The following is a 57,671-nucleotide window of genomic DNA, read 5'->3' as shown; positions in this document are numbered from 1 at the left end:
CGCCGGATTACTTGAAAAGACGGAGGCATATACCAATAAAGTCGGCTATTCTGAACGTACCAATGTAGTGATAGAGCCTAAACTCTCTATGCAGTGGTTCCTTAAGATGGAGCATTTGGCTCAGATTGCCCTTGAGCCGGTGATGAAGGATGAGATTAAGTTTTATCCTGCCAAATATAAAAATACTTATCGTCATTGGATGGAGAACATCAAAGACTGGTGTATCAGCCGTCAGTTGTGGTGGGGACACCGCATCCCGGCTTACTTCCTTCCGGAAGGCGGATATGTAGTAGCCGTTACTGACGAAGAAGCATTGAAATTGGCTAAAGAAAAAACAGGAAACGATCATCTGACAATGGCTGACCTTCGTCAGGATGAAGATTGTCTGGATACTTGGTTCTCTTCCTGGCTGTGGCCTATTTCTTTGTTCGATGGCATCAATAATCCGGGTAACGAAGAAATTAACTATTACTATCCTACCAGTGACCTGGTGACCGGTCCGGATATTATCTTCTTTTGGGTGGCCCGCATGATTATGGCAGGCTATGAGTATGAAGGTAAAATGCCGTTTAAAAATGTATATTTTACGGGTATTGTCCGCGACAAATTGGGACGTAAAATGTCCAAGTCGCTCGGCAACTCACCGGATCCGTTGGAGTTGATAGAGAAATACGGAGCAGATGGTGTACGTATGGGGATGATGCTTTCGGCTCCTGCCGGAAACGACATTCTTTTTGATGATGCACTTTGCGAACAGGGACGTAATTTCTGCAATAAAATATGGAATGCTTTCCGACTGGTGAAAGGTTGGGAGAATGGAATGGGAACAATCGATATTCCGGCGGATGCACACCTGGCTGTACAATGGTTTGACCAAAGACTGGATGCTGCCGCAGTTGAGGTAGCCGATTTATTCAGCAAGTACCGTTTGAGCGAAGCGTTGATGCTGATTTATAAACTGTTCTGGGATGAATTTTCTTCATGGTTGCTTGAAATCGTGAAACCGGCTTATGGACAGCCTGTAAACGGATTTATCTATTCAATGACTTTGAGTGCTTTCGAACGTCTGTTGGCTATGCTCCATCCCTTCATGCCATTTATCACGGAAGAATTGTGGCAGCAGTTGCGTGAGCGTGAGCCGGGGGCAAGCCTGATGGTAGAACCGTTGGCAGAAGTCGGGGAAGTGAACGAGGAGTTCTTGAAACAATTCGAAACGGCTAAAGAGATAATCAGTAGTGTGCGTGCCATCCGTTTGCAAAAGAATATTGCAATGAAAGAACCGCTTGAGTTACAAGTGGTAGGAGTAAACCCGGTAGAGAAAATGAACCCTGTTATCTTTAAAATGTGTAACTTGTCTGCTATTCAGGTAGTGGATGTAAAAGCTGACGGAGCTTCTTCATTCATGATCGGAACGACTGAGTTTGCAGTACCCTTGGGCAATATGATCGATGTGGAAGCTGAGATAGCACGTATGGAAGCCGAACTGAAACATAAACAGGGCTTCTTGCAGGGTGTTTTGAAGAAACTCAGCAATGAGAAATTCGTGAGTAATGCACCGGCTGCCGTTATTGAAATGGAACGCAAGAAACAGGCTGATGCCGAAAGTATCATTAAATCGCTCAAAGAGAGTATTGCATCTCTGAAAAACGCGTAAGAAAGTCTTTTTAGAAGATAAATATAAAAGGGCACTCTAAAATAATAGGGTGCCTTTTTCTGTATACGAATAATAATGATACCTTTGTTACCGATTTTAGCAATCGACCGTTACAAATGAAACAAATACAATTCAGATACTTCTGTTTCCTTCTGATTCTGTTGGGAGGAATGAACTGTCGGCTATCGGCTCACAAGGACAGGTCCGGTGAAGATGTGTTGTTTCTGAATTCTATTAACTTTAATCTTCCCTGGGCAAAAAGTATATATTGGTATGTACATCAGGAATTGCAGAAGGAAGATATTTCCGTAACGGCCGAATCTCTGTCTGTACCGGCCCTTTGTAGCCGTAAAGAGGCAACTGCAATTGTAGAACAGTTACGTCGAAAGCATGATATACCTCCTCGATTGGTTGTTTTTATAGGTGACCCGGGATGGATTGTCTGTCGGGAGCTTTTTGATGATGAATGGAGAGATGTGCCAGTCATCATTACTAATGCCCGGGACCGCTTGCCGGCAACACTTGATGTTTTGCTGTCTCACGAACCGTTGACTGAAACCAATACCGTTCCGGCTAAAGAATGGCGCAAAGGATATAATGTGACTACATTGGGGCAAACGTATTATGTAAAAGAGACTATCGAACTGATGCGGCAAGTGATGCCCGGGATGAAACGAGTTGCTTTTATATCCGATGACCGATATATCAGTGAGGCAGTTCGTGGCGATGTCAGTCAGGCTGTGGGCAGATACTTCCCGGAGCTAAGTCTGGAGCAGTTGTCAACCAAAAATATTTCTACTGAAATGCTGCTCGATACTTTGAGCGGATATGATAAAAACACCGGATTGATTTATTATTCGTGGTTTGAATCGCATAACCAAGACGACAATAACTATTTGTTTGATCATATTCAGGAGATTATTACCCGATTTGTGCACTCTCCCCTGTTTTTGCTGGCTGCTGAGGATTTATCCAATAACACATTTGCGGGAGGGTATTATGTATCGGTGGAGTCATTCGGAGATTCATTATTGCAACTGATTGAACGTGTGTTGAAAGGAGAGCAACCCCGCGAAATTCCGTCTGCATTAGGGGGTGAGCCGGCCGCTTATCTTTGTTATCCGGCTTTGCAGTCCTACCAAATCCCTGTTTCGCTTTATCCGGAAGGGGCTGTATATGTAAATCTTCCTATGAGTTTCTTTGAGCAGTATAAAAAGGAGATTTTACTAACGGTATTTGTTGTGCTTCTGGTAGCAGGTGCCATTGGCTTTTATATTCATATTCTTAAGAAAACTCATCAACGCCTGGAAGAGGCGCGTCTGAAAGCGGAGGAGGCTAATCAATTAAAATCAGCTTTTCTTGCGAATATGAGTCATGAAATACGTACCCCTCTGAATGCTATTGTCGGTTTTTCAAACCTGCTTTCGCAGGTAGAAGATAAAGAAGAGATGAAAGAATATGCCGATATCATTGAAACCAATACAGATCTTCTGCTTCAACTGATCAGCGATATTCTGGACATGTCGAAGATCGAGTCCGGAATGTATGATTTTCATATAACCCGTGCGGATGTCAATCAAATGATGTCGGAGATAGAACAAGTGGGTAAACTGCGTATCAAATCGGAAGAACTCGTTCTAACTTTTGACGAACAATTGCCCCAATGTATTTTATATACTGATAAGAATCGGCTGACACAAGTCATTATTAATTTGTTGACCAATGCGATTAAGTTCACTTCCGGAGGGGAGATACGGATGGGATATCGGTTGAAAGATGCCGCAACATTATATTTTTATGTGTCTGATACAGGCTGTGGCATGTCTACCGAACAGTGTGAGCATGTGTTTGAACGTTTTGTCAAATATAATCCTTTTATACAAGGTACCGGGCTGGGACTATCTATCAGCCGGATGATTATTGAAAAACTGGGAGGTGAGATCGGGGTTACTTCTGAGGTTGGTAAAGGCTCTCTTTTTTGGTTTACTTTACCCTACCGGACTTCTGTATAGTATTTGCTGAATGCTCCGCTGTTTTAACGCAGCAGGAAGGATAGCAGGACGGGCAGATAATCTTTCAGATCGATGCGCAGTTGTTTCAGTGCCTGCTGAATCCGGTAATCTATCGTTTTGGGAGATACTCCTAAGCGTTCGGCTATTTCGTTGTAGGTCAGATTCTGGAAACGATTGAGCTCGAATGCTTCGCGGATATTTTCCGGGAGTCGTGCCAAAGCTTCTTCTATTTTCTCGGTTAATTCTTGCATGACGTAGAAATCGGGATCATCATACTGTGATTGGAGATTGTCGAAAATCATCTTTTCGATTCTTTGTTTGACTTCGTTCCGATTGATAAGAGTCAGGCAACGATTTTTAACAGCTTTGAACAAGTAACTTTTCAAAGAAGTTTCAAATGCCTGCATCTCTTTATTTTCCCAAAGCCAGACCATTACATCCGATACAATCTCCTGTCCGTCGTCCGGTTCCACAAACAGCCTGGCGTAAGCGCACAAGGCGGGATAGTGCCGGAGAAACAGCGCTTCAAATGCGTCTTCATTTCCCTGTTGTATCTGATAAAAAAGAATTTCGTCGCTTGTTGTATGCGATGTATTGTTGTGCATGTAAACCCTCGTTTTGGGCAAAAATAATATTTTTTTCAAAAAAAATACGTTTTTAGGTTAGGAGATTTCTGATTTCATTCGTCTTATCTATAAAAGCACGAATTATGGATGAATCCTATTACATAAATGAGTCAATTCTTTTAAGCTATTTTGCCGGGGAGCTTCCTGCTGACAGACAAAAGGAGGTAGAAGAGTGGATCGCTACTTCGGAGGAGAATACGAAGACAGCACGGGATATTTTTCAGCTTTACCGGGCAGCCGATGCATTGAACTACATGAAGCATGTAGATTCTGTTGGGGTTTTCCATCAGGTAAAGGACCGAATACACAAACATCAACATAGAATTTCATGGATGGTGTGGGGGCAGCGTATTGCTGCTTGTTTGGCTTTGCCGCTGCTTGCCACCACCCTTTATCTGATTTTGAAAAACTCCCCCGTGGAGTATGTGGAGATACGGACAAATCCCGGTATGGTTGCTGAAGCGAATCTGCCGGATGGAACTAAAGTTTGGCTGAACTCGGGATCTTCACTTAAACATCCTACCAGGTTTACAGGAGATATACGTAACGTAGAACTTGATGGAGAGGCTTACTTTGAGGTGCATAGAGATAAGAGTAAGCGATTTATTGTTAATACGCCTTTCCGTATTCAGACTGAGGTTTTGGGTACGGAGTTCAATATAGAGGCTTATCGGACGGACAGTGTGGTAAGAACTACCTTAGTATCGGGCTCTGTGAAATTGTCATTTCTGGGTGAGGGTGACAAGCAACGGACCTTTGTGATGAAGCCTGATGAGGAGTTTATCTATAATCCGGAAACACGTGCAGTGAGGACCGACAAACCTTATGTGAAAACTTATACGGCCTGGAAAGACGGTCAGGTGGTATTTAGGAATACCCCGCTGTCTGAGGCTTTGAAAATACTTACCAAGCGGTTTCATGTGGAGTTTATCGTAAAAGATTCTACTCTTTATGGAAATTCATTTACCGGAGTATTCAGCGAACAGCACTTACCTCTGATTCTTGAACACTTCAGGCTTGCTTCGGGCATACAGTATAGATTTATAGAACTGGAACATAACACACAGCAGACAATACAGCAGAAAATGAAAATAGAGCTATATTGACCATTTGAATATTAAACTTTTAAAATCTGATACCTATGACAACACGTCCACCTTAAAACAAAAAAACATACAGGAAAATATTGGCGTATTTTCCTGTATGAAAGTCCACCGTCCGCTTGTTTGGCGACAAGTTGTGCGGTTAATAGAATTTTTTAAATCAAAATCACTACAAATCTATGACAATTTACTTAAACTTCCAATTTTTCGGGAGGCAGAATATCTTTTCGCTTCTGAAAAAAATACCTTTGTGTATGAAACTATCAGCGATCATGTTGTTTGTCTTTGCCAGTATGGCATTTGCGGCTAAGGGTTATAGCCAGTCAGTACGTGTGACATTGAATGTCAGCAACAGCAGTCTTCAGAAAGTGCTGGATGAAATAGAGAAGCAGTCGGAATACCACTTTTTCTATAATAATAAGCAGGTGGATATCTCTCGGAGTGTGACTATTAAAAGTACTCAAAAAGAGATCAGCCAAGTTTTGAATCAGCTGTTTGCTGGTACGGATATCGGTTATAAAATATTGGAGAATAGTATTATCCTGTCTCCTAAACAGATTTTGGAAACGACTGCTGCACAACAGCAGACCACTAAAAAGATAAAGGGACTGGTTACTGATGAGGCCGGTTTACCCATTATCGGAGCTAATATTAAAGAAAAGGATTCCGGAAACGGGACGATTACAGATGTCAACGGTAACTTTAGTCTTTCTGTAGGAACTAAAAGCTCAATTATCATTTCGTATATCGGGTACATCACCAAAGAAGTTCCTGTGGGTAATAATACTTCACTTACTGTTCGGTTGGCCGAGAACACGAAACTGCTCGATGAGGTTGTTGTAACGGCATTAGGTATCAAGCGCGAAGAGAAGGCTCTGGGGTATGCCGTGCAAAAAGTGGACGGAGATCGGCTGGCTGCTGTAAAAACAGTGAATGTTGCTACTTCGTTAACGGGCAAGATTGCCGGATTGAATGTAAAAAACAGTACAGAGTTCAATACAGCTCCTTCACTCTCGTTGCGTGCATCTGCCCCCCTGTTAGTTATCGACGGTGTACCTTATGGTAATGTGGGATTGAATGATATAGCAGCTGATGACATCGAATCGGTTGATGTCCTGAAAGGAGCTACGGCTTCGGCACTCTATGGTGCCCGTGGAGGTGCCGGTGCAGTGATGATTACCACTAAAAAAGGTAAGGAAGAAGGATTGAATGTGACTGTAAACAGCAGTACCATGTTTGCAGCCGGATATCTGAGAAAGCCGGAGGTACAAACTTCATATAGTTCCGGGTCACAGGGGACTTATTCCACCGGAGGATATGTATGGGGAGACAAACTGGACATCGGACGTACAGCATTGCAATATGATCCGTATACTCACGAATGGGTGGATATGCCTTTGGTTTCGAAAGGTAGAAATAACTTAAAGAACTTTCAAGAATTGAGTTTGGTGACAAACAACAATGTAAGTGTATCCCAGAAAGGTAAATATGGTAGCGTACGTACTTCATTGACCCATGTATATAACAAAGGGCAGTATCCGAATCAAAAATTGAATAAGATTACTTACTCAGTATCGGGCGATATGAAATGGAAGAAATTTTCTTTTGACGGAGGTCTGACTTATAACAAACGTTTCTACCCCAACGATATGGGAGCCGGATATGGTGGAAGTGGTTTCCTTTATAATTTGTTGGTATGGTCAGGGGCTGAGTATGATATACGGGACTATAAAAATTACTGGATTAAACAGGATGAACAGCAGAACTGGATGGATACCAAATGGTATGATAATCCATATTTCATTGCGAACGAAATTACGCGTTCAAGCGATTATGATTTGATTAACGGATATCTTTCTGCCAATTATGATTTTACTCCTTGGTTGAACTTATCACTGCGTTCGGGGCTGGACTCGTATTCACAGAAAAAAGAGTGGCGGAATGCTGTAAGTGCTGTGGGTGGTTGGCATAAACAGGGTTATTATGGTCTGCAACGCTTAGGCGGATATAGTTTAAACAATGACTTGATACTGTCTGCCGATCATAAATTCGGTAGTTTCAATGTCGATGGTTTCGTGGGTGGAAACGTTTATTACTGGAAGAGTGATAATATTTTGGCTGAAACACAAAATGGTCTGAAAATTCCGGGATATTACTCATTGAAATCATCTGTAGACCCGTTGAAAACAACCAGTGGTATTACTAAAAAACTGGTGACCAGTGTATATGCAAAAGCTTCTGTTTCGTGGAAGAGTACTTTATTTCTGGATGTAACGGGACGTAATGACTGGTCATCTTCCTTGCCGTCGGAGACACGATCTTATTTCTATCCGTCTGTGGCCAGCAGTGTTGTGCTTTCGCAGTTTATCCCAATGCCTAAATTTATTGATTTCTGGAAAGTGAGAGGTGCATGGACACAAACTAAGAGTGACCTGGGAGTATATGATACTAACAATACTTATAGTGTGTCTACCGATTTGTGGAATGGTGAGAGTGCTGCATATTATCCCACATCTATCCGTGGTGTTGCGGTGAAACCTTCGGCTACACGTTCTTATGAAATCGGTACGGCAGTCCATATGTTTAAAAATCGTCTGAAAGTAGACTTTACTTATTATAATAAGCTCTATTACAATCTGACTCGTAGTGCCGGCATCAGCAACTCTTCTGGATTTACGTCTACATTGATCAACATTGATGAAGAATATGTGGGTCGTGGGGTAGAATTGACCCTGTCAGGCGATATTATCAGAACAAGAGACTGGAACTGGGAATCGGCTTTCAACTGGTCACGTGACCGTTGGTATTATACCAAAATAGACCCGGTATATTCTACACAGAAGCCTTGGGTAGCTGCCGGTAAACGTTGGGATTGGTACGGAATTTACGATTGGGAACGCGATCCTCAAGGAAATATTATCAATTACAATGGTTATCCTAAACAGAGCGATTACCAGTCGGTTATCGGTTATGAATATCCTGATTGGATATGGGGCTGGACGAATACGATAACTTACAAGAATTTCACTCTCTCCTTTACACTTGACGGACGGGTAGGAGGTATGGCACACTCGAAAACCAATCAGGCGATGTGGAACTCGGGAGCACATATTGATTCGGACAATCAGTGGCGATATGATGAAGTGGTGAATAAGAAGACCAATTTTGTAGGTACCGGGGTGAAAGTCGTTTCCGGGAGTGTAGATTACGATTCGAACGGAAAAATTATCCATGACGATCGAGTATTTGCTCCGAACGACGTACAAGTATCTTACGAGTCGTATATGAAAAGTACTAACCCGTATATAGGTACCGTGACACGTCAGAATGTATTTGACGAGACGTTCTTCAAACTGCGTGACCTCTCGCTGAGCTATCAGATGCCTAAGTCTGTTTGCAACAAACTGCATATGAAAGGTTTGACACTGGCTTTTGTCGGACAAAATCTGTTTGTATGGACTAAAGAGTTCCGCTTTACCGATCCCGACAGTGACTCAGATAACCTAAGTTCTCCGTCCACTCGTTATTTAGGCTTTAATGTAAAATTGGATTTTTAAAAGATAGAATAATATGAAACGAATTAATAAATACATATCGTTGTTATTGGTAACTACCTTGCTGGCTTCTTGCGATAAGTTCGATGAAATCAACACAAATCCCGATGCAACCACTAAGGTTACCTCTTCACTGCTGGCGACCGGATTACTTTTGGATATTACATCGTCCAGTGCCAGTAAATCATTTATATATGACGATCTGCTTGCCAAACAGATGGCATGGGGCGAAAGTATGGAAGATTACCAGTATAATGTGTTCGGACGTTCCGGTTTCGGAGGATACACGACACTGATTAATGCACAGAAGATGGTCGAATCTGTTACGGATGATAATGTGAATGCATACGATGGTCTGGCGCATTTTATAAAGGCCTACAAAATATTCTATATGTCGATGGAAATGGGGGACCTTCCTTACGAGGAGGCTTTGCAAGGTGAATTAGGGTTGGTGCGCCCTAAATACAATACCCAAAAGGAAGTGATGAGGTTTGTTTTGAGTGATCTGGAAAGAGCATACGAATTATTTTCCTCAGCTAAAGATTTTGATGGTGATCCGATTCTGGGAGGTAGTATCAGCAAATGGAAGAAAGCGACTACAGCATTTCAGTTGAAAGTTCTGATGCATCTTTCGAAGAAAGAGAGTGATGTAGATTTGAATGTGAAAGAACGTTTTGCCCGGATCGTGGCATCGGGTAGCTTAATGGAATCAAACGATGATAATCTTCAGATGAAATATGCGGATAAAGCGAATACTGTATATCCTTTCCATAACACAAATACTAAACACGCCGGTTATGCCATGCTTTCTACTATGCTGATTGATAAGTTTAAGGCAACCGGAGATATCCGTATGTTCTATTATGCCAAACCGGCAAAGGCTAAACTTGATGCAGGAGTGACCGCTGACAGTTGGGATGCTTATATCGGGACTGATCCGTCATTGCCTTTTGAGCAGATAGAGAAGGCTTATGCCACAGAACAATATTCTGGATTCAATGCGCGGTATACTGATTATCCTTCTGGAGAACCGGTTGTCCGATTGGGATATGCCGAACAGAATTTCATTCTGGCAGAAGCTGCCGTGAGAGGATGGATTTCGGGTGATGCAACTACTTATTACAAGAAGGCAATCAGAGCTCACATGGAGTTTATAGCTGCTAATACTCCGGATGAAGAGATCTATCATCATGGACATCCGTTGACGCAGGAAGCGATTGCGGCTTTTCTTGAAACACCGGCTATACAGTTAAGTGGTGAGAGAGAGGGAGACCTTGAGAAGATATTGACACAACGTTATCTGGCATCGTTCATGCAACATCCGTATGATGTTTATTATGACTACCGTCGTACAGGGTATCCGATATTACCGATTAATCCTGCAACCAACCGGAATACGATGAATGACAGACTGCCTATGCGCTGGATGTATCCGAAATCAGAGTCTGATTATAATCTGGAGCATCAGAACGAGGCTTTGCAACGTCAATTCGGGGGAGTAGATGACGTTAATAAACTGATGTGGATTTTGCAATAAAATAGAGTTTTAGAAGAGGTGTGTGCAGAATGGAGAGAAATGCTTTCTGTTCGCACCTCCTCTGGTTTTTAATACATTTATTAATATGATGTTGAGATATAGTTTATTAAGTATAGTCTTATGGCTATCTACTGTAATGGCTTATGGCAAGGGAAACGAAGTTAAAGTCCTCCAAATGAATATCTGGCAGGAAGGTACCATGGTGAAAGGGGGCTTTGAGGCAATAGCTGACGAGGTGGCTCGTCTGGAGCCGGATATCGTGATGTTTAGTGAAGTGAGAAACTATCATGGAAAACAATTTATTTCGCGTATACTACAGGCTTTGGAAGAACGTGGAAAGAGATATTATGGTGAAAACAGCAAGTTGGATGTAGGTATTTTATCTAAATATAAAATTGAAGAACAGGCTCCTAATTGTCCCTTGGAAGATGATGCCGGTTCCGTACTGAAAGCCCGCATACGCATTAATGGAAGAGATGTTGTTGTATATTCCGCACATTTGGATTATACACATTATGCCTGTTATCTGCCAAGAGGATATAGTGGCGTTACATGGAAAAAGTTGGATGCACCGGTACTGGATGTAGCGGTGATTGAGAAAGCCAATAATGAATCTTTGCGTGATGAAGCGATTCGTCATGTGATAGAAGATGCCCGGAAAGAAAAGGGGAATATTGTTTTATTAGGCGGTGATTTCAATGAACCTTCACATTTGGACTGGAACGAAAATACGAAGAAATTGTGGGATCATAACGGGACGGTAGTTCGGTGGGATTGTTCCGTTCTCCTTGAAAATGCGGGATTTAAAGATGCCTACCGGACAAAATATCCTAATCCGATCACACATCCGGGATTTACTTTTCCGTCTGATAATGAAGGTATAGCTGTAGAAAAGCTGTCGTGGGCACCTGACGCTGATGAACGGGACCGTATTGATTTTATTTATTTCAGGCCTGACAAAAAATTGAAATTGAAGGATGTATCTGTGGTAGGACCTTCAAAATCGATTGTCCGCAGTAAACGTATAGAGGAGAGAAGCAAAGATTTATTTATAACCCCGTTAGGGGTGTGGCCGACGGATCATAAAGCTGTAATGGCCACTTTTCTTCTGAAATAATTAGGAGGATACAGGGGTTATTGCCAGTGAGTATTTATATCTTTGCTACTTAATTTTATTTGAAATATTTAAATGTAATACTTATGAACAGGAAAAACTACTTATTAGCTTTTATTCTTTGTATGCAGACTTTATTTGTTTCTGCGCAAGTTTATCCGGTACGTGCAAAACTTACCGATAAAAATTCTTTTTCAATGATTCTGTTGCCCGATCCACAGAGCTATACAAAGTTCGATGCCAACCAACCTCTTTTTGAGCTGCAGACAGCATGGGTGGCTAATAGCATTGAGTCTCTGAATATAAAAGGAGTGCTTTGTACCGGTGATTTGGTGGAGCAGAATGAAATACGTATTCCAGATGGAGTGAACGGGAATCAGACAAGTGAAGAACAATGGCGTGCCGCTTCGCGTGCATTTGAGCGCTTGGACGGAAAGCTGCCTTATGTGATTTGTACCGGCAATCATGATTATGGATATCAAAAAGCAGAAAATCGTTTGTGCCATTTTCCTGATTACTTTCCTTCAGAGAGAAATTCTTGCTGGAGAGAAAGTCTGGTTGCTGTAGGAAATAACTATCAGGGCATACCAACACTGGAAAATGCTGCTTATGAATTCGTGACTGATACCTGGGGTAAGATTTTAGTTGTTTCTCTGGAGTTTGCTCCTCGTGATGAAGCTTTGGAGTGGGCGAAGAAAGTGGTGGATTCACCTCGCTATAAGGATCATAAGGTGATATTGTTGACGCATTCATATCTGGCATGGACAGGAAAAATAATTGAAAAAGAGAATTATAAAATGACACCTGCCAATTATGGACAAGCTATTTGGGACAAGTTGGTCTATCCTTCAAAGAATATTTGTATGGTGATTTGTGGACACGAATGTGAGATAGCCGATTATAAGGATAATGTCAGTTTCCGGATTGATAAAAATGCATCCGGTAAAAATGTTCCTCAAATGATGTTCAATGCACAGACAGCAGATGGACAATGGTTTGGTAACGGTGGAGACGGGTGGCTGAGAATTATGGAATTTATGCCTGATGGAAAAACGATTAAAATCAAGACTTTCTCTCCTCTTTTTGCTCTCTCTCCTCTGACTTGCGATAAATCGTGGAGAACAGATTCTTATGATCAGTTTGATATTACGATAGAATAAACAGTGCATGTGTAAAGGAGGGGGTGTCGAAACTCACCATAGAGAACACAGAATAACACAGATGTGTCTTTAAGTTATTGATGATCAATGTGAATAATCTCTGCTACTCTGTGTCCTTTGTGGTGAAAAGACTTTTGACACAACTCCTTCTTTTTATTCGGTAACTCTGCCTCCTTTTATAATGTCTATCTTTCGTCTGTGCGAACTACGCTGCCAGAAAAATTAATGCCAATGATAAGAATTCCTTGAGTTCCTTGCGTAGTAATTTCAGTGCCTGTTGTATACGATAATCTACGGTCTTAGTAGATATATTAAGGAGCTCTGCAATTTCTTTGTAACTCATATCCTTGAAGCGGTGCATGATAAATGCTTCTCGATAAGATTCCGGTAACGCTGCTATGGCTGTGTGAATCCGTTTTGTTAATTCTTCTATCTGATAGAAGTCTACATCGTAAATCATTGCCTGATTTTTTTCATAAAATAGTGTATCTGCGCGATATTTTACCTCTTTCTGCGCGATGCGGTTTAATGCACGGTGATATATCATTTTTAGCAGATATTGGCTTAGTGATGATTCAATAAGTAATATCTCACGATTCTCCCATAGCCAAAGCATCACATCCTGTACAATTTCCTCCGCATCCTCCAAATCCACAAACCGGTGGGCGTATGCACATAACGTTGGATAGTATTTTCTGAACAAGGCGTTAAAAGCCTTTTTATCCCCTTGTTGAAGTTTGGAAAGCAATAAAATCTCTTCTCTTGTCCGGTTTGGCTTCATAGATCTAAGAATTTAATTTATATACAAAGATAGTCTTTTCTTATTAAAACAAAGATTTTCTAAAAAAAAATGGAATTAAGTTTAGGAATCCTATTTTCCCACCTGTCTTATTAATAAAAGAGTTGAGTTATAAATATGAATCAAGAAGATATAGACCATTTACTACCTCGCTATTGTGAAGGACTGGCTACGGAAGAAGAGTGCAGGCAGGTGGAAGCCTGGATAGGAGAATCGGAAGAGAACCGGAAGATGGTTGATCAGATGAATACTCTTTATCTGGCTGTAGATACAGTTAACGTAATGCGTAAGGTGGATACGGAGAAGGCCTTGGATAAGGTTAGGAGTAGAATGGTTGTAAAGAAAACAACTTGGTGGGAGTGGATACAACGTACCGCTGCTGTTTTATTCATTCCTTTGTTTATAGCTTTTGTGGTGCAATACATGAACAATAGTAAACCTGTCTTGAGTCAGATGCTTGAGATTAAGACGAATCCGGGAATGACAACTTCGGTGGTACTACCAGATAGTACGGTCGTTTATCTGAATTCGGAATCTTCTTTACGTTATCCAACTTTTTTTGAAGGTGATACACGAGATGTGGAGTTGCGGGGAGAGGCTTATTTTGCGGTAGCAAAAGATTTAAAAAAGAAGTTTTTCGTCTCTACTCCACATGCATCAAAGATAGAAGTATTGGGTACCCATTTTAATGTGGAGGCTTATGAAGATGAACCGGACGTCTCGACCACGTTGGTAGAAGGACATGTTTGTTTTCATTTTAATGATAGAGATTATCGGGTTAAGAAAGTTGTTATGAAACCCGGACAAAAGCTTGTTTATAGTTCGACAAGCGGTGATGTGCGGCTATATGCTACATCTGGCTTGTCGGAAACCGCCTGGAAAGATGGCAAGATCATATTCAGTAATACGCCGTTGGAAGTAGCGTTGAGAATGCTTGAAAAACGTTTTAATGTAACTTTCATTATAAAGAATACACGTTTAAAAACAAATGCGTTTACGGGTACATTCACCGAACAACGGCTTGAACGCATATTGGAATACTTTAAAATTTCGTCCAAGATACAATGGAGATACCTGGAGAGTCCTGATATTCAGGATGAACGGAGTAAAATTGAAATTTATTAATTAACCCTTAAAAGAAATGCTTATGAAAAACAAATCTCCCTGAACTACTAAAAACGTACGGAAAGATATTGGCGTATCCTTCCATACGTAAAAGAGTAAACCTTTTGAGCTTGTTTAGCGACAAGCTAAGATAAACTATTTTTTTAACTTTAAGTCAATACAAAATTATGCAAAATTATTTTAGCATCCAATTATTGCGGGTGGTAAAGTCTTCGCTTTGGCTGACCTCGAATAAAATACCAAGAACTATGCGACTATTTATTCTATTCCTAATTTGCTCTATGAGTTTTGTGCATGCCACAGATGTTTTTGCACAAAAGGTGGAGATCAGTATTGATATACATAATCAAACTGTAGAGAAAGTTCTGAAAGAAATAGAAAAGCAATCGGGCTTTGGCTTTTTCTTTAATAACAAACATGTTAACCTGAAAAGGATGGTTTCCGTTTCAGTTGACAAGAGTGATATATTTAAAGTGCTGGATGAAATCTTTGAAGGGACTAATGTGAAGTATTCCGTTTTGGATAAAAAGATTATTTTATCTACCGAAATGACATCGAAGCAACAACAAACGGTAAGAGTTTCGGGAAGAGTGACGGATGTGAACGGAGAACCGGTGATTGGTGCCAGTGTTGTTGAGAAAGGGACAACAAACGGTATCATAACTAATTTAGAGGGAGAGTTCTCCTTATCAGTGAGTTCGGAGAAAGCGGTGATTGAGATTTCTTATATCGGATATCAGACTCAGGAACTGAAAGTTGTTTCGGGAAAACCATTAAGTGTTACGATGAAAGAAGATACCCGGGCTTTGGAAGAGGTGGTCGTGGTTGGATATGGTTCACAGAAGAAAGTGAACGTGATTGGTTCGATTGCTGCGGTGGATAGTAAGAAACTTGAATCCAGAACCGCTCCCAGCGTTTCGAATATGCTGACCGGACAACTATCCGGAGTAACAATTACACAATCGAGCGGTAATCCCGGACAAGATCAAGGTACAATTCGTGTACGTGGTGTCGGTTCTTTTGGAGCAACCCCCGATCCTTTGGTGTTGGTTGACGGACTTCCCGGTAGCTTGAATGATTTGAATCCAGCTGATATTGAGAGTATTTCAATCTTGAAAGATGCTTCCTCTGCTGCTATTTACGGTTCGCGTGCTGCGAACGGCGTTGTACTTGTGAAAACCAAGGGTGGTCAAAAGGGTAAGGTTACTGTAAGTTATAACGGTTATGTCGGATTTAATCAGGCTACTGAATTACCTGAAATGTGTGATTCGTGGGAGTATGCCGAACTGTACAATAAAGCAATGGGCAAGGAGGTTTATACGGCAGAAGAGATTCAGAAATATAAAGATGGTTCCGATCCGTACAATTATCCTAATGAACACTATCTGGACAAATTATTGGGTAACAAAGGGCTGCAAACCGGACATGAACTGACTGTGAACGGAGGCAATGATAAAACACAATATATGGTTTCCTTTGGCTATGTAAAACAGAACGGATTGATGAAACACAATCACTATGATCGTTATAACGGCAGAGTGAATCTGACGACAGAATTGGCTAAAAACCTTACATTAACCACACGTTTAGGCGGTGTCGTTTCAAAAAGAAGCGAGCCTTCTACTCCGGGTGGAATGGATTCTGCAGGATTTAAAGCTTTTTCAAGCAATGCACTTCGTTTCCCAGGATTGTGGGCTACCAAATTGGAAGATGGTTCGTACGGTTTAGGACCCAAGGTGCTTGGTACACCGTTGGCATGGCTGGATAGTGGTTCTTTTTATGATGAAAACTTTGATAAATTCCGTTCTAATGTAGAGTTGGCGTTTACACCGGTGAAAGGTTTAACTTTGAAAGCTATCGGAGGATATAATTATACCGGTCAGCAGATTCGTCACTATCGTTCGGCTATGGAGATTACAGGCGGTAAAAAGTTGGGTCCTTCTTCTCTGTCGGATACCATGTATAAAACGGTCTATAAAACGTTTCAGGCATTGGCAGATTACAATGTGAAATTCAGCAAGAATGATTTGTCTGTATTAGTCGGTTATACTTGGGAAGATGAATCGCAGAGAACCGTAGGAGGAAGCCGCCTGAATTTCCCATCGGATGAAGTCCCCTACCTGAACGCCGGAGGAGCTGATGGGCAAACCAATTCCGGTGGAGGCTATGATTGGGCCATTATGTCTGTTTTCGGACGTTTGACTTATAATTATGACCAACGCTATTTGTTTGAAACCACGATGCGCTATGATGGTTCTTCCCGTTTCCCGACAGATAATAAATTTGGTTTCTTTCCATCTGTTGCCGCAGGATGGCGTTTATCGGAGGAGCAATTTTTCAAAGAAGCAGAGTCACTGAGCTTTATTGATAATCTGAAGCTGAAAGCATCATACGGTATTCTGGGTAATAACAATATTGGTAACTATCCTTATCAGTCTACTTATGCTCTTGGAAAAGCAATGAACTATGTATTCGGGGGTGTTTATACTCAGGGTGCCGCAGTGACTACCTATGTTGATCCGACTCTAAAATGGGAAAAGACCCGTACTACGGATGTCGGTATCGAGACTGCTTTCTGGAAGAACAAACTGACGTTTAATGCAGCTTATTTCTATCGTAAGACAACAGACATCCTGTATAAACCGAGCGCAAGTTATTCTTCTATTTTCGGTCTTGCACTTTCGCAAGTCAACACGGGAAGTCTTGAAAACAAGGGATGGGAGTTTGAAATAGGGCACCAGAATAAGGTTGGTGAATTTAGTTATCATGTTAACGGAAACTTTTCCATTATCAAGAATAAAGTGATCAGTCTGGGTGTAGGAGATGTGGAGCAAAAGAGTGGAATGATAGGTAATGGTAGCAATCTGTTCCTGGGTTATCCGATGAATATGTTTTACGGTTATAAGACGGATGGCGTATTCTTGACTGATGAAGAAGTAAAAGAATGGCATGATCAGAGTAAGATTGCTCCTAACTCCAAAGCGGGTGATTTGCGTTATGTGGATATTTCCGGTGACGGAAAGGTGGATGAAGCCGATAAAGCTTATTTGGGATCGAAGATACCTCAATATACATTTGGTTTAGGATTGGGTGCCGAATACAAAGGATTCGATTTTAATATATTGCTTCAAGGAGTGGCCAAAGTAAAAGGGCAGTTGACTAATTATGCCGGTTATGCTTTCTTCCAGGAAGGTAATATCCAGAAATGGCAGGCAGAAGAGACCTGGACGAATAATCAGTCGAACCGGTATCCTAAGTATCCCCGTCTCGAGGTGATGTCGAATGCGGGTAGCAACAATACGCTGGGTTCTGACTTCTGGATTCTGGATGCCTCTTATCTCAAAGTGAGAAATATCCAGTTAGGATATACATTGCCCAAACATATAACTCAGAAGTTCGGTTCCTCCAACCTTCGTTTTTATATATCACTTGATAATCCATTCTCCATCAGCGGATATCGTAAAGGCTGGGATCCGGAAATTAATACAGACGGTAGTTATTATCCTATTCTGTCAACTTATACATTTGGTTTAACCTTAAAATTTTGATGTAAGATGAAGAGTTTAAAATATATAGTAGCATTGGCATTGGCGGCAGGACTGTTTCAAGCTTGTGATTTAGAGCGCTATCCACTGACAGACTTGTCTGAAGAGACTTTTTGGAATAGCGAATCGAATGCGGAACTGGCATTGACTTCTCTTTATAGAGGAAGCCTGACAGACGGCGTAGAGTATAACCCTTCGGATTGGTGGTCCTATCACGGAATGATTATGATGGAGCATCTTTCGGATAATGCTTTTGACCGTCGGGGGGAGAATAATCCTTTCTTCAAGATTTCAAGTGGTAATTTGACGGCTGATAATGCATTTATTAAAAGATATTGGGAAACGTCTTATAAGAGAATAGGTTACTGCAATCGTTTTCTTGTTGGCATTCAGAATAGTTCCGAATCGGCAAAAAAGACACGGATGATTGCTGAGGCCCGCTTTTTACGTGCAACCCAGTATTTTTATCTTGCCAGCTACTTCAAGGATGTTCCTTTGGTAGAGAATGTGCTGACGGGTGAAGAAGCCAACAATGTGACAAAGACTTCACAAGCCGATATCCTGAAATGGTGTGTAACCGAATTTACTGCAGCTGCGGCCGATTTGCCCCGTTTCTCCGCCATTCCGGCGGGAGAAGCCGGACGTGCTTGTAAACAGGCGGCCCTTGCTTTTCTCGGACGTACCTGCATGTTGCAGAAAGATTGGAAAAGTGGAGCAAAGGCTTTCCACGATATTATGGAATTGGGAGATAATGCGATAAACGCCAACTATCAGGAGCTGTTTTATCCTTCTACCGGAACTTCGAACAAGGAGAATATTTTCTACATTCAGTATCTGGAAAACTATCTGGGTACCGGTCTGCCGCAGCATGCACTTTCTGCCAAAGACGGGGGCTGGAGCCTGGTCAATCCGGCTGCTGATTTATACGAATCGTATGAATTTAAGGATGGAACTCCTTTCAGCTATGATGATCCGAGATATGACCCGTCTAATTTAGGAAAGGATCGCGATCCGCGTCTGGATTATACAATTTACTATAATGGTGCCATCTTTATGGGTACAGAGTATAAGATGAGTCCTGACTATAGTGCAGCCAAGAAAGAGAAGCTCGATTATACGAGCGAGGCTTCCAGAACCGGCTTTATGATGAGGAAATATTTTGAAGAATCGACACCTATAAACGATGTACAGAGCGCAAACGGACTGACTCCGATTATTCGTTATGCCGAAGTGTTGTTGGGATATCTGGAATGTCTGGTTGAAGATAATCAAACGATCACTCAGGGAACATTGGACGAGACAATCAATGCAGTGAGAGGTCGGGCCAGTGTGAAGATGCCTGTTATTACCGAAGTGAATCCGGCTAAACTTCGTGAGATCGTGCGTCACGAACGTCGCATTGAGTTGGCTATGGAAGGTATTCGCTACTGGGATATCATGCGATGGGGGATTGCACATGAAGTGTTGTCCCAGAAAATATGGGGTGCTCCCTATCCAAATTCAACTCAGTATGCAACAACGACCAAGGAGGTTGATCCGACAGGGAAGTGCCGTTGGTATGTTGGAAAACGTGCTTTCCGCAATCCGACAGATTATACATGGCCGATTCCACAGTCTGAACAGAATATTAATCCTAATTTACGCGACTAATTTAATAGCTTAAGTAATGAGACAATATGTATTATTGGCTTGTCTCTCTCCGGTAGCATGCCTGATGGCTGCTACCGGTCAGAAGGGAGGGAAAGCCCAACAAAAAGTTAACGATCGGAAGCTCCCCAATGTTGTGTTTATCTATGCTGATGACCTCGGCTATGGTGATTTGGAATGTTACGGTGCAAAGAATGTGCAGACACCCCATGTAAATCGTTTGGCAGCTGAGGGGATCCGCTTTAATAATGCCCATGCTACAGCAGCTACAAGTACCCCATCCCGTTATTCCATGCTTACCGGAGAGTATGCCTGGCGTCGTCCGGGCACGGATATTGCGGCAGGCAATGCAGGGATGATTATCCGCCCCGAGCGTTATACGATGGCTGACATGTTTAAAAACGCCGGTTATGCTACTGCTGCTATCGGCAAATGGCATTTAGGATTGGGAGATAAGGATGGGGAACAAGATTGGAATGCTCCGTTGCCGACTGCTTTAGGAGATATCGGTTTTGATTATTCCTATATAATGGCTGCAACCGCTGATCGTGTTCCGTGTGTTTTTATAGAAAATGGTAAGGTGGCCAATTATGATCCCTCTGCTCCGATTGAGGTCAGTTATCGTAAACCGATTGAAGGAGAACCATTGGGAAAGGATCACCCGGAGTTGTTGTTCAATCTGAAGTCAAGCCATGGACATGATATGGCTATTGTCAATGGCATTGGTCGTATCGGATATATGAAAGGGGGAGGCAAGGCCTTGTGGAAAGACGAGAATATTGCTGATTCGATAACTTCACATGCCATAGGTTTCATTCGTGAGCATAAGGACGAGCCGTTCTTTATGTATTTTGCGACGAACGATGTTCATGTCCCTCGTTTTCCGCACGATCGCTTCCGTGGTAAAAATCCGATGGGATTGCGCGGAGATGCAATAGTCCAGTTTGACTGGAGTGTAGGTCAGATTATGGATACGCTTGATAAGCTGGGATTATCAGAAAATACCCTCATTATACTGTCCAGTGATAACGGGCCGGTTGTTGATGATGGCTATCAGGATCGGGCAGAGGAGTTGCTGAACGGGCATAGTCCCGCAGGACCGTTACGTGGTAATAAGTACAGTGCTTTTGAAGGTGGAACCCGTATTCCCGCTATTGTCCGGTGGCCGAAGGGAGCTGCTTCAGCCGAGGTTTCCAATGCTTTAGTTTCACAAATTGATTGGTTTGCTTCTTTGGCTTCATTGGTTGGAGCAGGGCTACCCAAAGGAGCGGCACCTGACAGTTTTAACTTTCTGGATACTTGGTTAGGCAAGAATCAGTCCGATCGTCCATGGGTGATAGAGCAGGCTTCAAATCACACTTTGTCGGTCCGTACCAAAGATTGGAAGTATATTGAGCCGAATGACGGACCTGCCATGATTACGTGGGGACCTAAAATAGAAACCGGTAATTTGAGTACCCCCCAATTATATCATGTAGCAGATGATGTGGCGGAACGGAAGAACGAAGCTTCTTTATATCCGGAGCGGGTTTTTGAATTACAGAATATATTAAGGCATGTCCGGATGAAAAATCTGAAACCTTAGAAAACTTCTTGGCAGAAACAGGATGCCGTCTTAATGATAATATCGTTGAGGCGGCATCTTTTTTAGATGTGCTTTATATTTAATTTCATTATTTTCATGACAGAACAAGATTCTTGCCTATCTTTGTACTCAGGCTCCATTGACCTCATCAGAAATTACTCTTGAACAAATTTAATATGACAAACGAAAAAATGAAATTGCTAAACTGTACCTTAGGGGTGGTAGCGGGGGTATCTTTGCCGGCTACTGCTTTGGCCGGAGCGCCGCAGTCTGCACAAGAACAAACAGAAAAACAGCCCAACATTATCCTGATTGTTGCCGATGACTTGGGATACGGAGACTTAAGTTGTTATGGTGCCCATCGAATACAGACTCCGGGCATGGACCGTATAGCCAATGAAGGTATTCGGTTTACACAGGGATTCTGTACCGCAGCTACGTCCACTCCGAGCCGTTATTCGGTCATGACCGGGAAGTATCCCTGGAGCAATGTCGAAGCTAAGATTTTGCCGGGTAATGCCGCGTTGATTATTGATCCACAGAAGATAACATTGCCAAAACTGATGAAGCAGGCAGGGTATACTACCGGTTCTGTCGGTAAATGGCATATCGGTCTGGGAGACGGGCATGTAGACTGGAATAAGGAAGTACATCCTGGTGCTGCCGAGATCGGTTACGATTATTCATTCATTCAGGCAGCGACGAATGATCGTGTTCCTTGTGTTTTTCTGGAAAATGGAAAAGTGGTCGGGCTGGATCCGAATGACCCTCTTTATGTGGATTATCGGAAAAATTTCCCTGGCGAACCCACCGGTAAAGACAATCCGGAGTTGTTGCGTATGCACCCCAGTGTGGGGCATGCAGGTTCCATCGTGAATGGGGTGCCTCGTATTGGTTTCCAGAAAGGCGGTAAGGCGGCACAGTGGAAAGATGAAGAAATGGCAGGATTATTTCTGGATAAAGCCAAACAATTTGTTGATGAAAACAAGGATAAACCTTTCTTTCTCTATTATGGACTTCATCAACCGCATGTACCTCGTGTGCCTAACGAACGTTTTGTCGGGAAGTCGGGTATGGGGCCTCGTGGCGACGTGATTCTGGAAGCTGATTGGTGTGTAGATCAATTTCTGAAAGAATTGGATAAACTGGGATTGGCAGAGAATACCATCGTGATTCTGACAAGTGACAACGGTCCGGTACTTGATGATGGCTACAAAGATGATGCTGTTGAATTGGTGGGTGATCACCAAATAGCCGGGCCCTTACGCGGGGGTAAAACAAGCATGTTTGATGGGGGAACCCGTATACCATTTATGCTTCGCTGGCCGGCCAGGGTGAAGCCTCAGGTATCAGATGTATTTGTTTGCCAGATGGATCTATTAGCTTCATTTGCTTCACTTCTGGGACAAAGTTATCCTGATGAAGTGGATAGTCAGAATACGATGGATGCTTTTTTAGGTAAGAGTAAAAAGGGTCGTAAAGAGTTAGTGATCGAAGGGATGTTCAATTATGCTTATCGTCAGGGTGACTGGGCACTGATTCCCCCTTATTATAATCCCTATAGTAAAGAAGACGGTGACTTTATCGGTTTAGGCTATGGCTATAAACTCTATAATCTGAAATCGGATATCGGTCAGCAGGAGAATCTGGCAGAGAAGTACCCTAAAAAGTTGGGTGAACTAATCAATCGTTTTGAATACCTGAAGGCGCATTCGGACAAGGTGACAAGGTATTGATTATCCATATGTCCGTCATGAACCCAATCCAAAAGAGGCTATTCGAATTATTCGGATAGCCTCTTTCAGTTATATCACAAGAAGGGGGCGGAACTATTTTTCCAATAAGTTTTTCAGAAAATCGTCCAGTTCTTTATCCAGTCCTTTCAGAAGTTCATCATTTACTAACAGTGTATCATCGTCTACAAGCAAAAGGTCGGAGATCGTCTCTTTATCTTCGTCTACCAATACGAAAGAATAAGGTTTAAGGATAGTCAACTTATCGAAACTTCCACCTTCTTTCATACGGCAGAGCATGGTGCGGAAGATTCTTTCAGCATCTTCGTAAAAGTCATCTCCCTCGTAGGCTGTCCATTCATCAATGGTTACACTGGATAATTCTTCATCTTCATCATCATAGATGAAGAGCTCACCGGAATTTTGGTTCGGTTGAATATGGATATCTGTGACGATGGTCTGTTCGCATCCACAGGTATATTTGTTAATTGCTTTTTGAATCGCAGATTCGATAATGGCTTGTGACTGCTGACTAAGTTTCATATCTTTTAGCTCTTTTTATTTAGCTCAAAGGTATAAAAAAAATAAGAACCCTTGCATGATTTCTTTAAAAATCATCATTAAATCTACTCATTTGGCCTTTAAGTTTGCCTAATCCCTCGGCCCTTTCCTTCAATTCGTTCACATAAAGGCTGGTCAGGTAGTAGTTGGGAATTCTGCTAAAGTCTATATCACTGCTCTTCAGTGAATCGATTTTATCTATTTTACGTGCAAATTCCTGTGCTTTGATAGCCCATTTCTCTGCTTCTTCCACACTATCTTTCATTTCGTGGTATAGGGCCAGATTGAAAGCTGCACGCATTTTCTTTTTGTCATTTTTAGTTGCTTCGAAAGCTTGTTCCCAAAGTTTTGATGCTTTGTCCCATTCATTTTCTTTCACATAGACGGCTGCGTCGCGCATTGCTACCGAGCCACTGATGAAGTAATAACGATAGGCTGTTTTCCAGTACGGCAGTATCTTGCTTACCGGAATGCTACCGGCAAACTCAGAGGATTCGCGAATCATTTGTTTGTCATCCGGGAGACGTGAGCGGACAAACGCTTCGGTATTTCCGTACTCTTCCCAAAAAATGCTGTCGTTGCTGTTGATCGTTACCATCGGGCTTTTCCGTCCCGGAAGATAAATCTTCACCGTAGGATAGATTTTAGTATCTAATGTACCATAATAAGTGTTCCATTCGGGAATATAACTGAAAACACGTGTTGATTTCATTTGCAAGTTTTCAAGTGAAATGATGAAATCAACACCTAAAGTCTGTGTCAAGGTCCGGACCTCTTCTTGGCTGAGGGTTGATTCACGAGGTCTGAAGTCCCGTGCGCGCAGAGCCGAATCACAAATAACGACTTCGTTAAAATAATTCTGCTCAGCTATGGCTTTGGCCAGTGCCTCGGTAGTGAGCACGGGCTGGCCGTCGTGATAGGATACTGCCCGGCTGAGTTCATTTTTATCTTTTATTTTATTTTCTTTGGGAGGTAAGGTATTATCAGGTGTGGCACTGACATTATTTACGATTGCCACCCGTTTCAACTCGTTAGGAAAACTGATTTCCGCAGGGAGCATATAATCAATGGAAAGTTGCTCAACAGTCTGGCAGGAACTGAAAGACACAAGGAGCAATACGAACAGAATATACGGATATTTTGTCATAGCCTGTTTTTTTACTTTTCTGAAAGAACAAAAATACGATTTTGATTGAATATAGAAAAGCCTCGAACAGTTTTTAACCGTTCAAGGCTTTTATTAAGGAGTTACGGGTTCTTTATATACTTAACTGTTCCGTCCGTGACAATTTTTATATTTTTTTCCGCTTCCACATGGGCAGGGATCATTGCGTCCTACTGTTTTTTCGGCACGGATGGGTTCACGTTTCACGGCTTCGCGCGTATCTTGCTGGGCAGCGGCCTGCTGATTCGGATCACTCAGATCTTGTTTTTGTTCCCGATATTTGCTCATGTCCTGACGTTGTTCCGGAGCTGCCTGGCGTACTTCTACGCGTCTGGCCGCTTCTTGCTGTTCTTCAGTTGGTTCGGCTACAGGAATCTGACCACGCATCAGGATGGATACAGTCTGATTATTGATCTTGTTTACCATATTATCAAACAAAGTCACCGATTCCAGTTTATAGATCAATAGCGGATCTTTCTGTTCGTAACTTGCGTTCTGTACCGAATGTTTCAGTTCGTCCAGTTCACGTAAGTTTTCTTTCCAAGACTCGTCGATGACATGGAGCAAGATCGATTTTTCGAATGATTTCACTACTTCTTTCGATTCGCTTTCGTAAGCAGCTTTCAGGTTGCAAGAGATATTGTACATACGTTTTCCGTCCGTGATCGGAATCAGGATGTTTTCGTACATATGTCCTTGGTTCTCGTACACTTGCTTGATCACCGGATTGGCTATCTGTGCCAGACGTTCTGTCTTGCGCTTGAAGTTAGCCATTGCCACATCGAATGTTTTATCTGCCAGTTTATCCTTTTTCTCGTTGCGGAACTCTTCTTCTGTGAAAGGAACCTCCATTGCGAGCGTTTGGAGCAAGTCCAGCTTACATTCTTCGTAGTCTGCATTGTTCTCGATAGCGGCGGCACAACGGTCCCAAATCATATTAACGATATCCATTCCGATACGTTCACCCATCAGCGCATGGCGGCGTTTGGTATAAACAACCGTACGTTGCTTATTCATTACATCGTCATACTCCAACAGACGTTTACGGATACCGAAGTTGTTTTCTTCTACCTTTTTCTGTGCACGCTCGATGGAGTTGGAGATCATCTTGTGCTCGATCATTTCACCTTCCTGGAATCCCAGTTTATCCATCACGCTGGCGATACGGTCGGAAGAGAAGAGGCGCATCAGGTCGTCCTCGAGTGAAACGAAGAAGACAGATGAACCCGGGTCACCCTGACGTCCTGCACGTCCGCGCAACTGACGGTCTACACGGCGTGACTCGTGACGTTCGGTACCGATGATTGCCAAACCGCCTGCTGCTTTTACTTCAGGACTCAGCTTGATGTCCGTACCACGACCGGCCATGTTTGTAGCAATGGTTACCGTACCGCTCAAACCTGCTTTAGCAACGATGTCTGCCTCCCTCTGGTGAAGTTTCGCATTCAATACGTTGTGTTCGATCTTGCGCATGGTCAGCATCTTGCTCAGCATCTCGGAGATTTCTACCGAAGTAGTACCCACCAATACCGGGCGTCCTGCCTGTACCAGTTGTTCTATTTCTTCGATTACGGCTTTATACTTTTCGCGTTTTGTTTTATAAACGCGGTCATTCATGTCTTTGCGGGCAATCGGTCGATTGGTCGGAATCACGACTACATCCAGTTTGTAAATGTCCCACAACTCACCGGCTTCTGTTTCGGCCGTACCAGTCATACCCGAGAGTTTATGATACATACGGAAGTAGTTCTGCAGAGTGATGGTGGCAAAAGTTTGTGTGGCAGCTTCTACTTTCACACCTTCCTTCGCTTCGATGGCCTGATGCAGTCCGTCTGAGTAACGGCGGCCTTCCATGATACGTCCTGTTTGTTCGTCAACGATCTTCACTTGTCCGTCGATTACCACATACTCATCATCCTTTTCGAACATGGTGTATGCCTTCAGCAACTGGTTGATGGTGTGTACACGTTCTGACTTGATGGCATAATTGGTCAGCAAGGCATCTTTCTTTTCAAGCTTTTGTTCGTCGCTCAATCCATGTTCGTTTTCCAATTCCGAAAGTTGGGCGGCTATGTCCGGCAATACGAATAAAGTCGGATCTTCCGAGTTACCGGTGATCAGGTCTACACCTTTATCTGTCAGATCTACGCTGTTCAACTTTTCGTCAATCACGAAGTACAATGGATCTGTTGCTTCATGCATGCGTTTGTTGTTTTGCTCCATGTAGATCTCTTCCGTTTTCAGCATACCGGCTTTGATTCCCTGTTCACTGAGGAATTTGATCAATGCCTTATTTTTAGGCAGTGCTTTGTGGCTGCGGAACAGAGCGAGAAATCCTTCTTCCACCTCTTTCTTATCATTCGAGTTGATAAGTCTCTTAGCCTCCGATAAGTATTTAGTTGCTAACTCTTTCTGTTTCTCCACAAGGCGTTCTACCAATGGGCGGAGTTGCTCAAAGAGTTGGTCTTCGCCTTTGGGCACGGGACCTGAAATAATCAACGGAGTACGGGCATCGTCAATCAATACCGAGTCCACCTCGTCGACGATGGCATAGTTGTGCTGGCGCTGTACAAGGTCTTTCGGGCTGATAGCCATATTATCACGCAGATAGTCGAAACCGAATTCATTGTTCGTTCCGAAAGTGATGTCTGCCAAATAAGCCTGACGGCGTGCGTCAGAGTTGGGTTGGTGACGGTCGATGCAGTCCACGCTGAGTCCGTGGAACATATAAAGCGGTCCCATCCATTCGGAGTCACGTTTAGCCAGATAGTCGTTCACGGTTACTACATGTACGCCGTTTCCGGTCAGGGCATTCAGGAATACGGGAAGCGTAGCTACAAGAGTCTTACCTTCACCGGTCGCCATTTCGGCAATTTTCCCTTTGTGCAGTACTACACCGCCAAACAACTGTACGTCGTAGTGAACCATGTTCCATACCGTGTCATTTCCACCGGCATTCCAATGATTCTGCCAGATGGCTTTGTCACCTTCGATGCGTACGAAGTCTTTGGTAGCCGCCAGGGTGCGGTCGAAATCTGTAGCTGTAACTACTATTTCTTCGTTTTCAGAGAAACGTTTGGCAGATTCTTTCACGATGGAGAAAGCTACCGGCAATACTTCGTCAAGTGCTTTTTCGTATATCTCTAATATTTCTTTTTCAATTTTGTCGATCTGAGCGAATACTTCTTCGCGGTCTTCCAGTTCCACGCTTTCGATGCCTGCTCTGAGTTCGTCAGCTTTAGCACGTTCTTTGCTTGCCGAGTTGCGGATGTATTCTTTAAGTTCCTCTGTTTTTGCACGGAGGCCGTCATTGTCAAGCTTAGCAACCTCTGGGTAAGCGGCTTTGATCTTGTCTACCCAGGGTTGAATTTCTTTCATGTCTCGTGTGGATTTGTTTCCGAAAATCGAGCTTAAAAATTCATTAAATCCCATTATCTATTATTTATGTTTATTATTTACTAAATTGATTCAACTGCGCAAAGTTACATTAAAATGCTGATTTATTTGCGCTTTGCACACTGTTTTTTGTGTGGAAAGTGTCACCGGATGTCGGTAATCGGAGTTGCAGTGCATGCGTTCGGGGCCCGTATTCTCAGGATGTGAGCTACGGTAGGAGCTATGTGGTCGACGGTTACGGGCGTGTTGATTACGGCCGGTTTTACGCCACTGCCCAGAAAAATAAGCGGAGACGGAATATGTGCTTTCCGGACCACTTTATGGTCGGATGTATTTTCATTGACGATGGTCCAGCCCGGCAATACGTCGATCAACAGATCGCCCGAGCGTTTACGGTGGAAGCCATTCCGTATCATTGAGATGTCCGGTGTCCAGGCCCCCAATAACAGGCGTTTACCCGAATAAACCTCGTTTACCCCACTAAACTGGATCAGGAATTCAGCGGCTTTTTCCTGAATATCTGCCAAATCCAGTTGTTTTTCTTCTATCAGTTTATGGTTGAGATAAATTTGCTGGTCGTAGTAGGCTTCCACGTATTGTCCCTGACCGTAAGTAGCCATCAGATACATGTTCAACAGGGCCGCACAACGGTTCAGGTGGAACTCTCCGGTCGGAACCCGGTAGAGTCCCCGGTCTGCCGATTCAGTATCGGTATATCCGGTGGAAGTGATAAAGAAGACAACGTTCTGTAAGCCTACTTTCTTGTCGATGATATCCAGCAAAGAAGCAATGCTGCGGTCGAGGCGAACGTAGGTATCCTGCATCTCCATAGCGCATTCCTGTACGCTTTTGTGAGCATAATTGCCGGCGTAATAGGTGAGTGAGAGCATGTCGGGAGTATTGTCTTTTCCCATTGTGCTCTTATCCAGAAGCTCCTCGGTCAGCAAGTTAACTTCATCGTTGATAAAAGGGCTTGTAATCAGCCGTTTGTATTTATTGATGCGGTCATCGTCAAATTTATATTTAAAGGCTGCGTCCCTCCATTCGGGTAGGAATGTGTAATTTTGCATGGGGTGGACAGGAGTCCACGTCATATCGGCAATGCGGAAGTCTACGGCATTCCGATCGTTATATTGGCTCACCCACCATGGAAATTCACTATAATAAGTTGTTCCGCACCATTTTCCGGTAGTATTGTTGAGCCAGAATGCGCCATTTCCGGCATGTCCGGCTGCAAGAATGGCAGCGTCACGGAAGGGGGCGATAGCATATACTAATCCTTCGTTGCGGGTAGCTATTTTGAGTTCGTCGGCAATTGTTGAGGTCAGGAGATGTGAAGGAGAAGAACTTTCATTCGTGTAATTACCCATAAATGAAGGATCGTCTACACAACTCACGGTGCGCAGGATCGACACATCCATCCAGCGTTTACCGATGATTCCGTTGACCGAAGGAGTGGTGCCTGTATAAATGGCTGCGATGGCCGATGCGCGGTCTGTGCCACAGAAAGTATATTCGGCATTCCGGAATACGCGTCCTTCTTTCCAAAGCCGCCTGAAGCCTTTGTCGCCATACAAAGTTGAAAAAGCTTCCAGATAGTCCGTACGTAACTGGTCGATTGTAAGTCCCACCACTAATTTCGGAGTAGTGGGAAGTGGCTGGGCTTGCAGCCCGGTAAAAGTAAGTACGGTCAGTATGGAGGTTAATAGTCCTTTCATTTAGCTTTTTTGTATGTCAGTATAAGGTTGCTTGCAGAACGTATCAGCAAACTGAGTGCCAAAGGTAATACTGCTAAGTCGAAATTTTGTGGTATTACAGGGAAAAACGCTATAAAAAGTGTTAAAACCATGCAATTCAGCAGATGATACCTACTTTTGCGCTGCTTCCGTTCATCGTTTATGAAGAAAGGGAGGCAGAGCAGATGTCCCGGGTGAAAGACAAATAACAAGTAATTCGCCCCCACCGTGGGATGCTCGGAGAAAAGAGCAAGGAAAGCAATAATGCATCCTGCGATACCTGCTGCGGCGAATACTGCTATATCCAGTCCCCAAAGACTTTTCTTTTTTCGCAGGCCATAGACCGTAGCTATGCCGATGCCGATAAAAAACAGAAGAGATAGGCGGATGGGGGTAAGTGTATCCCAGATGTCACTTTCTGCAGGTGCGGATACGTCCGGTTCGCAGTCGATAATTTTTTGAGTGGCGGTCACTAACGGTCTGTTTTCGGATGCGTTAACGATGCGCGCTTTGTCAAAAGCATCCATCAGATAGAATGGTGAGAACATCATTTGTCTTTCGCTGATGGGGCGGTCGGCCTGGCTGCCGATGCAGAAGTCGATTCCGAATTGTGCCCAGGGGTGTCCTTTCGTGTATTGGTGAACAATATCTCGATAAGATTTAGTCTCGTTATTTTCGGTATATGTATTGCTGAAGAGCAGTTGGCTGCCACTTTTTTGCAGGCTCTCTTCCACTTTGTCCCGTGGTCGGGTAGCACAATTATCGTAGAAAAAATTATAGCGGTATATCCGGTTTTCCGGGCGGTAATTTTCTTCCAGAAGGGTGATTAACTGTTGTTGTTCTTCGGCTGTCAGATTGAGCGTCTGCTGCCATACACTGCGTCCGAAGTATTCATATTCGACGGCAAAATGACGGTAATCTTCCACTCCCAACCGGTAGTCGGCATTGCCGAGTGCAAAACGTAGCGTAAAGTTAGGGGTGTTGAAACTGAACAGGCCGTAGTTGTACACCCTATCGATACCCCGTGCCGGTTCTTCATAGCGGATGGCAGTATGTCCGAATAACGAATAGATTTCTTCCCCCGGAGCGCACGTCAGCAGGCTGATTCGGACAGAATCAGGCGAGGATGGACTCTCTGTTCCCCATGTCAGGATGGTGAAGAAAGAAAAAAATATCAGGAGCAAATGTCGCAACTTTGAGTTCATGTGGCAAAGATACTGCTTTTGCGGGATAAAATACTCGATTAAGTGAATAAATCTGTCACTTTTTCCCGACCGCCGGGCTGTTTGTGTCGGAGCGCCGGGCTGCATACATCCGACCGCCGGGCTACGGGGACCGGAGTGCCGGGCTACAAATCTTTTTGTGATAAGTTTACCGGGGATGGCATCGGCAGCGGCGGTATCTTGTTTCTTCTGTTATTGTTATGTTCTGTATTGTATTGTTCTGTATTGTATTGTAGGTTTTTCTGGGTTTTTATACATACGTAAGGCGTTGCTAATCAATGGTGAAAACTGGATGTTTGGTTTTGGGTTTTCTGCCTTCCTTTTCGTGTGCTTTTCAGGCGGGTTTTCTGTTTTAAAACGTGTTTCTTCGATAGCTCGTCAAGTCGTCTTTTGGGGGCTTTTCTTTGCCTCCCAATGCTTTTTATTTCTTATTTCAGTATGCAAATAAATTTTATCCCTTATCTTTGCACCCTCAAACAGAGAGAAAGTGAACTTAATTATCGATATTGGAAATACAGTAGCCAAGGTAGCGCTTTTTGACCAAACTTCTATGGTAGAAGTTGTTTACGATTCTAATCAATCTCTGGATTGTTTAGAGGCAGTTTGCAGCAAATATAATGTTCGAAAAGCGATTGTTGCCACTGTTATAGACTTAAACGAATGTGTGTTGGCTCAGTTGGGTAAGCTCCCTGTACCCATTTTATGGTTGAATTGCAATACGCCGCTTCCGGTAACGAATCTGTATGAAACACCTGAAACTCTCGGCTATGACCGGATGGCTGCTGTTGTAGCGGCCAACGATCAGTTTCCCGGTAAAGACATTCTGGTGATTGATGCGGGTACATGTATCACTTATGAATTTATTGACTCTTTGGGGCAATATCATGGTGGAAATATTTCGCCCGGATTATGGATGCGTCTCAAAGCGCTTCATCAGTTCACCGGGCGTTTGCCTTTGATCAATGCGGAAGGACGCCTGCCGGATATGGGAAAAGATACTGAAACAGCCATTCGTTCCGGAGTGAAAAAAGGGATAGAATACGAAATTGCAGGGTATATTACGGCTATGAAGCATAAATATCCTGAACTTTTGGTTTTTTTAACGGGCGGAGATGATTTTTCTTTTGATACGAAATTAAAAAGTGTCATCTTTGCAGATAGATTTTTAGTGTTGAAAGGATTAAATAGAATATTAAACTATAATAATGGTAGGATATAAACAGACACTTTGTGCGCTTCTGCTCACGATATTATTACCCGGAGTGGCAATCGCTCAAAATAATACAAACTCTCCTTATACACGATATGGCTATGGTCAGTTGGCTGATCAGGCATTTGCAAATAGTAAAGCAATGGGAGGGATTGCTTATGGGTTGCGCAATGGATCACATATTAATCCGTTAAATCCTGCTTCTTACACAGCGATTGATTCGTTGACTTTTCTTTTCGACGGAGGGTTTTCGATGCAAAATACCAACTTCAGTAGTGAAGGAACAAAGCTGAATGCGAAAAATTCAAGTTTTGACTACATCGCCATGCAGTTCCGTTTGCAAAAATGGATAGCCATGAGTATTGGTTTGTTGCCTTATTCGAGTGTCGGCTATAGCATGGCAAAAGCAGATAAAGACGTTGCGTCGGAAGATGCGCAGAATGTGACTACATTTTCCGGAGACGGCGGGTTGCATCAGCTTTATGTAGGTTTTGGAGTGAAAGTGCTTAAAAATTTGTCTGTCGGTGCGAATGTGTCTTACTTTTGGGGTGAAATAACACGTACGGCACGCATTGCTTTCCCGAATAATGAAAATGCTTTTACTTTTCAAAATGTTGATTATTTGTCCGTTCGCGACTATAAATTGGATTTTGGGGCACAGTATACACAACAGTTTGGCAGAAAACATGCTGTTACTTTAGGAGTTGTGTTCTCACCTAAAAAAGATTTGCATAATGAAGCTTATGTGCAAAGGGCAACACTTACCAATTCCAATAGTAACCAGACAGTTGCGGTGAGCACTATCGATACGGTGGCCACCTATGGGACACCAAACAGTTTTGGAGTGGGACTCACCTACGAATATGACAAACGTCTGATCATTGGTGCAGATTTTAATTTGCAGAAATGGGGAGATGTAACCTATATGAATCAACCTAACGCCTTTTGCGATGCAATGAAAATTTCAGTAGGTGCCGAATATATGCCGAATCGTTTTTCACGCAGTTATCTGGCACATATTAAATATCGTGTTGGCGGATATTATTCGGAACCCTACTATAAGATAGGGGGGGAGAGAGCTTCTCGTGAGTATGGAGTGACAGCCGGTTTGGGGTTACCGCTTCCGGGGTCACGTTCGCTAATCAATGTTTCAGCCCAATACATTAAAGTACACGGACTGAGAGCTGGTATGGTAGATGAAAATACATTGCGGTTGAGTCTTGGAATTACCTTTAATGAAGGCTGGTTCTTCAAACGTAAAGTAAAATAACAGAAAGAATAGACGGTATTATATAACAACTAAAATTTAGATACAATGAAAATTAAAACGCTTGTGGCTGTGTTGTTTCTTTCGGCGGGAGCAACAACTGTGGTAGCACAGGACGACGCTAATTGTAATTCGAACAGTAGTATTTCTCACGAAGCGGTGAAAGCAGGCAACTTTAAAGATGCCTATACTCCGTGGAAAGCTGTTTTGGAGAACTGTCCGACTCTTCGTTTCTATACCTTCACAGACGGTTATAAAATTCTGAAAGGGTTGCTGGGACAGATCAAAGACAGAAATTCTGCTGAATACAAACAGTATTTTGACGAGTTGATGAATACCCATGATCTTCGTATGAAGTATACTCAGGAATTTTTGGGAAAAGGTGTGAAAGTATCATCAGAGGACGAAGCTTTGGGGATCAAGGCTGTTGATTATATTGCCTTTGCTCCTAAAATGGATGTAAACCAAGCTTATGAGTGGCTGAAAAAGTCGGTAGATGCTGTAAAAGGTGAATCTTCGGGAGCTACTATATTCTACTTCCTGCAGATGTCACATGATAAACTGAAAACAGATCCTGCCCACAAAGAACAGTTTATTCAGGATTACCTGAGTGCATCCGAATATGTGGACGCTGCCATAGCTGCTGCTGATAAAGAGAGTACAAAGAAAGCGCTTACTGGTATCAAAGACAATTTGGTAGCTCTGTTCATCAATAGCGGTACAGCCGATTGTGAATCACTGCAAGCAATCTATGCTCCCAAAGTAGAAGCTAATCAGACAGATCTGGCTTATTTAAAGAAAGTTATCGACATTATGAAGATGATGAAATGTACAGATAGTGAAGCCTATCAACAAGCTTCATTCTATGTGTATAAAATAGAGCCTTCAGCTGAAGCTGCTACAGGATGTGCCTACCAAGCTTATAAGAAGGGGGATATTGAAACTTCTGTGAAGTTCTTTGATGAAGCGATTAATCTGGAAACGGATAATGCGAAGAAAGCGGAAAAAGCTTATGCTGCTGCCAGTGTTTTAACTACTGCTAAGAAGTTATCTCAGGCAAGATCATATGCTCAGAAAGCAATCAGTTTCAATGAAAACTACGGTGCTCCTTATATCCTTATTGCTAACCTGTATGCAATGAGTCCGAACTGGAGTGATGAATCAGCATTGAATAAGTGTACTTATTTTGTGGTTATTGATAAGTTGCAGAAAGCTAAATCTGTAGATCCGAGTGTTGCAGAAGAGGCTAACAAAATGATCGGTAGATATTCCGCTTATACTCCGCAGGCTAAAGACTTGTTCATGTTGGGTTACAAAGCTGGTGACCGCATCACTATCGGTGGCTGGATTGGAGAGACTACAACGATCAGATAAATTTATGTTGCGACAACAAAGTAACAGTTTATTAAATAAAAGTTTGAGCATAACAATTGTCTTCGGGGCAATTGTTATGCTTCTTTTATTTTCTTCCTGTGGCGGAAGAAATAAGGCAATGGCCGATGCCATTACCGAACGGGATTCCCTGCCTGTCATGGACACGCGAGGGGTGACGACTCTTATATCCGATTCCGGAGTTACGCGTTATCGGGTCAATACTGAAGAGTGGCTGATTTTTGACAAGAAGAAACCCTCGTATTGGGCCTTTGAGAAGGGAATTTATTTGGAGCAGTTCGACTCCTTGTTTCATGTAGATGCAAGTATAAAGGCAGATACGGCTTATTATTACGACCGTGACCGGCTTTGGAAGCTTATTGGGAATGTAGACATTAAAAGTCTGAAAGGAGATCATGTCAGTACCGAATTATTATACTGGAATGAAGCCACCAAGAAAGTATATACCGATAAATTTGTCCAGATGGAGCAGCCCGATCAGGTGATAACCGGATATGGTTTTGAGTCGGATGACCGATTTCTGAAGCCAGTTGTTCACAATATTGCCGGTATATTTTATGTTGATCAAGATGCCGAAAAGGCAAAAACAGATTCTGTAAATTAGTTATGAGTATCATTATTTACCTGTTGATAACCATGGCATTCTCCGCCTTCTTTTCCGGTATGGAGATTGCTTTTGTTTCGGTAGACAAACTTCGTTTTGAAATGGATAGGAAAGGGGGAGTGTCGTCTCGTATTCTTTCGCTTTTCTTCCGGAACCCGAATGATTTTATTTCTACCATGTTGGTCGGGAATAACATTGCTTTGGTTATCTATGGTATATTGATGGCACAGATTATCGGTGATAATTTGCTGGCCGGGTGGATTACCAATCATTTTGTGATGGTATTGATACAGACCGTTATTTCTACATTGATTATCCTGGTAACAGGAGAGTTCTTGCCAAAAACACTTTTTAAGATCAATCCGAATCTGGTTCTGAATGTATGTGCGCTTCCTCTTTTTATCTGTTATATCATTCTTTATCCGATATCCAAATTCTCGTCGGGAGTTTCTTATCTTTTCCTTCGCCTGTTCGGGATGAAAGTGAATAAGGAGGCTTCGGCAAAAGCTTTTGGAAAAGTAGACCTCGATTATTTTGTCCAGTCGAGTATAGATAATGCCGAAAGCGAAGAGACCCTGGATACAGAAGTGAAAATCTTTCAGAATGCTCTCGATTTTTCGACGGTTAAAATACGAGATTGCATTGTTCCCCGTACGGAAGTAGTAGCCGTTGCATTGGATACCTCGCTTGAGGAACTTAAAAACCGGTTTGTGGAATCCGGAATATCAAAAATAATTGTTTATGACGGAAACATAGACAATGTCGTGGGGTACATTCATTCGTCGGAAATGTTCCGTAACCCGAAAGACTGGCGCGACCATGTGAAAGAGGTACCTATTGTGCCCGAAACAATGGCTGCCCATAAGCTGATGAAACTGTTTATGCAGCAAAAGAAGACTATTGCCGTAGTAGTGGATGAGTTCGGAGGAACTTCGGGCATTGTCAGTCTGGAAGATCTTGTTGAAGAAATTTTTGGTGACATAGAGGATGAACATGACAATACTTCCTATATCTGCAAGCAAATCGGAGAACATGAATATGTGCTTTCGGCCCGTCTTGAAATAGAGAAAGTAAATGAAACTTTCGATTTGGACCTCCCGGAGTCCGATGACTATCTGACAGTGGGAGGATTAATCTTGAATCAGTATCAGAGTTTCCCAAAATTGCACGAATTGGTATCCGTGGGTAAATATCAGTTTAAAATAATTAAGGTTACAGCAACGAAAATCGAACTTGTTCGGCTGAAAGTGATGGAATAATGATCGATAACTGTAATTTTTTAGCTAATAAATAGATGCATATTAGCATTTTTTGTATCTTCGTGCGCTAAAACCAAAGATGAAGAAAATAATAATAACAAATAAATCGTATTAATCAAAATGGCAACATTACAAAACATTAGATCCAAAGGACCCCTGTTGGTGATCGTTATTGGTTTGGCTTTGTTTGCTTTCATTGCGGGCGATGCCTGGAAAGTTCTCCAGCCACACCAGTCGCATGATGTAGGCGAAGTCAACGGAGAAACTCTTTCTGCTCAGGACTACCAGAATATGGTAGAAGAATATACTGAAGTCATCAAGTTCTCCAGCGGAATGAGTTCATTGAACGATGAACAAACCAATCAGGTGAAAGACGAAGTATGGCGTAGCTACGTGAACAATAAACTGATTGAAAAAGAAGCGAAGAAGCTGGGGATTACAGTTTCAAAGGCTGAAATTCAGTCTATCATCAACGAAGGTGTGAATCCGTTGCTGCAACAGACTCCGTTCCGCAATCCGCAAACGGGTGCTTTCGATAAAGATATGTTGAAGAAATTTTTGTCTGACTATTCTAAAATGGACAAAACTAAGATGCCGTCTCAATATGTAGAATACTATGAAGGCATGCATAAACTTTGGTCATTCGTTGAAAAAACTCTGATTCAGAGCCGTCTGGCTGAAAAATATCAGGCATTGGTGACAAAGGCTCTTTTCTCTAACCCGGTTGAAGCACAAGATGCTTTCGATGCAAGAGTGAACCAATCGGATGTACTGTTGGCTGCTGTGCCTTATTCTTCAATTGTTGATTCTACCATTACAGTGAAAGAGTCAGAGCTGAAAGATCTCTATAATAAGAAGAAAGAACAGTTCAAACAATATGTTGAAACACGCAATATCAAATATATCGACGTACAGGTGACTGCCAGTGCGGAAGATAAAGCGGCTATTCAGCAGGAAGTGACTGATTATACAAATCAGTTGGCTACTGCTAATGGTGATTATACTACTTTCATCCGTTCGACAGGATCTGAATATCCTTACGTTGATTTGTATTATACTAAAAGAGCTTTTCCGTCAGATGTAGTTGCACGGATGGATTCAGCCTCAGTGGGACAGGTATATGGTCCTTATTATAATGCCGGTGATAATACCATTAACTCTTTCAAGGTTTTGTCTAAAGTGGCTGCTGCCGATTCTGTACAGTTCCGTCAGATTCAGGTTTATGCTGAAGATGCTGCTAAAACAAAAGTTTTGGCTGATAGTATTTATACAGCAATTAAAGGTGGGGCCGACTTCACCGCTTTGGCTAAAAAGTATGGACAGACAGGTGAATCCAACTGGATTTCTTCTGCTAACTACGAAAATGCACAGATTGATGGTGACAACCTGAAGTTTATCACCACGATCAACAACTTGGGAGTGAACGAACTCTCTAATGTAGCATTGGGACAGGGTAACATCATTTTGCAGGTTACTGACAAGAAAGCTGTGAAAGATAAATATAAAGTTGCCGTAATCAAACGCGCAGTTGACTTCAGCAAAGAAACTTATAATAAGGCATATAATGACTTCAGTCAGTTTATCGCAGCCAATCCGACGGTAGAAAAGATGGCGGCTAATGCTGAAGAAGCAGGTTATAAATTGCTTGAAAGAAATGATTTGTATAGCTCGGAACACGGAATCGGTGGTATCAGAGGAACCAAAGAAGCTCTGAAATGGACATTTGCTGCAAAACCCGGTGAAGTTTCCGGTTTGTATGAATGTGGTGAGAGCGATCGTATGCTGGTTGTCGGCCTGGTTAACGTGATCGAAGAAGGTTATCGTCCTTTGGCTCAGGTTCAGGATCAGTTAAGAGCAGAAATCATTCGTGATAAGAAGGCTGAAAAAATTATGGCTGACATGAAGGCTGCCAATGCAACTTCTTTCGATCAGTATAAATCAATGGCCAATGCAGTGAGCGATTCAGTGAAACACGTAACATTTGCGGCTCCTGCCTATGTAGCTGCTTTGCGTAGTAGCGAACCGCTGGTAGGTGCTTATGCATCGGTAGCCGATATTAATAAACTGAGCGCTCCTATCAAAGGTAATGGCGGTGTATTTGTATTGCAGGTATATGCCAAAGATAAGTTGAATGAAACATTCGATGCCAAGGCAGAGGAGGTTACTCTGGAAAATATGCATGCCCGTCTGGCTGCCCGTTTCATGAACGATCTTTATCTGAAAGGTGATGTAAAAGACAAGCGTTACCTGTTCTTCTAAAAACAAGACTCGTTTTCTTCAGAAAATAGTTTTATAGATAAAAGGTCATTCCTTGTGGAATGGCCTTTTCTTTTTGTTCTCTCTTTCCTTCTTCTTATTAACTTTTGTCCTTTCTCTTTTCAAAAATCAACTTTTATTCCTTACATTTGCATGAATAAATAAATATTTGTAGTAAATATGCCCAAATATCCGCTTTTAGGAATGACTCTTACCGAATTGCAATCTGTTACCAAAGACTTGGGGATGCCGGCTTTTGCGGCCAAACAGATAGCTTCCTGGTTGTACGATAAAAAAGTGACTTCTATTGACGAAATGACTAATTTGTCGTTGAAGCATAGAGAATTGCTGAAAGGCGAGTACGATTTGGGAGTAGTCGCACCCGTGGATGCTATGCGTTCCATAGATGGTACGGTGAAGTATCTTTATCGCGTGGGAGAGAACCATTTTGTTGAAGCGGTATATATTCCTGATGAAGACCGGGCGACACTGTGTGTGTCTTCCCAGGTGGGGTGTAAAATGAACTGCAAATTTTGCATGACGGGCAAGCAAGGATTTACAGCAAGTCTGACTGCCAATCAGATTTTAAATCAGATCGCGGCATTGCCGGAGCGGGACAAGTTGACTAATGTCGTTATGATGGGGATGGGTGAACCGCTTGACAACTTGGATGAAGTTTTAAAAGCATTGCATATCCTGACAGCTTCGTATGGATACGGTTGGAGTCCAAAACGTATAACTTTGTCGTCGGTGGGGTTACGGAAGGGACTACAGCGTTTTATTGAAGAAAGCGAGTGCCATCTGGCCATCAGCCTGCATTCTCCCTTTCCTTCACAGCGTTCAGAGTTGATGCCTGCCGAAAGAGCCTTCTCGATAAAAGAGATGGTCGATCTGTTAAAAAACTATGATTTTAGTAAACAACGCAGACTTTCGTTTGAATACATTGTTTTTAAAGGCGTCAATGATTCGTTGATTTATGCCAAAGAGCTGGTAAAGTTACTTCGTGGGCTTGATTGCCGGATGAATCTGATTCGCTTTCATGCCATTCCCGGAGTGGATCTTGAAGGTGCCGATATGGAGACTATGACGGCATTTCGTGATTATCTGACGTCGCACGGATTGTTTACTACGATTCGCGCTTCAAGGGGAGAAGATATTTTTGCTGCCTGTGGTATGTTATCGACTGCCAAGCAGGAAGAGAGTGACAAGAATTAATATAAATTATCAGCTTCGTAGACTATATGTATACGGTGATTTCGTAGTTTTGTGAAAACATTAAAATTGATGCATATGAAAAAGTACCTGTTTTACCTCAGTATGGCTCTTGTAGCAGTAGTATTGTTTTCTTGTAAAGGCGGCAAGAAAAGTGTGTTTACTCCAACTTCCAGCGGACGTGCTTACGAAATCCTGGTGGTCGTTGATAATCCTGTGTGGGAGCGTCCTGCCGGTAGAGCTTTGTACAATGTGCTTGATACAGATGTACCTGGACTTCCGCAATCGGAACGTTCGTTCAGAATCATGTCTACTTCTGCGAACAATTTCGATGCTATCCTGAAGCTGGTACGTAATATTATTATCGTAGATATACAGGACATCTATAGTCAGCCTAAATTTAAGTATGCCAAGGATGTATATGCATCTCCCCAGATGATTCTGACTATTCAGGCTCCGGACGAAGCCACATTTGAAAAGTTTGTGAATGAAAACAAGCAAGCAATTATCGACTTCTTTACCCGTGCCGAGATGAATCGCCAGATTTCCTTGTTAGAGAAAAACCACAATGATTTCATTTCGAAGAAGGTTAACAGTATGTTCGATAGCGACATCTGGCTTCCGGCTGAGTTGGGCAGTTCAAAGACTGGAGAGGGTTTCTTCTGGGCAGGTACGAATACAGCTTCCGCTGATCAGAATTTTGTGATCTACTCTTATCCGTATGCCGATAAGGATACGTTTACGAAAGAGTTTTTCATCCATAAACGCGATTCTGTGATGAAAGCTAATATTCCGGGAGCTAAAGAAGGTATGTATATGTCGACAGACTCGACTACAGTCGAGGTTCGTCCAATCGATATTCATGGCGATTATACAATGGAAGCACGTGGGCTTTGGCGTATGAAGGGTGACTTCATGGGTGGTCCGTTTGTTTCGCACACTCGTCTGGACAAAGCTAACCATCGTATTGTCACTGTAGAGGTATTTATTTACTCACCAGATAAATTGAAACGTAACCTGATGCGCATGTTGGAAGCATCTCTGTATACTTTGCAACTTCCTACTGAGAAGAAGCAGGAGCAGATTCCGATGGGCATAGAGCAGGAGGAGAAAACTAACAAATAACAAAATGGAAGATAACAAAATAAAAATTGGTATCACTCAGGGAGACATAAACGGGGTAGGATACGAAGTAATCTTGAAGACTTTTGCCGACCCCGTCATGTTGGAACTTTGTACACCGGTCATTTACGGTTCGCCGAAGGTGGCTGCATATCACCGTAAATCACTCGATCTGCCTACTAACTTCAGTATTGTCAATACTGCTGCAGAAGCTGCACACAATCGGTTGAGTGTAGTCAATTGTACGGATGACGAAGTGAAAGTCGAGTTTTCAAAACCCGATCCGGAGGCCGGTAAAGCAGCTTTAGGGGCACTTGAAAAAGCGATAGAGGAGTTCAGGGAAGGGTTGATTGATGTCATTGTGACAGCTCCTATTAATAAGCATACAATTCAGTCCGAAGGATTCGCTTTCCCCGGACATACTGAATATATTGAAGAGCGTTTGGGAGACGGTTCGAAATCTCTGATGATCTTGATGAAGGAGGATTTCCGTGTGGCTTTGGTGACCGGTCATATTCCGGTTCGGGAGATAGCTTCTTCGATAACCAAAGAGCTGATTCAGGAGAAACTTGTCATTTTCAACCGTTCGTTGAAACAGGATTTTGGAATCGGCGCACCTCGCATTGCAGTGTTGGCACTGAATCCACATGCCGGAGATGACGGGTTGCTCGGTACGGAAGAACAGGAGATCATTTCTCCGGCTATCCAGGAGATGGCTGCTAAAGGAATCTTATGTTATGGTCCTTATCCGGCTGACGGCTTTATGGGATCGGGTAATTTTACCCATTTTGACGGAGTGCTCGCTATGTATCATGATCAGGGACTGGCACCTTTCAAGGCATTGGCCATGGATGAAGGTGTGAATTATACGGCAGGTCTGCCTGTGATACGCACTTCTCCGGCGCACGGTACAGCCTATGATATTGCAGGAAAAGGGGTTGCTTGTGAAGATTCATTCCGGCAAGCCATTTATGTAGCGATTGATGTATTCCGTAACCGCCAGCGTGAAAAGGCAGCACATGCTAATCCGTTGCGTAAACAATATTACGAAAAAAGAGACGACAGTGATAAACTGAAGCTCGATACAGTAGATGACGATATTTAATCAGGAAGGGAGTTTAGTGCGAATATGACAAAAGCGGAAATACAACAAGTAAAACTAAGGTTCGGTATTATTGGTAACACTGAAGCCTTGACGCGTGCGATAGATGTTGCCATACAGGTAGCGCCTACCGATTTGTCCGTGCTAATAACCGGAGAGAGTGGTGTCGGCAAGGAAAGCTTTCCTCAGATTATTCATCAGTATAGCCGTCGTAAACATGGCCAGTATATTGCCGTGAACTGTGGTGCTATTCCTGAGGGGACCATTGATTCGGAACTATTTGGGCATGAAAAAGGGGCTTTTACAGGTGCTATTGGTGAGCGGAAAGGATATTTTGGCGAGGCCGACGGAGGGACTATCTTTCTGGATGAAGTCGGGGAGTTGCCTTTGCCTACTCAGGCGCGTTTGCTTCGTGTGCTTGAAAGCGGAGAGTTTATAAAAGTAGGTTCTTCCAAAGTGCAGAAAACAGATGTCCGTATTGTGGCTGCTACCAATGTCAATCTGACACAAGCCATTGCTGAAGGGCGTTTTCGTGAGGATTTGTATTACCGTCTCAATACGGTACCCATCCAGATTCCTCCTTTGCGGGAACGTGGAGAAGACGTGCTGTTGCTGTTCCGCAAGTTTGCAAGTGATTTTGCGGAGAAATATCGTATGCCTGCGATACAACTGACCGAAGATGCCAAACAGGTTTTGTTGTCATATTCATGGCCGGGTAATGTGCGCCAATTGAAGAATATCACGGAACAGATCTCCATCATTGAGACAAATCGTGAAATCAATGCTTCTATTTTGCGGACCTATCTGCCTGCCCAGAATACACAACGACTGCCGGCTTTGTTCGGTGTAAAGCCCGGGAAGAGTTTTGAAAGTGAACGTGAAATTTTATATCAGGTTCTCTTTGATATGCGGCAGGATGTGACCGAACTGAAAAAGCTTGTGCACGAAATCATGTCCGAACGCGGAGCTGTAGCTTCCAATGTTGGTACGTTTTATGCCCCGGCTCCTGTTGTGACGCCTCCGCCTTCTGTACCTGCCCTGATCCATCCGGTCAAGCCTAATTGTCCCGATGACGATGACATACAGGATACCGAAGAGTATGTTGAAGAGTCTCTTTCGCTGGACGAGGTAGAGAAAGAAATGATACGTAAAGCCCTTGAGAAACATCATGGCAAACGAAAAAGTGCGGCAAAGGACCTCAATATCTCTGAGCGTACCCTTTACCGAAAAATAAAAGAATATGGATTGGAATAAAAAGATAATGCGAATCTCACTACTGGTTGTCACGCTGGTAGTGGGCATCTCGTGTACTGTTTCTTATAAATTTAATGGTGGTAATATCAATTACGATAAGGTAAAGACTATTTCTATAGCCGACTTTCCTATAAAGTCGGACTATGTTTATGCACCGTTAGGTACTAAATTCAATGAAGATCTGAAAGATATCTTCCTTCGCCAGACTCGCCTGAAGCTGGTGAATAATAATGCCGACCTTCAGATTGATGGAGAAATCACCGGATACAACCAGTATAACCAAGCTGTTTCGGCCGATGGATACTCTTCTGAAACGAAGCTGACGATTACGGTAAATGTTCGTTTTGTGAATAATACGAACCATGAGCAGGACTTCGAACAGCAATTCTCGGCTTTCCGTGTCTACGACTCAAGAGAGTTACTGACAGCTGTTCAGGACGGACTGATTGCGGAGATGACCAAAGAGATTACAGATCAAATATTTAATGCAACGGTAGCAAATTGGTAATTGGGATGATTTCTGCTAATTTACAACAATGGATTCAGCATCCTGAAACGCTGAATAAAGATACTTTGTACGAGTTGCGGACACTTGTCACACGCTATCCTTATTTCCAGTCGCTGCGTTTACTCTATCTTAAAAATCTTTATCTGTTACACGATATCTCTTTCGGTGCGGAGCTTCGTAAAGCCATATTATATGTGGCAGATCGCCGGAAGCTGTTTTATCTGATTGAAGGTGAGAGGTATATTTTGAAGCCCCGTAAAAAGAATATGGCTTCCGAAGCAGAAGTGTTGGAGGAAGAGCCCGGTCTGGATCGTACACTCTCCCTGATCGATGCTTTTTTGGCCACTGTGCCTGAAGAGGTTTCCGGGCAGACAAGTCTGGACTATTCAATGGATTATACTACTTATCTGTTACAGGAAGATGAAGAAGATTCCTCTCCGGAACAGTCGGAGATTCCGAAACTTCGTGGGCATGAATTGATTGATGGCTTTATCGAGAGAAGTGAGGGAGAAACATCCATTCGTCTGCAGCCCGCAGCTAACAATGAAACGCTTCCCGTGGAAGAAGAGGGGGAGGCGCATCATGAAGAAGATGAAGATGATAGCTGTTTTACCGAAACATTAGCCAAAATATATGTCAAACAGCACCGATATTCCAAGGCACTTGAAATTATTAAAAAATTAAGTTTGAAATATCCAAAAAAAAATGCTTACTTTGCAGACCAAATCAGATTTTTAGAGAAATTGATTATTAACGCTAAATCAAAATAACAAAATGTACTTATTATTAGTTATCTTAATGGTTATTGCAGCCATACTGATGTGCTTCATTGTGTTGATTCAGAACTCAAAAGGCGGTGGTCTTGCTTCTGGGTTCTCGTCATCTAACCAGATTATGGGTGTACGCAAAACTACAGACTTTCTGGAAAAGGCAACTTGGGGCTTAGCTGCATTTATGGTTGTGATGAGCATTGCTACTGCTTATGTTGTTCCGACTTCTTCTTCTAAAACGCAAGATGTCATCATGGAACAGGCTCAGCAGGAAGAACAGACCAACCCGTATAACCTGCCTGTAGGTACTACTGCACCGAAGACGGATGCTGCTGCTCCGGCTGAAGCACCTGCAACAGAAACTCCGGCAACCCCGGCAAACTAACAACAGATTCTTTTTAAGAAACGATAAGTGAAGCTGCAATTTCAAACCGAAACTTGCAGCTTCACTTGTTTTTAGCCGTAAAATGTATCTTTTTGTTAGGCATACAAGGCGGATTTAGTTACCTTTGTTCGCTATAACACTTTTACTAACTTCTGAGTTTAAATATTACAATGACAGAACAATTGAGAAACAAACTGAGTGACTCCAAAACACTTCGTTGGAGTGTGCTCGCTCTGGTCGCTTTTACTATGCTTTGCGGCTATTTCCTTACCGACGTAATGTCTCCTTTGAAACCCATGCTCGAAAAAGAGCTCCTTTGGGATAGTTTGGATTATGGATTCTTTACCAGCGCTTACGGGTGGTTTAATGTATTCCTGCTGATGTTGATTTTTGGTGGTATCATTCTCGATAAGATGGGAGTTCGTTTCACCGGAATGGGAGCCTGTATACTGATGGTGCTGGGTTGTGGACTGAAATATTATGCTATTTCTACAACTTTCCCCGAAGGCGCTTTGATTATGGGCTTCAAAACTCAGGTCTTTCTGGCTGCTTTAGGATATGCTATCTTTGGTGTAGGTGTAGAGATTGCAGGTATTACGGTTTCCAAGATTATTGTAAAATGGTTTAAGGGCAAAGAGATGGCTTTAGCCATGGGACTTGAGATGGCAACCGCGCGTATCGGTACTACTTTGGCAATGGTACTTACTGTTCCTATTGCCGATTATTTTGGCTATACGGATGAAAGTGGCAGTTTCCATACCAATATTCCGATGCCTATTTTGTTGTGTCTGATTATGCTGTGCATCGGTACTATCGCCTTCTTTATCTATACCTTTTATGATAAGAAACTTGATGCTTCTTTAGATGCTCAGGGAGAAGAACCGGAGGAACCGTTCCGTATGAAGGATGTTATGCTTATTGTTACTAATAAGGGATTCTGGTTGATTGCTTTATTGTGTGTATTGTTCTATTCCGCTGTCTTCCCCTTTATTAAATATGCAACTGACTTGATGGTGCAGAAGTATAACGTAGATCCTAAATTGGCCGGAAATATCCCGGGATTACTACCGATAGGTACCATCTTCCTGACTCCGTTGTTTGGTACTCTTTATGACCGTATCGGTAAGGGAGCGACGTTGATGATTATCGGTGCCGTCATGCTGATTGGTGTGCATACTTTGTTTGCGCTTCCTATTCTGAACGTATGGTGGTTTGCCACTGTGATTATGATTGTTCTGGGTATTGCCTTCTCACTGGTGCCTTCGGCCATGTGGCCTTCTGTTCCGAAAATTATTCCGGAGAAACAACTGGGTACAGCCTATGCCCTGATTTTCTGGGTACAGAACTGGGGATTGATGGGTGTTCCTTTGTTGATCGGATGGGTACTGAATACTTATTGCAAAGGTCCCGTTGTAGATGGTGCACAGACCTATGATTATACTTTGCCTATGTCTATCTTTGCTTGTTTTGGTGTTTTGGCACTGATTGTGGCTTTGATGCTGAAAGCTGAAGATAAGAAGAAGGGATACGGATTGCAGGAAGCGAATATTAAGAAATAACAGAATATGGCAGACGCGAAAGAGAAAATAAATCTTCTGGATGTAATTCCTTTCCGTAGTGAGAATATTACAGCCGAAAAGGGAAGCGATGGTACCGTTACCATTGCTTTCCCCCGGTTTAAATACGAGTGGATGCGGCGATTCTTGTTGCCTAAAGGAATGTCTGCGGATATTCATGTCCGGCTGGAAGATCATGGCACTGCCGTATGGGAGTTGATTGACGGAAAGAGAACCGTACGCCGGATTATTGAAGAGCTGGCAGAACACTTCAATTACGAAGAAAATTACGAATCACGTATTACGGCTTATATCACTCAGTTGCAGAAAGACGGATTTGTGAAATTAGTGATTGAGAACTGATTGCATTACGATATACTATCGGAATATAATAAAAAGACTCCGGTTGATTCAAAAATGAAGTGCACCCTAAAAGTTAAACATGAACTTTTGGGGTGCACTTCATTTAAGATCGGCCGGAGTTTTTGATTATGCTTTATTCTCCTTCTTCTCTATCTACCTTGATCAAGCCTCCTGTATCCGGGTTGAAAGTAACCTGAACAGTCGATTTCTTATTGAAAAGCGCCGGAGCCAGATATTCTATGGTACCGAATTGTGTGACAGGAAGTTCTCCGTTAAACCATTGCTTTTTCCCCTCCGTTAGTGTTACTTGTGCTTTGCCGGGCACATTATAGGCAATGCCGTCCACCTTCTTTTTGCCATCGTCTTCCGGTACGTTGACGGTTTTCAGATTCTTCAGCGTGATATAAACCGGCTCTCCTGCAAGATCGTTATTAGCAACTATGCCCAGCTTCTTCGAAAAGCGGAAGGCTACTTCGTTGTCCATTTCCTTATCCGGAGTGAGGCGGATGTTGAATATCTTTTCGTCTTTATTCAAGGTACCCGAGAACATTTCGGTCATGGCAGCCTCTTGCTCTTCCAGGTTGGCGAGCATAATCTTCAGTTGCTCCCCATCTTTGGGCATGTTGTCTGCCTGTCCGCGTACCAAGGCATTTTTACTTTCACGAATGTTATAAATCTCTTTGGCAACCAACTCCGCCATTTTAGCTGTAGAACCTGCCATCAGAATCTCTTCGGTCAGAAAATCACGTGGATTTATCTTCTTTTTCTGTGTCGTGGCGGGTTGCATCGGAGCCGACTTTTTAGGAGATAGCGGTACGTTGATTGATTTTACGATACCATCTTCAGTCAATTCTATTAGCGGAGCTACTGTTTTATCTTTCAGCTTGACAAAATAGGTATGTTCGCTATCGGGGATACCGACAGATTTTGCTTTGACGCTGACCAGTTCCCAATATTCCTGAGGCTCACCCGACACATCGGTCAACCGGAGATAACGGTCGGCATACTTGCTGAATTCTCCCGGAGTATATGTCACTTTATTGACTTTGACTTCAATATTGATTGCTGTTTTAGGAAGTGCATAGGTTACTCCGTAATCTTTTCCCCGGGTAACTCCCGCTGTAACTTCGGTCTGGGCATAAGCCGAGGTAGAGAGTAACAGCCCTGTCAGTATAATTAGCTTTTTCATTTCCGGTTTATTTTAACTGGTTTAAAAAACAAAGTTAATGAAGTTATTTGGAAAATCATAAGTTGTTAACCTTTATTCGCTTACCAGACGCCAGGCCATTGGCAAATAATTGACAATATCTCCGGCTGTCATACCGATAACGCCCTGCTTTTTGCGTGCGAAATCACCGGCCAGACCGTGTACGTAAGTACCTATTTTAGCTGCTTCTTCAGCCGGGTATCCCTGTGTCAGTAAAGCCAGTACGACACCCGTCAATACATCTCCACTTCCGGCTGTCGCCATGCCCGGATTACCTGTGGAGTTGAAATAACATTTGCCCGAAGGGGTGATAATTGCTGAATAAGCTCCTTTTAATATAATATGTACTTTAGCGGTACGAGCCAGTTCACAAGCTTTCATCAGTCGCTCGTACGAATTCTGGCATTTGCCCACCATACGTTCCAGCTCCTTGGGGTGAGGGGTCAGGATGGAGCCTTTGGGGAGCGTGGTCAGTGCATGTCGGTGGTTGGCTAATATATTCAGTGCATCGGCATCCAGCACCAAAGGAGTCTGGCATCCACTGAGTTGCTCGAGCAATGCGGCTTCTGTTTCTTCTGAGCGTCCGATTCCCGGACCGATACCTACCGCCTGATAGTCATCTGTATCTGTGGGAAAAGCAAAGCAGGAATCACTGGCATCGAGTTCGACAATTGCTTCCGGGACGGAAATCTGTAGGATGTCATTGTTACGCATGGGTGCGTGTACAGTCAGCAATCCTACCCCCGAACGCATACAGGCACGGGCCGCCAGCACCGAAGCCCCTGCCATACCATACGATCCGGCAATCAGCAAGGCGTGTCCGAAATTTCCTTTGTGTGAAAAGGGGCTGCGGGGTTTGATCAAAGCATGTATCTCTTCTGCTTCCAATAAGGCATAATTGCTTTCTGTTTCTTCGATGGCTTCATGGCTGAGGTTGATATCCAGCAATTTCCATTCACCAACGAATTCGGCATTCTCTGCGAAGAGAAAAGCCAGTTTGGGCAATTGCAGGCTCAGTGTCAGATGGGCATGGATGATATTGGCTTTTACGTTAAATGTGTTTTCTTCTCCCATCAATCCCGAAGGGATGTCGATAGCAACCACTGTAGCAGGCGATGCATTGATATATTTCACTACAGCCGCGAAACCGCCGCTTAACGGTTTATTGAGTCCCGAACCAAAAAGTCCGTCCACTACCAAATGATCCATTGTCAGGGTAGGAGGTACAAATTGTGTGCTTACTTCACTGAACTTCACATTATCCATCATTTCCACCAACTCTTTGTTGGTCTGACAGTCGGCTGACAGTTCTCCTTTCGGGTTGAATAGATAGGCTTCAACCTTATATTCCTTTTCCGCCAGCATGCGGGCCACGGCAAGGGCATCTCCGCCGTTATTACCCGGTCCCGCAAATACCGTGACAGGAGTTGTGATGTCCCAACGTTCAGTGATGGCTTTTGTCAGTGCCTGCGCTGCCCGTTCCATCAGGTCGATCGATGCAATCGGTTCATGTTCTATGGTGTAAGCATCCAGTTTTTTGATGCTGCTACTTGGAAAAATCTTCATGGTGAACTTTTATTTTAAGTTTTTTGACCCACAAAGATAGCAATTAATATACGAAATCAGGAACTTCTTTTTCTTCTTCTTTTTCTTCTTCTTTTTTTCTGAATACGCCTGTTTTTCCGTAGTTCTCTCTACGATAACGTTGGTGCAGATAGATAAATGAACATACGAAAGCGACAAAACAAATCACTCCTACATAGCCGGCCATCAGGTTGTAGAAAGCGGTCCAGTTAATGTCAGGTGAAAAGAATTCCTTGACAGCCAATACGATAACCGTACCCGTATAGCCGAGAAAATCATTCATGGCAATAAAGAAACCTACATTACCCCGGATTTTGAAGCAAGCGATAAAACGGTCGAAGAAAATGGTCTGAAAAGTGAGAAAAGCCAGATAAAGACAGAGGCTCTGAATGAATAACCAGACAATAGCGTTTAATTGCAATTGTTCGTAACCAAATGAAACCACTGCCATCACTACCATGCTGATGATGATCAATCCCAGTAATATCGATAATGCTTTCAAGTTGCTTCGTACAAAAACCATCAACCCGAAAATGACAAGGATAATGATAGTTACTACGCTGTCTACCTGAGCAAACATCCACGAAGAGTATTGGGATACATCGATAATCTTCACCAGGAAGTCTTCTTTGATATCCCTTAAGATTGTCAATACTACATTGGCAATGAAGAGCAGGGTGAGAAATGGCATAAAATTCTTGAAGATATCCCAACGCTGTTTGCCGTTCAGTGTCTCCCGTTTCGATTTCATGGCGATATCTTCGGTCGTGGGTTGTGGGAGCCGGTTCAGAGAATAACCCAATAGGGCGAGTATAGGTAAAGCAATACCTCCGATCAGAGCCGGCATCCAGAATTCACTTATGTTTAAAGTGTCCATAACAAACAAGCCGGCGGACTTAGCTGTTCCCGAGCTGATAACCATACTGACACCCAACAGGCTGGCGAGTATGTCCGTCATGCGGCGTCCTTCTATAAAACTAAAAATGATTCCCCACATACATCCCAATGAAAGACCGTTCAGAAACATAGCTCCTATATTATAAGGTGCAGGTAGTAGTCCGAACAGTATCAACGAAGCTTCTGCCAGTACAATGGAGATCAGGATGAATTTCATCCGGTTTTCCCGTTTCAACTCTGAAATAAGTTTGATCCCAATGAACTTGGAAAGTACGTATCCTAATATCTGTGCGATAGTGACCACTACTTTATAATCCATTCCAAATGCCTCAAGTCCATCGAATCCGGCAGCCGTATAAGGTTTTCTTAGTGCATAAACCAGTGAGTAGGAGAGCAATGCAGCACCACCTGCCCAAAGAATGAAAAGGAAATCGGAAAGTTTCTTTTGTGAATTAGTTTTTACTTGTTGTACATTGTCCATAACATCTGCTTGTTGTTTTCTGGCGCAAAAATAGGTCCCTCGTATTACAGACCTGTTACTGAATATATGAATATTTATTATTAATAGATATTGATAATGAAAGAGTTATGCTGTAATGTTTATGTAACATTTATGAAATAGAAACGAAATTCATGCTGTGCTTCTATCGAATAAATTCCCTACTTTTAGGTATTGCCTGTTTATGTGGAATCTGTAACTTTGTTTGCGAAACCAAAACAAATAATAAATGAAAAGAAAAAGCCTTATTAACAGAATCTTGCAGAATGTCCGTAAACCCGAAGGATTCTTTGGAAGAATGATACTCTGGGGAATGAATCAGGGACATGCTTCGTTGGCTCATTGGGGAATGTCTTGTATGGAGTGGCATCAGGGATGGAACGTGCTTGATATAGGTTGCGGTGGTGGTGCCAACCTGGCGCAAATCCTCAAATATTGCCCGCAAGGTAAGGCTTTTGGCATAGACATTTCACCGGAAAGTGTTGCTTTTGCACGAAAAAGAAACAGAAGGCAACTTGGTACACGTTGTTTTGTAGAGCAGGGGAGTGTCGATCAACTTCCATATTCCGATCACAGTTTTAATGTGGTCACCGCTTTTGAGACCATTTACTTCTGGAGTGACTTACAGCATACTTTTACTGAAGTGGCACGTGTCTTGAAGCCTGGCGGAGCATTTCTTATCTGTTGTGAAATGAGTGATCCGACGAATGAAGTATGGACCAGTCGTGTCGAAGGAATGGTGGTGTATTCCGATGATCAGCTGAAGACTATTCTTGTTAATGCCGGTTTTACCAATATAGCCATGTACCGCCGTAGAAAAGAGGAATTATGTATAATAGGGCATAAGAAAATGATGCAGTTGTAAAGGATACCGATGGTTAGCTTACTACTGAATGTATTAACAATGTTAATGGTAAGAAGAGAAGTTTAATTGCTTGCCGATAACTTATTAACTTCGTATTTTTATGAAGTTAATATCCTATGGTTACGAAGTTAACTTTAACACTGTGTTAAAGTTAACTTCCTATAATCATTTTATTAATACCCTGTTTGCAGGAAATCAGATGATTATATGTTTGTTGTTTAGTTCAGGTAGAATCATCCTTTTACATTTAAAATATGAAGTTGTCAATTTATCAAGTTAGCATTAATACTTCTTGTTACTTAATTAAATGCTTGTTTTTATATTTTTCTATAATACATATATTATAATACTTCCCTTCTTTATGAAGATTTGAATTATACTTTTGATTTACATGGGTATAGCCATGTTTTGTGAAAATAATCTGTGAAAAGTTTTGGAGACTCGAAAGAAGGTTTTACCTTTGCAACCGGAAATATATATGCGTGTGAATACTCCTTTTTGAATCGAATATATATTTCAAATAAAATAATTCAACGTATCAGATGGTTCTCAAATCTGATGCGAATACTTTTTCTATATCCAATCATTAAAAAACTTAATCTGTAAACTGCTGAAAATAAGGCGTATTTTTTGAATATTCCTGTTTTTAACAAATTTTCATCCTTAGTCATTACTGAAACTTTTTCTTACGAACGTAGTCTTGGAGACAACAGATAGCGATAAACATTGGTATGTCGTACTGACACGAACTAACTCAGAACGTAAAGTTCGGGATTATTTTCAATTGCAGGAGGTAGATACCTTTCTTCCTGTACAAAACCGTGTCATAGAGCGTGAAGGAAAACGCATTGAGCGTGAGCGCCTTTTGTTGCCCCGTATGGTTTTCGTTCATATCTCCCGTCAGGAAATGGCCGCCGTCCGAAGCACACTGAATGTATACGATTTCCTTCGTGATCGTTCCACCGGGGCTCCTACCTGTATCCCTGATGCGCAAATGGCTGATTTTCGCTATATGCTCGATTACTCCCAGGATCAGGTGATCCTGACAGGAGAGTCCATTCCCAAAGGTACTCGTGTAGTAGTTGCCAAGGGCGATTTACAAGGCTTGCGGGGAGAATTGGTCCGCTATAATAATAAATATCATATTTTAGTACGTATCGATATGTTCGGTAGCGCTATGGTTACAATTCCGGCTAGCTACATCCGGAAAGAGAAATAAAAAGTATATATGTAAAGAAAATACCATTATATGTAATGGCGATAACAATATATGTAACGGGTGATAACAATATATGTAATGCCTCGTTACGTCGTTAGATATAATTCTATTGGATATTATTACTCTTCTTCAGGTTTCGGAAGTGCAAGTGCTCGTTTATAGTTGACAAAAAAGTAAGTATCCCAGCTTTCGACCGAAAAGGCTATCGGTGGGAGGAAAAAGTGAATTTAACACTTAACTGTTTGAAAAGTAATGCTTTCAAAGTACAAGCCTTCTGTCTACAAAAGTTTCGTTTTAACACAGTGTTAAAGCTTGTTCTTTAGATGCAAATAACGAGTGTTTTAAATGCAAAAGGCCTGTTGTTTACGCACAAGAACCAAACAGTCTAAAAAAGACGTTAACAATGTTAATTGAAGAAAGGCATAAGTATATCGGTTCAGACGGTGTAAATCTACTTCTGAAACTGAAGTTACTTTTTCTATATAAATAAAAACCGAAAAAGAATCGACGAATCATAATTCATTCCTTTTTAAAATGAAAAATTCTCTGTGTAATTCTGTGTCCTCCGTAGTGAAGAAACTCTTGGAGTATGGCGGGGACGGTACTCCTGTCTATGTGAATGAACTTACTGCGTTAAATAAAGAACTCCGTAACTTGTGTGCCGATCTTCTTCTTCAGAAAGGAAAATCCCCCGAAGAAGAGGCGGAAATTCTTGTTACTTTGTTCAAAGGTTACGATACCATGCTGTTTAATTTCTCCTTAGAAAATGAACAGGTTGTTCAAGAATTATTGGATCGTTCAATGACTGTTTTAGAAAAACTACCAGCCTCTGTATTGAAATGTCAATTGCTGCTGGAGTGCTTTGAACAGATGGGAGATGAGGAGCTGATAAGAGAAGTGAAAAATATTGTAAATCGATTAGCTTAGTAGTTTTAAAATTTGAGTTATTTATGAATTCTTTTGTATTTCCTGGTAATATAGAGTCGGATATCCTTGGTATTTCTTCTCTTCCCATTCCCTACATGCGTACTTCCTCTTTTTCATCTTTGGTGCAAGATTGTGAGAGTATGTTGCTTCGTTTGATTGGTTGCCCTAATGGGCGGGTTATTTTTTATACAGCTTCCGGAACAGGTGCGATGGATGCAGTTGTAACCAATTATGTTTCTCTAAAGCATAAAGCTTTTGTTGTTGCTGGCGGTTCTTTTGGTTATCGTTGGAAAAGTTTATGCGACTATTATGATATTGATGTTGATTTGTATGAAGTGCCTTTCGCAAAAGATATAGATTACTCAGATCTTGAGGCCAAGATTGCATTATCGCATCCAGATGTGTTTCTTTGCCAGCAGCATGAAACCTCTACTGGACAAATGTTCAATTTAGATAAAATCTCCTATATTTGTAAGAAATATCATGTCTCTTTGGTCGTTGATGCAATCAGTTCTTTTTTGGCTGATCCTCTGCATATGTCTGATTTGGGAATAGATATCTGCATTACCAGTAGCCAAAAAGGCCTTAATATAGCTCCAGGGCTTTCTTTCGTCATTCTTTCTCAAAATATTTCGGATATGCACTTTGCCAGTTCCGGTTATTATTTTGATTTTAATGAAAATTTAAAAAATCTCCAACGCGGGCAGACCCCTTATAGTCCGGCTACTACGATTTTTTTACAATTGCATGAACGACTGAAACGTAATGTTCAGATAGGAGTAGACAGCATTATTTCCCGAGTTCGTGAACGTGCTTTGTTTTTTCGTACTTTATGTAATAAGTACAATTGGATTGTTCCTGCCGAAGTGCCGTCTAATTGCATCACCGGTTTTTTTATCAATCGTAATGGCGATATTCTTTTCAAAGAATTACTTGATAGGGAGATTTACATAATGCCGGGGGGAACACCTAATTATTTTCGGGTATCTCATCTTGGAGTACAGGATAAGCAGGATTTGCTTTGTTTGTCTGAGGAAATTTATCGTATCGAACAATTATAATTTATTCGATGAAACGGGTTATTACTTACGGTACATATGATTTGCTCCATCAAGGTCATTTGAATTTACTTCGTCGTGCCAAATCGTTAGGTGATTATTTGATTGTTGGTGTGACTACGGATAATTTTGATTTGGATCGGGGTAAGCTAAATGTCCGCAATAATGTAATGGAGCGTATCGAAAGTGTTCGTCGAACGGGGTTGGCTGACGAAATTATCATAGAAGAGTATGTCGGTCAAAAGATAGATGATATTCAGCGCTATAATATTGATGTATTTGCAATTGGTTCCGATTGGAGAGGCCATTTTGATTATCTGAAAGAGTATTGTGATGTTGTTTATCTAGATCGTACAGAGGGGATTTCCAGTACACAGTTGAGGAATGAGAGTTGTGTTCGTCTTGGTATCATCGGCACAGGGCGCATAGCCCATAAGTTTATTCCTGAGGTTGCTTTTGTCAATGGAGTTAACATAACTACAGTTTATAATCCTGATCAGGAGTCCGCATCTTCATTTTCAGAGCAATTTGGTATATCCCATGTGTCATGTTCTTTTTCCGAATTGTGTAAACATATAGATGCTGCTTATGTTGCATCTCCACATTTAACCCATTATGACTATGTTAAACAACTTTTGGATTGTGGGAAACACGTTTTATGCGAAACTCCTTTGACACTATCCTTTTCCGAGGCACAGCAACTTTGTGAACTTGCCAGATCCAAAGGATTGACTTTCATGGAAGCTAACAAAACAGCTCACTGCCCTGCTTTTAATCATCTGATTACATTGATAAAATCCGGTTTGATCGGTACCATCGTTGATATAGATGCTTCTTTATCCACTTTAAAGGTTCAGGGAGTGCGAGAACTTGACAGTTTTCAGGCCGGTGGTAGTGTGACTGAAAATCTCTCTTTTGCTTTACTTCCGGTATTTAAACTTTTGGGTACTAATTATAAAGAGGTAATGTTCTTTTCTTCTTTTAAGGATGGCGTTGATATTTTCACTAAAGGGATATTACGCTATGATTCGGCTATTGCTTCCTTTAAGTTGGGGCTTGGGGTCAAGACGGAAGGGAATCTGGTAATTTCAGGTACTAAAGGATATGCTTATGTTCCTGCACCTTGGTGGAAGACTGATTATTTTGAACTTCGTTATGAAGATACAAATCAAAATAAGAAATACTTTTATACTTATGCGGGCGAGGGTCTCCGTTATGAATTACAGGAATTTGTATCCTGCATAAACAATGGACTTTGTAATACGCATCGGCTAACCTATTCTGAAATGATTACTATGGCTGGGATTATAGAAAAATTCCGAAGGGGTGAACATGTTGAATTCCTATAGTGTAAATAGTTACAAAACTTATATGCTTTTTAATATAATGTTATTTTGCTGATATATGTCAGGTATTTAAAAATAATAATTTTTAAGCTATAGTCGTATAAAAATGTATTTAAGAATATAGGTGATTAAAAATATATATAAATGTAATATATGCTTAATAGTAAATCAGTCTTAATTACCGGTGGAACAGGTTCTTTCGGTAAGAAGTTTGTGGAAACAATCCTTCGGGATTATCCGAATGTTAAACGAATTGTTATCTATTCTCGTGATGAATTGAAGCAATTTGAACTTAAACAAAAATATCCGGAATCTAAATATCCCCAACTCCGCTTTTTTATAGGTGATGTTCGTGATGGTGAACGCTTGAAGCGTGCTTGTGAAGGTATTGACGTGATTATTCATGCGGCTGCGATCAAGCAAGTTGATACAGCGGAATATAATCCGGAAGAATGTATTAAAACGAATGTTCATGGCGCTCAGAATGTAATAAATGCAGCATTGCAAATAGGCGTTAAGCATGTTGTAGCTCTT

43 protein-coding genes (2 of these 43 running past the window's edge) are annotated in these 57,671 nt (G+C 42.3%); 33 read left to right on the top strand and 10 right to left on the bottom strand.

All coding sequences use genetic code 11. The features are described from left to right. Together KO473_RS13850 and KO473_RS13845 are read left to right on the top strand one after the other, a co-directional pair. Positions 1-1,654, top strand: the 3' portion of a protein-coding gene (locus KO473_RS13850; protein WP_005818663.1) for a valine--tRNA ligase. 977 nt of this gene lie to the left of the window's left edge; only the last 1,654 of its 2,631 coding nucleotides appear in the window; the start codon falls outside the window, past its left edge; it ends in the stop codon at positions 1,652-1,654. Positions 1,655-1,770: 116 nt separating this feature from the next. Further along, positions 1,771-3,666, top strand: coding sequence for an ATP-binding protein (locus tag KO473_RS13845; RefSeq protein ID WP_005818665.1), 1,896 nt, complete (start codon positions 1,771-1,773; stop codon positions 3,664-3,666). Between the two features lie 23 nt (positions 3,667-3,689). Here KO473_RS13845 and KO473_RS13840 read toward each other — a convergent pair whose 3' ends face one another. Then, on the bottom strand, positions 3,690-4,271 hold the full coding sequence (locus KO473_RS13840; RefSeq protein ID WP_005775793.1) for an RNA polymerase sigma-70 factor: 582 nt from the start codon (positions 4,269-4,271) through the stop codon (positions 3,690-3,692). Between the two features lie 104 nt (positions 4,272-4,375). Between KO473_RS13840 and KO473_RS13835 the strand changes: the two genes are divergently transcribed. From KO473_RS13835 to KO473_RS13815, 5 genes are all read left to right on the top strand, one after another. Continuing rightward, positions 4,376-5,398: a FecR family protein gene (locus KO473_RS13835; protein WP_005818669.1), complete on the top strand. Its 1,023-nt coding sequence runs from the start codon at positions 4,376-4,378 to the stop codon at positions 5,396-5,398. A 251-nt stretch (positions 5,399-5,649) separates the two neighbouring features. Beyond that, a complete protein-coding gene (locus KO473_RS13830; RefSeq protein ID WP_122130467.1) occupies positions 5,650-8,952 on the top strand; it encodes a SusC/RagA family TonB-linked outer membrane protein in 3,303 nt (1,100 codons plus the stop codon). A gap of 13 nt (positions 8,953-8,965) precedes the next feature. Continuing rightward, positions 8,966-10,486 carry a SusD/RagB family nutrient-binding outer membrane lipoprotein gene (locus tag KO473_RS13825; protein ID WP_005818673.1) on the top strand — a complete coding sequence of 507 codons (1,521 nt, stop codon included), beginning with the start codon at positions 8,966-8,968 and terminating at the stop codon, positions 10,484-10,486. A gap of 88 nt (positions 10,487-10,574) precedes the next feature. Then, complete coding sequence (locus KO473_RS13820) at positions 10,575-11,603, top strand: endonuclease/exonuclease/phosphatase family protein (RefSeq protein ID WP_032531830.1); 1,029 nt, start codon at positions 10,575-10,577, stop codon at positions 11,601-11,603. 83 nt (positions 11,604-11,686) lie between these two features. Further along, positions 11,687-12,760: a metallophosphoesterase gene (locus tag KO473_RS13815; protein ID WP_005775799.1), complete on the top strand. Its 1,074-nt coding sequence runs from the start codon at positions 11,687-11,689 to the stop codon at positions 12,758-12,760. 205 nt (positions 12,761-12,965) lie between these two features. Here the strand turns inward: KO473_RS13815 and KO473_RS13810 are convergent, their stop codons facing one another. Further along, positions 12,966-13,541 carry an RNA polymerase sigma-70 factor gene (locus tag KO473_RS13810; protein ID WP_005775800.1) on the bottom strand — a complete coding sequence of 192 codons (576 nt, stop codon included), beginning with the start codon at positions 13,539-13,541 and terminating at the stop codon, positions 12,966-12,968. A gap of 135 nt (positions 13,542-13,676) precedes the next feature. On the opposite strand from KO473_RS13810, the gene KO473_RS13805 reads away from it, so the two are divergent. The 5 genes from KO473_RS13805 to KO473_RS13785 all read left to right on the top strand — a co-directional run bounded on the left by KO473_RS13805 (position 13,677) and on the right by KO473_RS13785 (position 23,197). Continuing rightward, positions 13,677-14,684: a FecR family protein gene (locus KO473_RS13805; protein WP_005809974.1), complete on the top strand. Its 1,008-nt coding sequence runs from the start codon at positions 13,677-13,679 to the stop codon at positions 14,682-14,684. A 167-nt stretch (positions 14,685-14,851) separates the two neighbouring features. After that, on the top strand, positions 14,852-18,232 hold the full coding sequence (locus KO473_RS13800) for a TonB-dependent receptor (RefSeq protein WP_005818675.1): 3,381 nt from the start codon (positions 14,852-14,854) through the stop codon (positions 18,230-18,232). 6 nt (positions 18,233-18,238) lie between these two features. Further along, complete coding sequence (locus KO473_RS13795; protein WP_005775803.1) at positions 18,239-19,879, top strand: RagB/SusD family nutrient uptake outer membrane protein; 1,641 nt, start codon at positions 18,239-18,241, stop codon at positions 19,877-19,879. Positions 19,880-19,895: 16 nt separating this feature from the next. After that, the gene (locus tag KO473_RS13790) at positions 19,896-21,461 is read left to right on the top strand and encodes an arylsulfatase (protein WP_005809968.1); all 1,566 of its coding nucleotides are present in this window, start codon (positions 19,896-19,898) and stop codon (positions 21,459-21,461) included. 176 nt (positions 21,462-21,637) lie between these two features. Further along, the gene (locus KO473_RS13785) at positions 21,638-23,197 is read left to right on the top strand and encodes an arylsulfatase (protein ID WP_032531816.1); all 1,560 of its coding nucleotides are present in this window, start codon (positions 21,638-21,640) and stop codon (positions 23,195-23,197) included. 93 nt (positions 23,198-23,290) lie between these two features. Here KO473_RS13785 and KO473_RS13780 read toward each other — a convergent pair whose 3' ends face one another. From KO473_RS13780 to KO473_RS13760, 5 genes are all read right to left on the bottom strand, one after another. Then, positions 23,291-23,737 carry a hypothetical protein gene (locus tag KO473_RS13780; protein ID WP_005775807.1) on the bottom strand — a complete coding sequence of 149 codons (447 nt, stop codon included), beginning with the start codon at positions 23,735-23,737 and terminating at the stop codon, positions 23,291-23,293. Between the two features lie 64 nt (positions 23,738-23,801). Then, entirely contained in the window at positions 23,802-24,902 is a 1,101-nt protein-coding gene (locus KO473_RS13775; RefSeq protein ID WP_005818678.1) for a DUF6340 family protein, read from the bottom strand. Positions 24,903-25,022: 120 nt separating this feature from the next. Continuing rightward, complete coding sequence (secA, locus tag KO473_RS13770) at positions 25,023-28,352, bottom strand: preprotein translocase subunit SecA (protein ID WP_005775809.1); 3,330 nt, start codon at positions 28,350-28,352, stop codon at positions 25,023-25,025. Positions 28,353-28,459: 107 nt separating this feature from the next. Then, positions 28,460-30,034, bottom strand: coding sequence for an alkaline phosphatase family protein (locus KO473_RS13765; protein WP_005775810.1), 1,575 nt, complete (start codon positions 30,032-30,034; stop codon positions 28,460-28,462). Next, the gene (locus KO473_RS13760; RefSeq protein ID WP_005775812.1) at positions 30,031-31,257 is read right to left on the bottom strand and encodes a DUF4105 domain-containing protein; all 1,227 of its coding nucleotides are present in this window, start codon (positions 31,255-31,257) and stop codon (positions 30,031-30,033) included. Before KO473_RS13760 ends, KO473_RS13765 begins: the two co-directional genes overlap by 4 nt. Before the next feature lie 505 nt (positions 31,258-31,762). Between KO473_RS13760 and KO473_RS13755 the strand changes: the two genes are divergently transcribed. The 15 genes from KO473_RS13755 (at position 31,763) to KO473_RS13685 (ending at position 47,535) form a co-directional block, all read left to right on the top strand. Then, positions 31,763-32,494 carry a type III pantothenate kinase gene (locus tag KO473_RS13755; protein WP_005775814.1) on the top strand — a complete coding sequence of 244 codons (732 nt, stop codon included), beginning with the start codon at positions 31,763-31,765 and terminating at the stop codon, positions 32,492-32,494. Then, entirely contained in the window at positions 32,481-33,755 is a 1,275-nt protein-coding gene (locus KO473_RS13750; protein ID WP_122130466.1) for a hypothetical protein, read from the top strand. The genes KO473_RS13755 and KO473_RS13750 overlap by 14 nt, the downstream gene beginning before the upstream one ends. Positions 33,756-33,800: 45 nt before the next feature. Beyond that, positions 33,801-35,126 carry a hypothetical protein gene (locus KO473_RS13745; protein ID WP_005775816.1) on the top strand — a complete coding sequence of 442 codons (1,326 nt, stop codon included), beginning with the start codon at positions 33,801-33,803 and terminating at the stop codon, positions 35,124-35,126. 4 nt (positions 35,127-35,130) lie between these two features. Then, on the top strand, positions 35,131-35,748 hold the full coding sequence (lptC, locus tag KO473_RS13740) for an LPS export ABC transporter periplasmic protein LptC (protein WP_005809955.1): 618 nt from the start codon (positions 35,131-35,133) through the stop codon (positions 35,746-35,748). Positions 35,749-35,750: 2 nt separating this feature from the next. Then, the gene (locus KO473_RS13735) at positions 35,751-37,007 is read left to right on the top strand and encodes a hemolysin family protein (RefSeq protein ID WP_005809954.1); all 1,257 of its coding nucleotides are present in this window, start codon (positions 35,751-35,753) and stop codon (positions 37,005-37,007) included. A 120-nt stretch (positions 37,008-37,127) separates the two neighbouring features. After that, positions 37,128-39,266, top strand: a complete 2,139-nt coding sequence (locus KO473_RS13730; RefSeq protein ID WP_005775820.1) for a peptidylprolyl isomerase — start codon at positions 37,128-37,130, stop codon at positions 39,264-39,266. A 177-nt stretch (positions 39,267-39,443) separates the two neighbouring features. Beyond that, on the top strand, positions 39,444-40,478 hold the full coding sequence (gene rlmN / locus KO473_RS13725; protein WP_005818682.1) for a 23S rRNA (adenine(2503)-C(2))-methyltransferase RlmN: 1,035 nt from the start codon (positions 39,444-39,446) through the stop codon (positions 40,476-40,478). A 75-nt stretch (positions 40,479-40,553) separates the two neighbouring features. Further along, positions 40,554-41,600 carry a DUF4837 family protein gene (locus tag KO473_RS13720; RefSeq protein ID WP_005818683.1) on the top strand — a complete coding sequence of 349 codons (1,047 nt, stop codon included), beginning with the start codon at positions 40,554-40,556 and terminating at the stop codon, positions 41,598-41,600. A 4-nt stretch (positions 41,601-41,604) separates the two neighbouring features. Then, positions 41,605-42,702, top strand: a complete 1,098-nt coding sequence (pdxA, locus tag KO473_RS13715; protein ID WP_005775823.1) for a 4-hydroxythreonine-4-phosphate dehydrogenase PdxA — start codon at positions 41,605-41,607, stop codon at positions 42,700-42,702. A gap of 24 nt (positions 42,703-42,726) precedes the next feature. Further along, the gene (locus KO473_RS13710; protein ID WP_005809949.1) at positions 42,727-43,953 is read left to right on the top strand and encodes a sigma-54-dependent Fis family transcriptional regulator; all 1,227 of its coding nucleotides are present in this window, start codon (positions 42,727-42,729) and stop codon (positions 43,951-43,953) included. Further along, a complete protein-coding gene (gene lptE, locus KO473_RS13705) occupies positions 43,940-44,461 on the top strand; it encodes an LptE family protein (protein WP_005775825.1) in 522 nt (173 codons plus the stop codon). Before KO473_RS13710 ends, lptE begins: the two co-directional genes overlap by 14 nt. Positions 44,462-44,466: 5 nt before the next feature. Beyond that, on the top strand, positions 44,467-45,231 hold the full coding sequence (locus KO473_RS13700; RefSeq protein WP_005818684.1) for a hypothetical protein: 765 nt from the start codon (positions 44,467-44,469) through the stop codon (positions 45,229-45,231). A gap of 4 nt (positions 45,232-45,235) precedes the next feature. After that, complete coding sequence (gene secG, locus KO473_RS13695; RefSeq protein WP_005775827.1) at positions 45,236-45,616, top strand: preprotein translocase subunit SecG; 381 nt, start codon at positions 45,236-45,238, stop codon at positions 45,614-45,616. Positions 45,617-45,786: 170 nt separating this feature from the next. Beyond that, positions 45,787-47,175, top strand: coding sequence for an MFS transporter (locus tag KO473_RS13690; protein WP_005818686.1), 1,389 nt, complete (start codon positions 45,787-45,789; stop codon positions 47,173-47,175). Between the two features lie 6 nt (positions 47,176-47,181). After that, positions 47,182-47,535 carry a PqqD family protein gene (locus KO473_RS13685; protein WP_005818687.1) on the top strand — a complete coding sequence of 118 codons (354 nt, stop codon included), beginning with the start codon at positions 47,182-47,184 and terminating at the stop codon, positions 47,533-47,535. A gap of 133 nt (positions 47,536-47,668) precedes the next feature. Here KO473_RS13685 and KO473_RS13680 read toward each other — a convergent pair whose 3' ends face one another. From KO473_RS13680 to KO473_RS13670, 3 genes are all read right to left on the bottom strand, one after another. Then, the gene (locus tag KO473_RS13680; RefSeq protein WP_005801184.1) at positions 47,669-48,724 is read right to left on the bottom strand and encodes a DUF4831 family protein; all 1,056 of its coding nucleotides are present in this window, start codon (positions 48,722-48,724) and stop codon (positions 47,669-47,671) included. Between the two features lie 72 nt (positions 48,725-48,796). Then, complete coding sequence (locus KO473_RS13675) at positions 48,797-50,308, bottom strand: bifunctional ADP-dependent NAD(P)H-hydrate dehydratase/NAD(P)H-hydrate epimerase (RefSeq protein ID WP_005809940.1); 1,512 nt, start codon at positions 50,306-50,308, stop codon at positions 48,797-48,799. A 43-nt stretch (positions 50,309-50,351) separates the two neighbouring features. Beyond that, a complete protein-coding gene (locus KO473_RS13670; RefSeq protein WP_005818689.1) occupies positions 50,352-51,704 on the bottom strand; it encodes a DUF5690 family protein in 1,353 nt (450 codons plus the stop codon). 247 nt (positions 51,705-51,951) lie between these two features. Here KO473_RS13670 and KO473_RS13665 point away from each other — a divergent pair, with 247 nt between their 5' ends. The 6 genes from KO473_RS13665 to pseB form a co-directional block, all read left to right on the top strand. Next, a complete protein-coding gene (locus tag KO473_RS13665; RefSeq protein WP_005809936.1) occupies positions 51,952-52,587 on the top strand; it encodes a class I SAM-dependent methyltransferase in 636 nt (211 codons plus the stop codon). Positions 52,588-53,287: 700 nt separating this feature from the next. Beyond that, complete coding sequence (gene upcY / locus KO473_RS13660) at positions 53,288-53,806, top strand: capsular polysaccharide transcription antiterminator UpcY (RefSeq protein WP_005818690.1); 519 nt, start codon at positions 53,288-53,290, stop codon at positions 53,804-53,806. A gap of 534 nt (positions 53,807-54,340) precedes the next feature. Then, on the top strand, positions 54,341-54,733 hold the full coding sequence (locus tag KO473_RS13655; RefSeq protein WP_005818691.1) for a UpxZ family transcription anti-terminator antagonist: 393 nt from the start codon (positions 54,341-54,343) through the stop codon (positions 54,731-54,733). A gap of 23 nt (positions 54,734-54,756) precedes the next feature. After that, positions 54,757-55,794 carry an alanine--glyoxylate aminotransferase family protein gene (locus KO473_RS13650; RefSeq protein ID WP_005818693.1) on the top strand — a complete coding sequence of 346 codons (1,038 nt, stop codon included), beginning with the start codon at positions 54,757-54,759 and terminating at the stop codon, positions 55,792-55,794. Positions 55,795-55,802: 8 nt separating this feature from the next. Further along, a complete protein-coding gene (locus KO473_RS13645; protein ID WP_005818695.1) occupies positions 55,803-57,140 on the top strand; it encodes a Gfo/Idh/MocA family oxidoreductase in 1,338 nt (445 codons plus the stop codon). A gap of 150 nt (positions 57,141-57,290) precedes the next feature. Beyond that, positions 57,291-57,671 carry the 5' portion of a UDP-N-acetylglucosamine 4,6-dehydratase (inverting) gene (gene pseB, locus KO473_RS13640; RefSeq protein ID WP_216035129.1) on the top strand. It continues 642 nt past the right edge of the window, so only the first 381 of its 1,023 coding nucleotides appear in the window; the start codon lies at positions 57,291-57,293; the stop codon falls past the right edge of the window.

This window comes from Bacteroides sp. HF-4919, from assembly GCF_018860125.1.
Note: the sequence above shows the minus strand (reverse complement) of the source record. Positions and strands in the feature narration are given on the sequence as shown.

Excerpts from the sequence above, each read along its gene's own strand:
- KO473_RS13685 (WP_005818687.1), top strand. The coding sequence starts at position 47,182 with ATGGCAGACGCGAAAGAGAAAATAAATCTTCTGGATGTAATTCCTTTC.
- KO473_RS13645 (WP_005818695.1), top strand. The coding sequence starts at position 55,803 with ATGAAACGGGTTATTACTTACGGTACATATGATTTGCTCCATCAAGGT.
- lptC (WP_005809955.1), top strand. The coding sequence starts at position 35,131 with ATGTTGCGACAACAAAGTAACAGTTTATTAAATAAAAGTTTGAGCATA.
- KO473_RS13700 (WP_005818684.1), top strand. The coding sequence starts at position 44,467 with ATGATTTCTGCTAATTTACAACAATGGATTCAGCATCCTGAAACGCTG.
- KO473_RS13730 (WP_005775820.1), top strand. The coding sequence starts at position 37,128 with ATGGCAACATTACAAAACATTAGATCCAAAGGACCCCTGTTGGTGATC.
- KO473_RS13835 (WP_005818669.1), top strand. The coding sequence starts at position 4,376 with ATGGATGAATCCTATTACATAAATGAGTCAATTCTTTTAAGCTATTTT.
- KO473_RS13810 (WP_005775800.1), bottom strand. The coding sequence starts at position 13,541 with ATGAAGCCAAACCGGACAAGAGAAGAGATTTTATTGCTTTCCAAACTT.
- KO473_RS13795 (WP_005775803.1), top strand. The coding sequence starts at position 18,239 with ATGAAGAGTTTAAAATATATAGTAGCATTGGCATTGGCGGCAGGACTG.
- KO473_RS13805 (WP_005809974.1), top strand. The coding sequence starts at position 13,677 with ATGAATCAAGAAGATATAGACCATTTACTACCTCGCTATTGTGAAGGA.
- KO473_RS13765 (WP_005775810.1), bottom strand. The coding sequence starts at position 30,034 with ATGAAAGGACTATTAACCTCCATACTGACCGTACTTACTTTTACCGGG.
- KO473_RS13650 (WP_005818693.1), top strand. The coding sequence starts at position 54,757 with ATGAATTCTTTTGTATTTCCTGGTAATATAGAGTCGGATATCCTTGGT.
- KO473_RS13830 (WP_122130467.1), top strand. The coding sequence starts at position 5,650 with ATGAAACTATCAGCGATCATGTTGTTTGTCTTTGCCAGTATGGCATTT.
- KO473_RS13760 (WP_005775812.1), bottom strand. The coding sequence starts at position 31,257 with ATGAACTCAAAGTTGCGACATTTGCTCCTGATATTTTTTTCTTTCTTC.
- KO473_RS13675 (WP_005809940.1), bottom strand. The coding sequence starts at position 50,308 with ATGAAGATTTTTCCAAGTAGCAGCATCAAAAAACTGGATGCTTACACC.
- pdxA (WP_005775823.1), top strand. The coding sequence starts at position 41,605 with ATGGAAGATAACAAAATAAAAATTGGTATCACTCAGGGAGACATAAAC.
- KO473_RS13680 (WP_005801184.1), bottom strand. The coding sequence starts at position 48,724 with ATGAAAAAGCTAATTATACTGACAGGGCTGTTACTCTCTACCTCGGCT.
- KO473_RS13800 (WP_005818675.1), top strand. The coding sequence starts at position 14,852 with ATGCAAAATTATTTTAGCATCCAATTATTGCGGGTGGTAAAGTCTTCG.
- rlmN (WP_005818682.1), top strand. The coding sequence starts at position 39,444 with ATGCCCAAATATCCGCTTTTAGGAATGACTCTTACCGAATTGCAATCT.
- KO473_RS13845 (WP_005818665.1), top strand. The coding sequence starts at position 1,771 with ATGAAACAAATACAATTCAGATACTTCTGTTTCCTTCTGATTCTGTTG.
- KO473_RS13840 (WP_005775793.1), bottom strand. The coding sequence starts at position 4,271 with ATGCACAACAATACATCGCATACAACAAGCGACGAAATTCTTTTTTAT.
- KO473_RS13775 (WP_005818678.1), bottom strand. The coding sequence starts at position 24,902 with ATGACAAAATATCCGTATATTCTGTTCGTATTGCTCCTTGTGTCTTTC.
- KO473_RS13820 (WP_032531830.1), top strand. The coding sequence starts at position 10,575 with ATGTTGAGATATAGTTTATTAAGTATAGTCTTATGGCTATCTACTGTA.
- KO473_RS13720 (WP_005818683.1), top strand. The coding sequence starts at position 40,554 with ATGAAAAAGTACCTGTTTTACCTCAGTATGGCTCTTGTAGCAGTAGTA.
- lptE (WP_005775825.1), top strand. The coding sequence starts at position 43,940 with ATGGATTGGAATAAAAAGATAATGCGAATCTCACTACTGGTTGTCACG.
- secG (WP_005775827.1), top strand. The coding sequence starts at position 45,236 with ATGTACTTATTATTAGTTATCTTAATGGTTATTGCAGCCATACTGATG.
- secA (WP_005775809.1), bottom strand. The coding sequence starts at position 28,352 with ATGGGATTTAATGAATTTTTAAGCTCGATTTTCGGAAACAAATCCACA.
- KO473_RS13790 (WP_005809968.1), top strand. The coding sequence starts at position 19,896 with ATGAGACAATATGTATTATTGGCTTGTCTCTCTCCGGTAGCATGCCTG.
- KO473_RS13745 (WP_005775816.1), top strand. The coding sequence starts at position 33,801 with ATGAAAATTAAAACGCTTGTGGCTGTGTTGTTTCTTTCGGCGGGAGCA.
- KO473_RS13670 (WP_005818689.1), bottom strand. The coding sequence starts at position 51,704 with ATGGACAATGTACAACAAGTAAAAACTAATTCACAAAAGAAACTTTCC.
- KO473_RS13825 (WP_005818673.1), top strand. The coding sequence starts at position 8,966 with ATGAAACGAATTAATAAATACATATCGTTGTTATTGGTAACTACCTTG.
- KO473_RS13710 (WP_005809949.1), top strand. The coding sequence starts at position 42,727 with ATGACAAAAGCGGAAATACAACAAGTAAAACTAAGGTTCGGTATTATT.
- KO473_RS13665 (WP_005809936.1), top strand. The coding sequence starts at position 51,952 with ATGAAAAGAAAAAGCCTTATTAACAGAATCTTGCAGAATGTCCGTAAA.
- KO473_RS13815 (WP_005775799.1), top strand. The coding sequence starts at position 11,687 with ATGAACAGGAAAAACTACTTATTAGCTTTTATTCTTTGTATGCAGACT.
- KO473_RS13690 (WP_005818686.1), top strand. The coding sequence starts at position 45,787 with ATGACAGAACAATTGAGAAACAAACTGAGTGACTCCAAAACACTTCGT.
- KO473_RS13785 (WP_032531816.1), top strand. The coding sequence starts at position 21,638 with ATGACAAACGAAAAAATGAAATTGCTAAACTGTACCTTAGGGGTGGTA.
- KO473_RS13750 (WP_122130466.1), top strand. The coding sequence starts at position 32,481 with ATGGTAGGATATAAACAGACACTTTGTGCGCTTCTGCTCACGATATTA.
- KO473_RS13780 (WP_005775807.1), bottom strand. The coding sequence starts at position 23,737 with ATGAAACTTAGTCAGCAGTCACAAGCCATTATCGAATCTGCGATTCAA.
- KO473_RS13735 (WP_005809954.1), top strand. The coding sequence starts at position 35,751 with ATGAGTATCATTATTTACCTGTTGATAACCATGGCATTCTCCGCCTTC.
- KO473_RS13655 (WP_005818691.1), top strand. The coding sequence starts at position 54,341 with ATGAAAAATTCTCTGTGTAATTCTGTGTCCTCCGTAGTGAAGAAACTC.